Consider the following 41,489-nt stretch of genomic DNA (forward strand, 5'->3'; position numbering starts at 1 on the left):
ATATAAAGGGACTTTTGAAAAAGAAGGAGCATTATTTTGTTTATAAGAAATATCCTGAGGGGGTGAGGAGGTATATATACACGACGAATGTGGTTGAGAATATAAATAGCAGGATAGAGCTGATAAGGGTAAATACAGGGGGATATTTTCAATCAATCAAGACAGCAGAGGTTGCGATATACATAACAGTAAGTCGGATTCAGAAAACGAGATGGCAAAAACCACTTCCTTTAATTAAGTCTGCTTTATACGAATTGAGGCAAATGTTTGTAAAGAGATTTTATAAGGAGACACAATTCTCTTGACAAGTGTCATTTCCTCTTCTAAGGCCTTTTTATCCATACTTGCCTCCGATTGTAAGGCTTGTTTATTTTATGTATAAAATATTTTAAAAACATTGGTTTTAAAATCAATAGGAATAACCCGGAAAATTCAAAATACAGGCTTAACCCGTATAGCCTTTCGATTAAGTAAAAGTTGGGGCGGTTTAAAAAGGTTTGACAAAAGGTTTAATGAGTTTAAAGTTAGGGAAGAAGGGGGTTGTTAGTAGAGTAAAAATTCAACAAAATAGAGGGTAAAAAGATGGAAGCTTCAAGAAAAGAACAGGTATGGAACATCGCCAAGTTTATGAGAGACCATGATAAGGTTGCCGTTTGGTTAGGGGTAGATTTGATTGAGGTAGACCTTGGGTATGCGTTAATAGGAATGAAGGTTAGAGAAGACATGCTTAATGCAGCTGGAGTGTGTCAGGGTGGGGCTATTTTTTCTTTGGCAGATTTTGCTTTTGCCGTTGCTTCAAATTCTCACGGAAAGTTAGCTTTAGCTATTTCTTCTTCCATCTATTTTTCCTCTGCTGCTAAGTTAGGAGAGTATCTTTATGCTGAGGCTAAGGAAAGAAGTCTTACTAAAAGGACAGGACTTTATGAGGTAAAGGTTTTTGAGAAAGAAACAGGGAGGTTGGTTGCGCTTTTTGCCGGGCAGGTTTATCGGAAAGAGATGGACTTAAGGGGTTTAATATCTGAAAAAATGTAGTATATTTTAAACTAAGGCTATTGGGGCCTGTGCAACGGATCCTGGTGAACCCCGCCAGGCCCGAAAGGGAGCAACGGTAGCCAGGCTCTCCGGGTGCCGCAGGTACCCAATAGCCCCTTTTTTGAGTTAAAATCAGGAGGCGTGAGGGGGCTGGTGCCTCTCCCGGGCTTCAAACCCGGTGCACCCCCAAAAGGGGTGGGTGGGTTCAATTCCCATACGCCTCCGCCAAAAAACCTTTATAAAATAAAATGTCCTTTTTCTTTAAGACAAAACTGCATCTTCTAATTTTATTTTTAATTTTTCTTCTGGTGTTTCCTTCACAGACAGTTCGAGCCATTATTTCTTTGGAAGAGGAAGAAAAAATCAGTAAAGACGTTTTGGCTGAGCTTGTCAAAGAAGTCGAGTTTATAGATGATTTAGAGTTAAACCTATATATCAACACCATAGGAGAGGTTCTTAAAAAACAGGGCTTAACCTTTTCTCCGTTTGAATTCAAGTTTTTTTTGATTAATGAGCCCAGTTTTAATGCTTTTTCTGTGCCTGGAGGATATATTTTTATTAACTCTGGTATTTTTAACAGTATCGAGTTTGAAGACGAACTTGCCGGGATTATGGCACACGAAATGGCCCATAACCTATGTCGCCACATTGCAAGAAGGATAGAAGATATAAAAAAGATGCAGGTATTGGTTACGGCAGCCACGTTAGCAGGCCTGCTTCTTGGTGGTGAAAAAGCTGCAGCTCTAAACATAGCCTCAGCGGCTATCGCTCAAACCAAACTTCTTGCCTATAGTCGGGCTGACGAAGAGGAGGCTGATAGAACAGGTTTTCACATCATAACCAAAGCTAACTATAACCCTTGGGGTATGGCAACGGTTATGGAAAGACTTTCTAAACAAGGTAATTTAGCCATAGAGCTTGAGTATAAATATCTTTTAACCCATCCGTTACCTCAAGAAAGGGTGGCCTATCTTATCAGCCTTGCTGAGAGGTATACCTCTGATCGATCTCCGAGGTCTTTGGTTGCCCAAGATCCAGATTATTTTAAAAGACTGGTTATCAGAGCTCAGGTCCTTTCTAAAAAGAAAGATCTGGCATCTTGGATAACCAACCTGAGGGCAGTCCTCAAAGAAAAGAACGACCCTTGGATAAGATACACCTTAGCTTTAGCGCTAAAGGAACAAAGGTATTTTAAAGAGGCCCTGGTTGAGCTGGTTAAGGCCCTGCAGGAGCTTCCTTTTAAAACCTATTTTCTCTTAGACTTAGCCGAAATATATTTAGCCTCAGGAGAACCTGAGCAAGCCTTAAAGATTTTAAACCAAATCTCTCCTTCTACCTCTTCTAAACCATATGAAGGGATATATCTTGCAAAATTAGAGTATCTTAGGGCTTTAGCCTTAACAGAAACAGGGGAGCCTCAACAGGCTTATGGCATTATGCAAAAACTTTTAAACCTGCAGGCTCTTAGTTATGACCCATACTTTTTTTATAACTTGGGTAAGGTTGCCTCTCAACTTAACAAGATGGGTGAGGCCCATTTTTATTTTGGTAAACATTACCAGCTTAAAGGAGATCTAAAGCCAGCCATTTATCACTACGAAAAAGCCCTTTCTTTTTTACCTAAAACAGATAAAATGTATTTAGAGGCTGAAAAAAACATAGCTCAAATAAAAAACAAAAAGTAAGAGGGTGGTTGATGGCAGAAAATTTGTCTTCTATCAGAAAGCACAGTATCAAGATTAAAAAGCCGTTTAAGATCTTATACAGGGAAAAAATAGTCTGCCCTAACTATCAAAACAGTGAAGATTTCTATGAGGTGATTGAAAATGCAACCATCTTTGTCTATTACCTGCAAAACGAAGACGGGAGTTTAGAGGCGATAGAAGAAGAAATTGAGGTGTTAGGCCCGGTTAAGTTTTTCTGTGCTAACTGTAATACCGAACTTACTCAATTGAGAAATAAATAAAATTTATGCGTCCCTACTATATCATTTTAAGCTCTCAAGCCTTTAGAAAACATTTTTCTGAACTAAAAGAAGGAGACCTTGTGGGGATAAGACTACCGTTAAAAAAGGAAGAACATGGTCTTATCGTAGACCTTATATACCGAAAAGTAGAGGCTTTTCCTTCTTTTTTAAGCCAGCTTTTATGCAGTTCTAAAACCCTTCAGGCTGAGGTTTTAAGAGAGTTCATGCCACCCTTTACTTTTGTAATCAGGGATAAAACTTCTCTTCTTGCCAGCTTAGCTAAACTTTCTCGCGAGGAAGGATTTACCAAGTTTGTCACCAAAGAGGATCAGGCAAACTGCGGTTTAGGGGTAAAACTGTGGAATTCTTTGGAAGAAATTTTTAACGTAGCAGGCACTCAGGTTTTACCTTTCCCTTTTGTGTTACAACCCTTTTTTCCTAACATCCGGGACATCCGGGTTATTGTTTTAGGGAATCTTTACGTAGAAGCCTATGAAAGAAAGAATGAACTTAATTTTAGAAAAAACATTTTTTGGGGAGGTATTGCAGTCCCTTATCAACTTTCTGATGATGAGCTCTCCTTTTGTCAAAAAGTAATGGAAAGAGGAAAATTCCCGTACGCTCACCTTGATCTTATTTATATATACGGAGAGGGACCTTATCTTTCAGAGATCAACCTTAAAGGTGGAATTAAAGGAGCTAAGGTTTCTACGGAGGAATATAACAAAATCATCGACACCATCCATCAAGAATTTTATAAAAACTGGGAAAAAACCTATAATCCGGTTCTTTACCTTATGCCTTAGGGCCTCATAAAAATCTCTATTTAGAGAGCTCAGTTCTAAGGGTTTTCATAAAGCTTTTATAGTCTTTAGCTCCAAAAAAGGCTGACCCCATGACTAAGATATCTGCCCCGGCGTTAGCTATCTCTTTTGCGTTTTCAAGCTTTACTCCTCCGTCAACCTCTAACAGGGTATTTATTCCCTTTTCTTTTATCAGAGTTTTGGCTTTTTTAATTTTTTCCAGGCAAAAGGGAATAAACTTTTGCCCTCCAAAACCTGGGTTTACCGACATTATAAGAAGTAGGTCTAAATCTTCTAAAATGTCTTCTATCAGAGAAAGAGGGGTTGCAGGGTTTAGGGCTACTCCAGCTTTAGCCCCTGCCTCTTTAATCTGCCATACCGTGCGATGAAGGTGTATGGAGGCCTCAACATGAACTACCAGATAGTCTGCCCCAGCTTTTATAAAATCACTAACATAGCGTTCAGGAGACACGATCATCAAGTGTACGTCAAGAGGAAGGTTGGTGGAGGTTTTTACAGCCTCTACTACCAGGGGGCCTATGGTAATGTTTGGCACAAATTGACCATCCATAACATCTACATGGATAAGGTCTGCCCCTGCCTCTTCTGCCAGTTTTACCTCTTCTCCCAGTCTTTTAAAATCTGCCGACAAGATAGAAGGCGCTATTAAAACCATATTTCCTCCGGTGCTACAGAGTTTTTAGATTTTCTAATAAAAACTCCTTTACTACTCTTTCCCAGCTGAGTTTATTTTTGTATTCTTCGGCTTTTTTGGCAAGGTTTTCTCTTTCTTGCCGGTTTTTAGGTATTTTACCAAAAATTTCCTCTGCTTTGCTTGCCAAAACAAATTCTTCTAACCCAATTCTTTGTTCAGCAGTCAAGTTTTTTAGTCTGGATAAACTGAATTTTTCACCTGCTGAAATAAAATCAATTCCATAAAAGGGTTTGAAATCTTTTTCAAAGTTTTTTTCAAGAAAGAAATATACCCCACAGGAGGTAGAAGGCACAGCAAGGCCACCAAAAGGAAGTACCTCGATGTGGGCTATACCAAAAGGTTCATAGATAGACATTCCCAGCTCAAGGTCAGAGGCAAGCCTTAAGTCTATGGTTTCTAAATCCTCTTTTTCCATAAAGGGACATTTATAGTTAGAAAAGCCTACTTGGTTGATAAAAAGAGCTTTTAAGTTTTTAGAGGTTTTGTTAAAAGTTTCTACCCAGCGGTAAACCTCTATTTCATATCCGATAAGGTCAGGCCATCCTTCTCTATGTTCAAACGGCCAGGGATATGACTTTACCATTTTTTCTACTTCATGAAGAGGCCTCCCCTGAGCTACTAAAGAAGAAAGTAAGATGTAAACTCCCTTAAACTTGTTTTTAACAAAAAGTTCGTCTAAGTAGTTCAAAAGGACAAGGTCTCTCCAGATACCTTTACTCTTAACTAAACGACAAACATGGGTAATCAAAAGGTCTGGGACAAAACCATAATAACAACTCAGCCATTTACCTATCTTCTCTTTAGATATCTCTTTTCTGTCGAAATCTATATGGTCTGACGAAACCCCGTTGTAAACCAATTTTACCTTTTTCTTTTCTGTGCTTGGACATAGAAAAAGATATTCTTCTACCACCCAATCACCAACCGCAAACACAGAGTCAACCCTTTGTGCAAGCTTAACCAGAGGGGTTCTATACCAGTCATCTTGAGGCCCAAAGACATTTTCTAAAGAAAGATTTTCCTCTTTAGCTTTTTTAAGGATGTTATAAAAACTTATGTCTCCACCACCTAAGTTTTCTACTAACCTTCTTACCGGTGCTACCTCATGAGCATAAAAAATCCTTTTGTGTTTTTGAGGATGATAATTGGGATGAAGTCCTAAACTTAGCAGGGCTGGCATACCCATGTATTCATGCCCAAAAAACACAAATTCCTTAGCGGATGGAAAAAGAAGGTTTATTAAATCTAAAAAAGGTAGCCCAATCCTAAAATACTGTTCATAATCCCAGTCTGCTTCATAACGGTCTGAAGCCAAACCAAATTTTTCCCAGAAAAGATACTTATAAAAGTTGAGAACCTCTTTTTTTATATGGTTTATATCTACAAGAAGTATGTCTACGGTGGCTTTATTTTTAGGGTTTAGCTCATTAACCACCCTCCTCTTCCCATAAACCACATCTATGTTATATTTTTCCAAAATAGGATTAAAGTGTATTCCAAAATGTCCTGTATCGTAGTTATCTTTGCTACTATAAAAAACTATTCCATCTTTTCCCAAACGGCTGCTTGGAGAACCCAGATATTCGAAAAGTGGACCGTAAAGAAGGGTTTTATCAAAGTATGAGAGGTAGGAAGGAGAGGTGCACAGGTTGTTTATCACCTCTCCTATCCCTCCTATTTTATATAAGGCTTCATGGGTTATGTGAACAGCTACCCGCATCAACTTTTAGCATACCACAAAAACCCTAAAATTAAACTTCTTGTCTTAGTTCTTGAGCTACCTCTGCCATGTTTTTAAGGGCAGGTATTACCTCTTCCCATTTTCTGGTCTTTAAACCACAGTCTGGGTTTATCCATAAGAGTTCTTTGGGAAGGATTTTTAAGGCTCTTTTGACGATTGTTTTCATTTCTTCTTTATCTGGTATGGCTGGAGAATGGATGTCATAAACTCCAAGGCCTACTTGTCTATCCCACCCTGAGAAGGTTTCAAAGGCTTCGATGATTTCTCCTTTGCTTCTTGAGGCTTCTATAGAAATGACGTCAAAATCCATTGCAGCGATGTAGGAGATGATTTCGTTAAACTCTGAATAGCACATATGGGTATGGATTTGAGTTTCTGGAAGGGCCTTAGCACACAGTCTAAAAGCCTTTACCGCCCAGTTAAAGTAGGTATCCCACTCCTTTCTTTTAATAGGAGCACCTTCTCTAAAGGCTGGTTCGTCTATCTGGATAATTTTAATCCCAGCCTTTTCTAAGTCTTTAACCTCATCAAGCAAAGCAAGGGCTATTTGATAGGCTATCTGTTCTTTCGGTAGGTCTTCGCGGTAGTAACTCCAGTTTAGGATGGTAACCGGACCAGTAAGCATTCCTTTTACTGGTTTTTGGGTAAGGCTTTGAGCATAGGTAATTTCTTCTAAAGTCATAGGCGCTTTTCTCCATACATCTCCATAGATGATAGGAGGACGATAAACCCTTGACCCATATGAAAGTACCCATCCTTGCTTGGTAGTAACGATACCTTCTAATTTTTGGGCAAAAAATTCTACCATGTCAGTTCTTTCAAACTCTCCATGGACCAAAACATCAAGCCCAAGCGCTTCCTGTAGTTTAATAACCTCGACTATTTTTTGCCGGATAAAATCTTTATACTCATCGAGGCTTATTTCTCCTTTGTTAAACTTAGCACGCATCCCCCTTACCTCTTCTGTTTGTGGGAAAGACCCTATGGTAGTTGTAGGGAAAATAGGAAGGTTAAGGCTTTGTTGTTGGAGTTTTATCCTTTCCTGATAGGGAAGGTCTCGGGTAAAGTCTTGTTCTGTAAGATTAGAAATCCTGGCTTTTACCTCCTCGTTTTGACCAAAAGAGACCTGTAGTTTGTCTTTAAAGTCAGCTATCAAATCTAAGGCCCCTAAGTCTCCTTCTAAACCTTTTTTTAAAAGGTTTAACTCTGTTAATTTTTCTTCAGCAAAGGCAAGTTTATTCTTAAGTTCTATAGGTAGGTGGTCTTCTCCTTCTAAAGAAACCGGAAGATGAAACAGCGGACAAGAGTTGGTTATCACTAAATTTTGATTGATCTTCAAGAGAAATCCTATTTCTCTAAGTTTAGCTTCTAAATTAGCCCTCCACACCTGTCTTCCATTAATAATACCAGCTATAAGTACCTTGTCCTCTGGGAACCCAAGTTGTTTTAGGTTGTTAAAGTTTTCTGAATTAGACACCAGGTCCAATCCTAAACCTTTAACCGGTAAATCTATAAAAGCCTGGTAATCAGAAACACTGTCATAGTAGGTTAAAACCCAAAGGTCTGTAAAACCTGAAAGATTTTCGTAAACCTTTTTAACCAACTTCCATTCCCAAGGTTCTAAATCCATCACTAACGCAGGTTCCTCAATCAAAACTGCTTGGGGTTTAACCTCCTTAAGAGTCTTAAGGATTTCTTGATAAACCGGGACAAGACTTTCTAAAATTTCTTCAAAAACTTTAGGATTGGTGATTTTTTCTACGGTTATCCCTTCTGAAGAAGTTTTAATCAGTTTGGCTAATTTTAGAAAGGTAAAGGGACCTACTAACTTAGGAAGGGTGTTAATCCCAAAATTGTGATAAAAAAGAAAGTCTTTAAGCGGGAAGTTTTCAAAAAGGGAAAAAGCTTTGGTTTCTATCTCTGGGACAAAATAATGGTAGTTAGTGTTAAACCATTTGGTAAGCTCAAAGGCTTGTTTGCCTTTAGCCATTTTAAAATAAGTTTTTAGCCCCTGATAGGGTTGAAACCTACTTGGGATAGCACCCACCATAATGGCAGTATCGAGGATAAAGTCGTATAGAGAAACTTCGTTTGAAGGGAAAAGGTCTACGTTTTTTTGATAGATTTTAGCTCTCTCTAATTTTAGGTCTTTAATCCCTTGATAAAAGGCTTCCTCTTCAAGGGCTCCTTTCCAAAAGTTTTCAAGCAATTGTTTAAATTCCCTTTTTTTTCCTAACTTGGGAAAACCATAGGCCAAAGTTTGCATAATCATCCCTCCTGCAATTTTGATGTTTAGAGATTTAAGAACCTCTGTTAGACAAAGATAAAAAGAGATAAAATGATTTTAAGGTGGTGTTTTAGCCATAGGTATACCCCCCTCGAGGTTTTTAGAGGCTGGATAGGTCTTCCGGCTTCCGGATCAACCTACTTGCCGCACCTTCCCAGTGTCTTTCGGCACCAGTGGTCTGTCGGCTAAAGGCTGTTTATATCAAGCCTTTAGCCCAAGGAAGGAAGCCTCTTTTCGGGAAATCCCTACTTGGGACCTCCTTCCCCAGAGGTCAGGTAGACCTCCAAGCGGCTTTCGTCCCCGGTCACGGCTGCGGGGCAGCGGGGGATTTTCACCCCTCTTCCCTTACATCCAGCCTGCTTTCCCTAACTTTTTACCACAGCCTGGTTTTATGTCAATAACTTATGGTTACCCTAATTTGCCGATAGAAATTTATATTCTTTCATGTTTTCCCTATTTTCCAATCTGTCTAAACGATTTATAAATAATTTTATGTCTTTACCTGGTTCAAACAGAGGTTATAGCGCCTGGCAATACTTTAACCTATCCTTCTTATGCTTATCGGTTGAGGCCATATATGGGGGTTAAAGAGAATAGAGAACAATATTTTTTAGGTCAAGAGGAATCGTTTATAGAATGAAGTTGTTGGTAGAAAATGGAGAAGGTTTTGTTTAGTTTAAAATGAAAGATTTTTGAAAGATAAAAAAAGCGCCCCCGGAGGGACTCGAACCCCCAACCTACGGCTTAGAAGGCCGCTGCTCTATCCTGTTGAGCTACAGGGGCACTTAATCAAAGTGAACTTGTCTACAGGTTAAATTTTAATCAAATTTTTTGTTTTGACAAGTCTTTTTTTTAGGTTTATAATTATTTCTAATATGATTAAATTAGTAGACTTTTTTGAAGGTTTAGAAAAAGAAAAGATAGTTTCTATTTTTGAGACTGATTTGCCCTGGGATGCCTTAAAAAATCTGAAGTCCTTTTTAAACGATATAGTCCCTCCTCTTCCTAAAAAGATTCTTTTAAGATGTCCTTTGCCAGAAACTGTATTGCTTACCGGAGAAGGAGAGGTCATTCCTTTGAAAGAACTGGAATTTAGAGAAGAAGGATATTATTTTAAAGGGGAAAGGGTAGAAGGGGCTATCCTTATGGCAGGAGCGTTTTTTGGTAGCGAGAAGATCTTTTTTGAAAAAGGGGTAAAAGTTGAGCCTTTTGCGATGATAGAAGGTCCTGCCTATTTTTCGCAAAACACAGAAATTCGGCAAGGGGCTTATGTAAGGGGTAGTCTGTATACCGGGGTTGGTTGTGTGGTAGGTCATACCACCGAGGTAAAAAATTCTATCTTTTTAGCTCAAGCTAAGGCTGCTCATTTTGCTTATGTAGGAGATAGCATACTTGGGGCGCAGGTTAACCTTGGGGCAGGAACCAAGCTGGCTAATCTAAAGTTTAACAAAAAAGAAATAGTGTTAAACATAGAGGGAGAGACCATAAAGACAGGACTCAGGAAGTTTGGGGCGGTTTTAGGAGATGGTTGCCAGACAGGTTGTAATTCGGTCTTACAACCAGGGACTGTTTTAGGCAAATCTTCTTTTGTCTTCCCTGGACGGGTGGCTGGTCCTGGCTTTTTTGGCCCTTTTACTAAAATAAAATAATCGGAGGTTTTAAATGAAAAAAGGTTGGTTAGTGGGGTTTTTAGTTTGGATGTTTATCTTTGGAATACAAGCGGTTTATGGAGCAGAACTTAAGGTTTTGGCAGAGGTTGGCCCATATAAGCTTTATGAAGAAGAGGTCGAGAAGATTCTTAACCAGGACCCTCAGGTTCAGGAGATTCTTAAGTCTTCTCCAGAGGCTAAAGAGAAGATTAAAAAGACGTTGATAGATAAATGGATAACCTTAAGTTTATTAGGGTTGGCTGCTAAAGAAGAAGGTATAGATAAGCTTCCTGAGGTTCAAAGGGATTTAATCAACATAGAAAAACAAATACTTGCTCAAAAATACCTTAAAACCAAGCTCGAAGGTATCAAAATAACCGAAGAAGAGTTAAAAGAATATTATCAGAAACATAAGGATAAATATGTAGAACCTGAGGCGGTTGAGCTTAGGCATATTTTGTTTTCTCTTCCTTCAAATGCCAAGAAAGAAGAGGTGGAGAAAGTGCTTAAAAAGGCTAATCAAATTAGGGCGCAGGTGCTTAAAGGCACCAAGTTTGAAGAGTTAGCTAAAATCTATTCAGAAGATCCTAATTCTAAGGAAAAAGGAGGAAGCTTAGGGATAATTAAAAGAGGAGAGACAGACCCTCAGTTTGAAGCCAAGATCTTTAGCCTTAAGCCTGGAGAAGTAAGTCATCCTATGAGGTCAAACTATGGATATCATCTCATAAAAGTAGAAAAGAAGATCCCTGCAAAGGCCTTAACTTTTGAGCAAGCTAAAAAGCAGGTAGAGTATGATTTAAGGGAGGAAAAGGAAGAGGCTTTGATGAAAGACCTGATAGAAAAGCTTTCTCAAAAATATACTCCTAAGGTGTATTAAGACACAAGCTTTTAAAGGGAAAGAAGATGGTAGATCTTAAAGGTGTAGAAAGTTTAAATTTGGTAGACCTGTGCTTTCTTTGCGCCAAAAATACCACCTCTTTGTTGTTTTTAGACATAGAAACAGAAGGTCTATCTAAGGAAAAAAACGACATCACCCTTATAGGGGTCTATACTCAGGGGAAATATTTGCCCTTTATTAAAGGTTTAAACTTAGAGCGTTCCCTTTCCCTTCTAAAGGTTTCTCCTGTCTGGGTTACCTTTGGTGGGGAGAGGTTTGATCTTCCGTTTATCAGAAAACGTTTTCCTGAAGTTTCGATGCCGGTAGTTCATTTAGACCTTTATGTAGTCTCTAAATTGGTGGGGTTAAACGGAGGGCTTAAGAAGATAGAAAAAGCTATAGGGATAGCAAGAGAGACAGAGGGTATGAATGGGTATGACGCGGTAAAGCTTTGGCAAAGATGGGTGGAAGCAAAAGACAAAAAGGCTCTAAAAAAACTTATCTTCTATAATAAAGAGGATGTGGTAAATTTAAAGAAAGTGTTCGATTATGTAGTTAATAAACTTGCTGAGCAAAGAAAAGAAGGGCAAAAAGGAGGAGAGATAGATGAGGTTAGACCTTCAGCGGTATTTTAAACAGTATAAAGTTATCTTTCTTATTTTATTTTGTTTTGCCTTAGGGTTTGCCAGCAAGACTTTTTTGGAAAAAAGTAGTTTTAAATCAAAGCTTATCGCTCAGGATGGAAAGGTAGTCAACCAAGAAAGTTTGAACTTAGCTCTTAAGCTTTCTGAGGCTTTTTCTTACTTAGCAGAAAAAGCGGCTCCGGCTGTGGTTTACATAGAAACAGAAAGGACGGTTGCAGCAACTCCTTTTCCCTTTGACTTTTTTAGAGATCCCTTCTTTAGAAACTTTCCGTCTTTACCAAGATATAAAGAAAGAGGTGCAGGTTCAGGTTTTATCGTTTCTTCTGACGGGTATATCGTAACCAACAATCATGTAATTCAGCAAGCTCAGAGGATTACAGTAAAACTTCTTGATGGCAGAACTTTTCCTGCAGAAAAGATAGGAGCAGACCCTTTATCTGACGTGGCACTGCTTAAAATTAACGCCAAGAATCTTCCAACGCTTTCTTTTGGTGATTCAGACCTTATTAAAACAGGTGAATGGGTCATAGCTATCGGAAACCCATTTGGTCTTACCCACACCATAACTGTAGGCGTTATAAGTGCTAAAAGCAGAAGTGGCATAGGAATTTCCGATGTAGAGGATTTTATCCAGACAGATGCAGCGATTAATCCTGGTAACTCAGGTGGTCCACTTATCAATCTTAAAGGAGAAGTTATTGGCATGAATACTGCTATTTTCAGCCGTTCTGGCGGATACATGGGGATAGGGTTTGCTATTCCAAGTAACATAGTAAAAACTGTGGTAGAACAACTTAAGTCTAAAGGAAAGGTCGAAAGAGGTTTTTTAGGAGTTACCATTCAAGATTTAACTCCTAATCTTGCCAAGGTGCTTGGGGTTAAAAATGTTACCGAAGGTGCAGTAATAACAGAGGTAGTTCCAAACTCACCAGCCTATAAAGCAGGCTTAAAAGAAAAGGATGTTATTATAGGGTTTAACGGAAAGCCTGTGAAAAATGCTTCGGAGTTAAAAAGTTACATTTTAATTACCAAACCTGGAACAGAGGTTGTGCTTGACGTTGTGAGAGGAAATCGGGTTGAAAAGATTAAAGTAGTGGTAGGATCTCCTCCAGAGAATGCTATTCTTTCAAGGGCAGAGGTTGAAGAAGCTCAAGAAATTTTAGAACAGTTAGGGTTTGACGTAGAAGAACTTACCCCAGCTCTTGCCAAAAGATTAGGGTTAAAACAAACCAAAGGAGTAGTGATTACCGAGGTTATTCCTGAGTCTCCGGCTGATCACGCCAACCTCACCCCAGGGATGGTTATCGACGAGGTAAACGGAGTTAAAGTTTCCAATCTTAAAGACTTTATCGCAGGCCTTAAAAAAGCCGCTCAATCTAAAACGGTTTTGCTGGGGATAAAGGTAAACGGAGGAAGAAGGTTCGTTTCTCTAAGTCTTGAGGGGATGTAACAGCTATGAAAAAGGTTTTATTGAAGAACTTGTTTGTTAGTTTTGTTTTAATGCTTTTTTTCGGGGCCTCTCTTCAGGCTGCAACCAAAATAAATCAGATAGTAGCGGTTGTAGGAGAGGAGTTTTTGACTTTGTATGAGCTTGAGGAACTTTGTGCACCGATTTATCAGAGGTTTATAAAATCAGAAATGCCTTTAGAGGAAAAAGAAAAAATAAAAGAGGAGATCAGAAAGAGGGTTTTAAACGAATGGATAGAGGATACGTTGGTAGGTTTAGAGGCTAAAAAATACGGTTTTAAGGTAGAAGACGAAGAGTTGGAGGCCTATTTAAAAGAAGAGATTAAAGCCGCAGGAGGAGAAGATAACTTTAAACAAACGTTGAAAGAAAAAGGCTTAACCTTAGAAGAATATAAGAAGAAGGTCAAAGAAAATCTTCTTAAGATTAAGCTTGTCCAGTTTATGTTAAAGGAAAAGGTGGTGGTTACGGATGATGAGTTAAAGCCACTTTATGCCGAAGAAATCAAAAAATACGATAAATCTTTCAGGTACTGGCTTTCTGTTCTTATCACCAAGGAAGAACCTCTGGCTAACACCGTGTATGAAGAATCTATTAAAGGAAAACCTTTGGAAGAGTTGATAAAAGGCCTTCCTAAGGAAAAAGTAAGCTTTTTTAATGAAAGTTTTAAAGAGGAAGACCTCGATCCAAAGATTTTAGAAAAGGTTAAAGAGTTAAATCCTGGGGAGTTGTCAAAACCTTTTAAGGTTGGAGAAAATTTTTATCTTATTAAATTGAGCAAAAAAGGGGAAAACGAGCCTCCTTCTTTTGAGGAGTTAAAGCCAAAACTTAAACAAAAACTTTTTGAAGAAAAAGCTCAAAAGTTCATCGAAAATTGGATTAAAGAGCTAAAAGAAAAAAGGTATGTAAAGATTTATCTTTAATTCAGATGTTTTTTTCTGTCGAGGGGTTAGTCCTTTCTAAGGAAAAAATAGGTGAAATAGACGTTTTGGTTGAAATCCTCACCCCTAAAGGAAAACTTTGGGCGATAGCTAAAGGAGCTCAAAAAAGTAGAAAAAGGTTTGTTAACCTTCTTGAAGAGTTTAATCTACTAAACCTTCATTTAAGAAAAACCCTCAAAGGTGCTCTTCCTATTTTAGAAAAGGCAGACCTTATTTTTATTCCAGAAAGTATATGGGGTAACTTAGAAAAGTATATTTTTTTCTCTTATATGGGAGAAGTTCTTTCTAAGGTAAGTTTTAAAGGGTTAGAGGCAGAATATTTTAATTTTATTAAAGACTGGGTTAAATTTTTAGACAGGGAACCTAAGTTAACCTTATTTCACAAGTTTTTTTTTGAGTGGAAAATGCTTGGATTTTTAGGTTGGAGCCCTCAGATAGAGGCTTGCGTAAGATGTGGTTATCAGCCTAAGAGGATTTTTTATTTTTCTGTAAAAGAAGGAGGGATAATTTGTTATCGCTGCAGGCAAGAAGGAGATTTCAGACTTTCAGCAGAACAAGTTGAGGTTTTAAAAATTTTTAGTAAAATGTCTAAGAATAAGGAAGATTTGAAAAAAGTTATGGAAAAAAAGGCCTTAACCTTTGAAGATTTAAAAATTTTAAACAGCCTTACTGAAAGGTTTTTTAATTATTTTTTAGTTTTTGAATTCAATTCTTTACAGACCTTAAAAGAAACATTTAGAGTTTAAAGGGGTTAGGTTAAGATGGAAAAATTGATGAATGAAAAACTTTTTGAAGAAAAACAGTATGTTCTTGAAGGTCTTGCAGCTAAAGAGTCATGGCGACTTTTTAAAATACTTGCAGAGTTTGTAGAGGGGTTTGAGGTGTTACCTCGGGTTTATCCTGGGGTAACTATCTTTGGTTCTGCCAGAACTGCTCCTGACCATCCAGATTATCAAAAAGCGGTAGAGTTAGGGAAATTACTTGTAAAATCCGGGTTTTCTGTGATAACCGGCGGTGGTCCAGGTATCATGGAAGCTGCTAATAAAGGGGCAGCCGAGGCTAACGGATACTCTGTTGGGCTAAACATTAAACTTCCTTTTGAGCAGGCTCCGAACCCTTATGCTAATATAAAACTGGAGTTTAGATATTTTTTTGTCAGAAAAGTAATGATGGCAAAATATTCAGTAGCCTTTGTGTTTTTCCCTGGTGGTTTCGGTACCTTAGATGAGATGTTTGAGGTATTGACTTTAGTTCAGACTAAAAAGATAAAACCTGTACCTATAGCTTTGGTAGGGAAAGACTTCTGGACTCCTCTCCAAAATTGGTTTAAAGATTATCTGCTTATGAATAATAAAATCTCTCCTAAGGACATCGAGCTTTTTAGGATAGTAGAAACTCCAGAAGAGACTTTAGAATACATAAAGGAATACTTATGGATTTAACCTCTAAACCTCAGCATGTTTTAGACATTGCCTCTCTTTCTTCAGAAGAAATAAAAAGTTTTTTAGAACTCGGTGAGACCCTTAAAGAGATTTTAAAAAGGCCTATTCCTAAGGTTCCGACTCTTAGAGGACGGTTGATTGTTTTGTTGTTTTATGAACCTTCTACCAGAACAAGGTTTTCTTTTGACAGGGCAGCAAAAGCCCTTTCCGCAGACACCCTAACTTTTTCTGCCAAAGGTTCAAGTATAGAAAAAGGAGAAAGTCTGCTTGATACGGTTAAAAACTTAAAGGCTATAGGGGCAGAACTTGTAGTTATACGACATCCGATGGAGGGAGCTCCTCATTTTATCGCTAAAAATGCCAACATTCCGGTAGTTAACGCAGGAGATGGAACTCACGAACACCCTACCCAGGCGTTGTTAGACCTTCTTACGGTAAAAGAAAGGTTGGGGGATTTTACAGGCCTAAAGGTAGCGATTTTAGGGGATATAAAACATAGCCGAGTAGCCAAATCAGACATACTGGCCTTTCAAAAGATGGGAGCCAAAGTATATGTATCAGGTCCCGCGTATCTTTTACCTACTCCTTTAGAGGAGGAATATTTCAGAATCTATCCCGGAGGTTTTAAAATTTGTTATGATCCTAAGGAAGCTATAAGAGATGCAGACATAGTGATTGCTTTAAGGGTCCAAAGAGAACGGCACGGGAAACCTCTTATCCCCAGTTTTACAGAATATCAAACCTTTTTTGGGTTGACCTTTAAAGAGTTAGAGTTAATAAAAGAAGGTGCTCTTCTTATGCATCCTGGCCCGATTAATTGGGGGGTTGAGCTTTCTCCAGAAGTAGAGCAATATCCTTTTCAAGTTATTCTTGATCAGGTAGAAAATGGTGTAGCCATAAGAATGGCAATACTCCTTAAACTTTTAACAGGTGGCAAAACCTATGAAGTTACTCATTAAAAAAGGAAGGATAATCGACCCTTCTCAAGGAATAGACCAGATAGGAGATCTCTTGGTTGAGGAAGGTATTATTAAAGGAATAGCAGACGATATTCCTTCAGACCAATATACAAAGGTTTTTTGGGCTAAAGAAAAGTGGGTTTTACCAGGTTTGGTAGATATTCATGTCCATTTGAGAGACCCAGGACAGGAGTGGAAGGAAGACATAGAAACCGGGACCAGGGCTGCTCTTTATGGAGGGGTTTTAAGGGTTGCTTGCATGCCAAACACCGTGCCCCCCAACGATACCCCAGAAATCACCAGCTATATCCTTAAAAAGGTTGAAGAAAAGGGTTACGTAAAGGTATATCCTATCGGTTGTATCACCCAAGGTCAAAAAGGGGAGGAACTTACAGAGTTTGGAAGACTTAAAGAGGCTGGGGTGGTAGCGGTATCTGACGACGGAAAATGGGTAGCTCACTCAGAGGTAATGAAAAGGGCTTTACTTTACGCTAAACAGTTTAATCTTGCGGTCATCTCCCATTGTGAAGACCCAACCCTTTCCCAAGGAGGACAGATAAACGAAGGCTTTTTCTCAGCCAAGTTAGGACTAAAAGGCATACCCTGGTCTGCAGAGGTGGCTGCTGTAGTAAGAGATTTACTTTTGGCTAAAGAAACCGGACAGCCGGTACACTTAGCCCATCTGTCCTGTAAAGAGGTTTTCCCTTTTTTAAGATGGGCTAAAGAAGAAGACATTCCTTTTACTGCCGAGACCTGTCCTCATTATTTTTGCCTAACAGAAAAAGAGGTAGACGAATATAATACTTTAGCCAAGGTTAACCCACCTTTAAGAAGAGAAGAAGATGTTTTGGCGATAAAAGAGGCTCTAAAAGAGGGTTTGATACAGGTTATTGCCAGTGATCATGCTCCTCATAGCGTTTTAGAAAAAGAGGTAGAGTTTAGCTTAGCCTCACCAGGAATGATAGGATTGCAGACTTTACTTCCTTTGAGTTTGACCCTGGTAAAAGAAGGGTGGCTGAATCCTTTAAAACTAACAGAGTGTTTGATAACCAACCCAGCCAAGGTAATAAACGTTGAACCCCCAAGTCTTAAACCCGGTAAAAAAGCAGAGCTCATCGTTTTTGACCCTAATAAAACCTATGTGTTAGGACCTGATGTTATTCAGTCTAAAAGTAAAAATACCCCTTTTCTAAATAAAGAACTTCAAGGAATTACAGTTTTAGCTGTGATCGGAGAAAAAGTTTGGGAATTTAATCAACCTGTGTAGTTTTCTACACAGGTGTTAAAAATTTTTATCACCATCCCTTTGTTTTTATCCTTAAACCCTAAGAAATTTCTTAGAAATTTTGGGTATATTTTTTGCTAAAAATTACTCAGATAACCTAAGGTTGAGGAGGATTGATGCAATATCAAAAGACTTTATCAGGAAAGGTTAGTTTAGAAGGACAGGGCATTTTTACAGGGAAGACCATAAGGGTGGAGATAGAACCTGCAGGGATAGATACAGGGATTGTTTTTGTCAGAGAAGATTTGCCTGAGAAACCAGAGATTCCATTAAAGATAGAGAATATCTTCGGTCTTGATGGTGCTACAGCTATTACCGATGGAACACATTTTATTTATTTAGTGGAACATCTTTTATCTGCTTTACACGGATTACAGATCGATAACGCCATCATCAGGGTATATGGAGAGGAGGTTCCTCTTTTAGACGGTTCAGCCTATCCTTGGGTAAGACAAATCCAAGAAAAGGGCTACCAATATTTATTTTATCCTAAAAAGAAGTTTAGAATAAAAAAGACTTTTAGTTATAAAAACGGGCATGGAACTATCGTGTTTAAACCTTCGGACACCTTGAAGATTAAAGCCTCTATTTCTTTTGACCATCCTGTGATAGGAGACCAAGAAATTTCACTGGAAATCAATCCTACCAATTATATCAGAGAGGTTTGTTTTGCCCGGACTTTTGGGTTTAAAGACATTTTGTTAGAACGAATCAAGAAAGGCATCTTAAAAGGGGGAGATCTTTCAACGGCTATCGTTCTTGATAGAGAAAAGGTAATAAATCCAGAAGGGCTGAGAAGTGAGGATGAATTTGTGAGACATAAGGTACTTGACCTTGTAGGGGATTTGTTTGGTTTAGGAGGAGGTTTAATAGCTGAGGTAGAGGCAATCTCTTCTCACCACAGGTTGCACATAGAGGCTTTAAAAAGCCTTTATGCCTCTGGTCTGGTAGAAGAGACAGAAGAGAGGGCTTTAACTTTTTTGTTGGTTTCTAAAAGAAAGAAATTTTAGTCTTATCGATTAAGCTACTTAGAGATTTTTACCTCTCCTATCTGGTGTACGAGTCCGTCAGGGTTTTCAAACTGTTTTTCAAGTTTTAAAAGGTCTACCTTGTAGTCTTTTTCATCTAAGAGTTGGTCTAACTTTTTTAGGATATAAACCAGAGGGTTTTTGATTTTATTTTCTATATCAGGAAAGGCTTGAAGATAGATTTTGTTTTTTTCCACGGTGATTTTATAGGGTTCATAAAATATGAAAACTTTGGTGCCTATGGGTACGTTTTCGTATAAAAATTTGATGTGTTGGGGATACATCCTAATGCATCCATGGGTGCTTCTTCGACCGATGCTGTAGATTTTGTTGGTTCCGTGGATGGCATAAAGTCCTTTTGATAGATAAAGGGCGTATTCTCCCATGGGGTTTTCAGGTCCAGGGGGGACTACATCAGGAAGGGCTGGGTCCTCAGCTTTGATAGAGGGAGGAGGATACCAGTAGGGTTTTTCTTTTTTTCCTTTGATAAAGTAGGTGTCTAAAGGAGGGAGTTTCCCTTCATCTCCAATACCAATGGGAGCTATAAACATAAAAGGGGGATTAAAAAAATAAAGTCTCATTTCTGGAAGGTTTACTATAATATAAGGGTCTATGGATTTGAGAACAAACTCTTTAGGGACTAAGACCTGATAAGGAATGATTATGGTCTGGTTGGTTTTAGGAAGCCAGGGGTCAACTTCGGGGTTGGCAAGCAATAAATGTTGATACCCTACTTCAAAGGTCACTGCCAAATCAACTAAGGTGTCACCTTCCTTTATGGTATAGGTCTGATTTTTAAGATAAATGTGTTTGTCAGGAACTATAGGAATAAACTGTAAGGGAGAGGTGGCAAAAGCTTGGAAAGATGATAATAAGAGGTAAAATAGAAAAATTAACGTTGAGGGGAAGAGTTTATGCGTTTTCATAATGTTTTGCAAAAAATAGGTAATACCCCAATAATTAAACTATCCAAGCTAAAAGTCAAGCCTTCGATAGAAATTTGGGGAAAAATCGAAAGTCAGAACCCAGGTGGGTCGATTAAGGATCGACCAGCGCTTTTTATGATAGAAGATGCCGAGAAAAAAGGACTTCTTACTAAGGATAAAATAGTCATAGAGGCGTCAAGCGGAAACACAGGAATAGGCCTTTCTTTAGTCTGTGCGGTTAAGGGGTATAGATGTATGATTGCTATGTCTGAGTCAGCCTCTATAGAAAGAAGAAAAATCATGCAGGCCTTTGGGGCTCAGATCCTTCTTACTCCTGCAGAAAAAGGTACTGACGGTGCTATAGAGGCGGTATATGAACTTTTGAGGAAAGAGCCTGACAAATATTTTTGTCCAGACCAGTTTAACAACGAGGCTAACTGGAAAAGTCACTATTATACTACAGGCCCAGAGATCTGGAGAGACACTGAGGGTAGGGTCACTCATGTGGTATGTGGGCTTGGAACTACAGGAACAGCCATGGGAATAGCCCGATTCGCCAAAGATAACAATCTACCTTTTAAAGTAGTAGGGATTGAACCTTATCCAAAGCATAAGATCCAAGGACTAAAGAACATGAAAGAGTCTTATCCTCCGAGTATTTATAATAAAAAACTCCTTGAGAGGGTAATCAACGTAGAAGACGAAGAAGCCTTTTACTGGGCAAGATGGCTTGCTCGGGAAGAAGGAATCTTTGTCGGGATAAGTTCAGGGGCAGCTTTGGCAGGAGCTTTAAAACTGGCAGAAACTTTAGACCAAGGTTTGATAGTGGTTATTTTTCCAGATGGGGGAGAGCGTTATCTTTCTACCCCCCTTTGGTCTTTTGAGGTAAAAGACAAAAAAAGAGAAGAGACATGCCTTATTGTTTTTAATACCCTGTCTGAAAAAAGAGAACCCTTTTTTCCTCTAAATTCTTCTGAGATTAAGATATACACCTGCGGGCCTACTTTAAATCTGCGTCCTCACATCGGTCTTTATAGAAGGCTTATTACCGCAGACGTACTTAAAGAGTTTTTGAGGATTAAAGGTTATCAGGTGAGACATCTGATTAATCTTACTGATTTTGATGATAAAATCATAAAAAAAGCCTTAGAAGAAAAAATCCCCTTACAGGAGATAACCATAAAAGTAGAGGACGAGTTTTATCAAGATGTTGAGTTTTTAAACCTTAGCAAGGCAGACCTTTATCCCAAAGTAAGCCAACATCTTTCAGAAATGGCGGACCTGGCTTTAAAGGTGGTTGAGAAAGATAAAGCTTACGTAAAATATGGGAGTGTTTATTTTGATATTTCCAGGCTTGAGGATTACGGAAAACTTTCTAAGGTTGATCTTTCTCGTTTAAAACCTGGGGCTACCATAGACGTTGAAGAATATGATAAAGAAGAACCTTTTGACTTTGCCTTGCTTAAAAGAGTGCATATTCTTGAGTTAAAGGAGGGGTATTTTGTAGATACCTCTATCGGAAAGGTCAGACCTACCTGGCATATCCACTGTGCTGCTTTGATACTTAAGTATTTAGGAGAGGAGATAGATTTCTTTACAAGTGGAATAGACCTTCTTTTCCCTCATCATGAAAACACCAGGGCGGTTTTAAAAGCATTGACTGGAAAGGAGGGTGCTCGTTACTGGCTTCATACCGGTATGGTGTTTTATCAGGGGAAAAAACTTTCTTCAGAAAATAGGATAACCGTTGAAGACATTAAGGCAAAAGGGTTTAGCGGAAGAGAACTAAGGTTTTACTTTTTAAGAACTCACTACAGAAATCCCTTTAATTTTAGTTGGAAAGGACTTGAGGAAAGTGCAAAAATTTTACAAAAGATCGACCAGCATCTTGGTTTAATAGAGGCTTCAGCAAGAAATAACAAAGAAGATCCTTCTACTTGGTCTTTTTTAGAAAATTTTGGTAAAAGCTGGGAAAAGGCCTTAAAAGAGGATTTAAACACCCCTGTGGTTATTTCAGAGCTTATCTCTTTCTTAAAAAAACTTTATCCTTATTTAAAGCAAGGGATTAGTGTCGAGTTTAAAGAAAAGGTTTTTGAAAATCTTCAAGCCCTTAACAGGGTGTTAAAGGTGTTAAGGTTTTCTAAAAAAGTCATGGACGAAGAAATACTCAGGCTGGTACGGTTAAGAGATGAAGCCAGAAAAAAAGAAAATTTTGAAGAAGCAGACCAGATAAGAAAAAAATTGCTTGCTAAAGGATTTTGGGTGTTTGATTTCCCCTGGGGTACGGAGGTGGTGAGTTTAGAGGTATGACCAGAAAGATATCAGAGGTATTACAAGAGATTTATCAGAGGCTTTTTGAGTTTTTTGGGCCTCAAAACTGGTGGCCTGCTGAGACCCCTTTTGAGGTTTGTGTAGGGGCTATTCTTACTCAGAACGCTGCCTGGAAAAACGTAGAAAAAGCCATTAGCAACTTAAAACAAAAGGGACTGCTTAGTCCTCCGGCCCTTTATCAGCTTCCTGTAGAGAAATTGGCTGAACTTATCAAACCAAGCGGTTTTTACAACCTAAAAGCTAAAAGGCTTAAGTCCTTTGTAGAATTTTTGATGTTAAACTATCAAGGCAACCTTGATCTTATGTTTAAAAAGCCTATTTCGCACTTAAGGGCAGAGCTTTTAAATATAAAAGGTTTGGGCAAAGAGACGATAGACAGCATCCTTTTATATGGAGGCAACCTTCCTGTTTTCGTGGTTGACGCCTATACTTATAGAATCTTAAACCGACATTTTCTTGTGCCTGAAGAAACTACTTATGACGAAATCCAAGCCCTTTTTATGGAAAATCTCCCTCCAGACCCGCAGCTTTTTAATGAATACCATGCTCTTTTAGTAGCCTGTGGAAAAAGCTTTTGCAAAAAAAACTCCCCTTTATGTGATCCCTGCCCTCTGAAAGGGCTTTAAGTTGGGCACTCTATGATAGGATTTATCTTTGCTCTCCTTGCCGGATTCTTGGTAGCTTTAAGCGATGCTTTAAATAAGAAATATTTTTCTGATAAAGGGACTCCTTACATGGTGTTTGCAAGGACTGTAGGGAGTGTGCCTTTCCTTTTGCCTCTTTTTTTGTATCTTACCTTTTTTAAAGGTGTAGGGGTAGGATATTTTTCCCCTCAGTTTATGGTAGTAGTAGGTATTTTGCTTGGTTTAGAAATTTTAGCTACCTTTCTTTATATGAAAGGAATAAAGGTTTCTCCCCTTTCTGTTTCTGTGCCTTTTCTTTCTTTTACCCCTGTTTTTATCATCCTTACCGGATATTTTTTGCTTGGAGAAAAGGTTTCTTTTGAGGGTGGTATGGGGATTTTACTGGTGGTAGCTGGTAGTTATGTAATCAATCTTCCTTCTGTTAGGTTAGGGTGGTTAGAACCAATTAGAGCCATCAAAAAGGAAAAGGGGAGTTTTCTTTTAATACAAGTAGCCCTTATATATTCTATTACGTCTGTGCTTGGGAAAAAGGGCCTTCTTCTGACAGACCCCTTATGGTTTTCTTCTTTTTATTTTACCTTGCTTGGGATTTCGTCAGGACTTGTGGTTAAGGTTTTTTATCAAATAGAGGTAGGCTCTTTTTTAAAAACTCAAACCAAAGGCATATTATTGGTAGGCCTTACTCAGGCTCTCATGTGTTATTGTCATATGATATCCTTAAGTCAGCTTGAGACTGCCTATATGATAGCTCTTAAAAGAACAAGCATCCTTTTTTCGGTGGTTTTAGGTTATTTCCTTTTTAAGGAGTCTTATTTTGGATTAAGGCTGATAGCTGCAGGTTTGATGTTAACAGGGGTTTCTCTGATAATGTTTTTTAAGTAGGAGGAAAAATGTTTGCTCGAGGGTATGTTCAGGTCTATACAGGAGATGGAAAAGGGAAGACCACCGCGGCTGTGGGGTTAAGTATAAGAGCTTTAGGGGCTGGATTGAAGGTGGCTTTTCTTCAGTTTTTTAAAGATGGAACCTCTTCTGAAGTAAAAATCCTCAAGACTTTCGATAATTTGTATTATCAGCACTTTGGGGCGAAGGGATTTGTGTCAGAAGTAACTTCTGATCTAAAAGAAATTATCCAAAAAGGTTGGGAAGAAGCTAAAAGACTGGTATTTTCTAAAGAGTATAATATAATTGTTTTAGATGAGTTTACGTTTGCTCTTAATTGGGGTTTGGTTGAAGAAAAAGAGGTTTTGCAAGTCTTAAAGGATAAGCCAGAAGAGATTGAAATAGTCATTACTGGAAGAGATGCCCCAAGAAGTCTTATTGAATTTGCCCACCTGGTGACTGAAATGAAAAAGATTAAACATTACTATGATCAAGGGATTAGGGATAGAATAGGGATAGAAAGATGATAAAGGATGCGGTAGTAAGAAAGGTAATAGAAGGCATCAGACTAAATAAAGAAGAGGCTTTAGAACTTTTTAAATTCCCTCTTCAAGAAATTGGATGGTTAGCCCGAGAGGTTAGGTTTAGACTTAAACCTGAACGGGTGGTAACTTATGTGGTTGATCGAAATATTAACTACACTAATATATGTGTTTCAGGATGTAAGTTTTGTGCCTATTATAAGCCTCCAGGTTCAAAAGATGGGTATGTGCTTTCTTTTGAAGAGTTGGGAAAAAAGATAGAAGAGACTTTAAGCTTAGGTGGGTATCAAATTCTTTTGCAAGGAGGACTTCATCCTGACCTACCTTTTTCTTTTTATGAAGACATGCTGCGTTTTGTTAAAAGCAACTTTCCTCAAGTGCATGTTCATGGTTTTTCTCCTCCTGAGATAGTGTTTTTCAGTAAACGATTTGGGTTGTCTATAGAGGAGGTTTTGGAAAGGTTAATCAAAGCAGGTCTTGACTCTATTCCTGGAGGTGGGGCAGAGATTCTTTCAGATAGGGTAAGATGCCTTATTTCACCAAACAAGGCTACCACAGAGGAATGGTTAAAGGTGATGGAGGTGGCTCATAACCTTGGACTTAAAACCACCGCTACCATGATGTTTGGACATATCGAGACCCAAGAGGAAATTATAGACCATCTTCTGAAGATACGATCCCTTCAAGACAAAACAGGAGGTTTTACTGCGTTTATTCCCTGGACTTTTCAGCCTAAAAACACAGGGTTGAATCACCTGATAAAAGCAGGGTCTGCCTATTATTTAAAAGTGTTAGCTGTATCTCGTATAGTGCTTGATAACGTTAAAAACATTCAGGTTTCTTGGGTTACTCAAGGTCCTCATATCGCTCAAATTGCTCTTGAATTTGGGGGTAATGATTTTGGTTCTACCATGATAGAGGAAAACGTAGTAGCTGCTGCCGGGGTTTCTCATAGGATGAGTGAAGAGGAGATCAGACATCATATCTTATCTGCAGGTTATATTCCTAAAAGAAGAAGGATGGATTATACCCTTTTAGAATAAGCATGAAAGAAATTCAAGTTCTTCCTTATCATCATTTTTTACTTCGCGCTAAATGGGTAGTCCCTGTAGTCTTGCCTCCGATTTTAGACGGAGCCGTAGAGATTAGAGAGGGGAAGATTGTTAGGGTTGGGGAGTTTTCAACCCTGTCTAAAGAAACTGTAGGAGCTAAGTTGATAGATTTTGAAGAAGCGGTGATCCTTCCCTGTTTAACCAACCTTCATACCCATCTTGAACTCACCAGTTTTAGGTTTAGGATCAAACCTTCGGAAGATTTTATAACCTGGGTAAGACAGGTAATTAAACTAAAAGAAGAAACTTCTCCGATAGAGTTAAGGGAGAGCGTAAAATTTGGAATTTTAGAGTTATGGAAAGAGGGAATAGGTCTTATTGGAGAGGTTACTAATTCAGGGCTTACCTTAGACCTTCTCAAAGGAAGTTCTTTGTATGGGTATGTGTTTCGAGAAATGATAAGTTTTAAAGGAGGGGTTAAGCTGCAACCTCTTGATAAGCAAGATTTGGACTCAAGGTTTAAGTTAACCTATTCAGCCCACGCACCTTATACCGTTTCTCCCTTACTTCTTCAGGCAATAAAAGCCTACACCAGAAAAAGAAATCAGGTTTTTTGTATCCATTGTGCAGAGTCTAAAGAAGAGGTAGAGTTTTTTAAGACTGGCGACGGCCCAATAAAACACTTGTTAGAAGAAAGAAATCAATGGAACGAAAGCTTTTCTCCTCCTGGGATAAGCCCGATAAAATACTTAGCTAATTTAAATCTTCTTGATTACAAAACTTTGTTAGTCCATGTTGTCCAATTAGACGAAGAAGATTTAGAGGTTCTTAAAACCTATAAACCTAAGGTTTGTGTTTGCCCAAGAAGTAATGTTTTTACAGGGGTAGGCCTTCCCAACTTGCCTTTATTATTAAAGACAGGTCTTGAAGTAGGGATAGGAACAGATAGTTTAGCCAGTAACACCTCTTTATCTATCTGGGAAGAGTTGAAGACCCTTTATTCAGCCTTTCCTGAAGTGTCTCCAGAAATCCTTATTCAGATGGCTACCTTAACCGGAGCCAAAATTTTGGGATATGAAAACCTTGGCGCAATTGCCCCTGGATATTTACCTAACCTTCTTGTGGTCGAGGTTTTAGATTACCTGATAGATGACCCTCAGGAGACGATGCTATCTCTTATCAACTCTAACAAGGAGGTTAAGTATAGGATTTATGGATAAACTAAAAATAGGTATTCCTCTTTACATAAACACGCTCCCCTTACTTTTTTACCTTCCTAAGGAAAATAAGAGAATAGAACTTATGTTAGAGGTTCCTAAGAAGCTTAATCAACTTATTAGACAGAATGTTTTGTGTGCAAGTCTAAGTTCAAGTGTAGTCTTTGCTAAAAATCCTCAAGAATTCTGCATTTTACCAGACCTATCGATAAGTGCCGTAGGAGAGGTAAAAAGTGTAGTGCTTTATCATAAAGAGGACCTTCAAGCCCTTGACGGACAACTCGTAGGGATAACCCCAGAGACCGAAAGTTCTTTTTGGCTGTTAAGAGTTTTGCTTGAAGAGTTTATAGGTGTAAAACCTAAGTATGTAGAACTTATTAAAAATTGGGGAGCTCTTTCAGACCCAGAGAGAGAGGAATTAAAGGGCTATTTAGCTATAGGGGATGAAGCTTTAATCCTTCAGCACCAGAAAGATGAGAGGTATAAGATCACTGACCTTGCAGAACTATGGTTAAAACATACGCATTTTCCTTTTGTTTTTGCTTTGTTTATTCTAAAAAAGGAGTTTGTATCCTTTAAACAAGAACTGGCTTATTTTTGCTTAAATCTGTATTCTGCCAGGGCTAAAGCTTTTTCAAACTTAAAAGAGGTGGTAACCCATTCCCATCTTCATCTTCCTAAGGATTTCGTATACAACTATCTAACTCATTTAGAGTACGATTTTTCAGGGTTAAAACAAAGGGCTTATCTATATTTTTGCGAGATTTTATACAAGAAAAAACTTATATCTTTTATGCCTGAACTTAACTTTTTTAACTTAGGATAAGGTTTTAAACGTTATGAAGGTTGAAAAAAACTTTGTCAAAAACAAGTTTGACCGGATAGTTCGAAGGTATGATCTGGTAAACCTTATAGGAAGTTTAGGTCAAGACAGATTATGGAGACGTAAGGTTGCTTTACTGTTAGCCGAAGCCTTTCCTCTGCTTGACCTTTGTTGTGGACCTTTTACACTAACCTTAGAGGTCTATCGAAAGAGTAATTTAGCTAAGACCTTTGCCTTAGACTTTAGCTTTGAGATGCTTGCCTTCGGTAAACCTCGAATAAAAGATACCTTTATCTATCCTGTTTGTGGAGACGCAGAAGAATTGCCTTTCAAGAACAACCATTTTGGAGGGGTTAGCATAGCCTTCGGGTTAAGAAACCTTCCCAACAAAAATAAAGCTATAAAAGAATTTTTTAGGGTTTTAAAGCCAGGAGGAAAGCTAATCATCCTTGAATTTTCTTGGCCTAAAAATTTTTTGGTGCAAAGATTTTATGATTTTTACCTAAGTTATTATATGCCCTTTTTAGGAGGGGCCTTAACCGGAGACGAAGAGGCTTACAGGTATTTAGCCGATTCTATAAAGGCCTTCCCGCCTCCTGAAGAAATAAAGAAAATGCTTTTAAACTCAGGTTTTTCAAAAGTTACCTATAGTTCTTTAACCTTTGGCATAGTCACCTTATATCAGGCGGTTAAGTAAGGCTAATTTTTAGCTTTATGTAATCCCACGGCTTCTTTTAGGATTTCACTTTCTTTTAGCACTTGAGAGGCTACCAGGCTTGTGTTTTCTTGAGCTGTATAAAGGGCCTTTACTCTTTCTGCTATTTCATTGAGATCCTTAGAGATGTTTTCGATATTCACTGAGATGTCTTCACTTGAGGAAGCAATAAAGTTTATCTTTTCCTTTAATTCTTGGGTCTTTTCATAGATGTCTTTTAACATGTTTTCAGTTTGTTGAGCCATTTCTGCTCCTTTATTAACCTTTTCTATAGACCCTTTTAGAGAATCTTCTACTGAAAAGACTTTCACTTGTATTTCTTTTATAACCTCTTCGATTTTATCTGTAGCTTTGGTGGTATTATCAGCTAATTTTCTTACTTCTTCAGCCACAACAGCAAACCCTTTACCATGCTCTCCAGCTCTTGCTGCCTCGATAGTTGCATTAAGGGCTAACAGGTTGGTCTGTTCAGCGATGTCTTTTATCAACATCACGATAGAACCTATATGGTCTGAACTTTTTCTTAATTCGTTAACCACCATTCCTAACCTCTCAAAGATGTCTTTTAGACCTTTTATTTCTTGTGAGAGATAAGAAGAAAACTCCATCCCCTCTTTAGAACTGTCAGAGGTTTCACTGCTAAAATCTCGTATTTGGGATAGATTTTGAACGATGTTAGACAGGGCTTCAGAAATATGGTTGGCAAACATAGTCATCTGAGATGATTTTTCGGTTAAAAACCTTAGGTTTTCTGTTAGCTCTGTTGAGACCTTAGATATGGTTGTAGAATAACTAAAGAGATTTTCTGAAATATCCTTAGCCTGAGAGAAAAATTTTCTTCTTTTAAGTATTATCTCATGGAGAAGTTGAGAGGCTATCCCAAGCTCATCGTTACCGTAAACCTGTATGTCAACCGTAAAATCTCCTTTATGAAGGGTAGCTAAAACCCTTTTGAGTTCTTGGGCACTTTTCCCTATGTTGTCGATAACCCTCCAGCTCCAGACCAGCTCAACCAGAATTGCTATAAAAGAAAAAAGGGATAAAATAATCGTTCCGTAGGTCAAAAAATCTTTGAGAGGTTTTTCTTTGATACCAGGTTGTACTTTCCAAGATAGGTATAAAAAGACTATGTTAAGCAAAACCAAGATTAAAATGTTGAAAATCATCAAGTTCCAGAGTTTAGTCTTGATTTTAGTTTTTTCTTCCATCTAATCCCCCTTCGGAAATCTTAAAAAGGTTTTTATATTATATTATTTTATTTTATATCATTTCTTCAAAGTTTAAAAATGGAGGTATGTCTGTCATCGCGTTTACCACCAAGTCCACCAGTCCGCAATGGGTTATTTTATACTTTTCGAATAGGTGATAAGTATGTTCCATCTCCCTTATGGTCCCTTTGCAGTTAGAGCAGGTGGCTACTACCAGTTTTATTTTATCTTCTTTAAGGACATCTTGAAAGGTTTCCATTATCTGGCAAAGTTTGACTTTGATGCCTACTTTTTTGCGAAAGGTTGGGAAGTTTAAGCTTCCCATTATAGCAAAACCACTTCCTCCTCCGCAGCAATAGTTTTTAACGCCATTTGGGTTCATCTCTTTAATCCTTCCTTGAGGTACTATTCTGTTTAAAACCTCTCTCTGAGGCCTTACAATTCCCATAAGCCTTACTATGTTGCAGGAATCATGTAGAGTAAAGTAAAAGTCGTTGCGAGAAGGGTCAAGTTTAAGTTTTCCACTTTTGACTATTTCCCAAACTAAAGGAAGGCAGCTTTCTCTTTTTATTTCAGCTAAAGGCGAGCTTGCAGGAAGTAATCGATCCAGTACTACGCAGAAAACCTTATGTGCATGACCGCATTCACCAACCAGGATCTTTTTTACTCCTAAAGAATGTGCTATCTTTAGATGATTTACCGCAATTCTTGCCAGTTCCACATCGTCATACCATGCACCGTAGTTAACTCCATCATAACCCAAGGGTTCACTGCTTAAGGTATAGTTGATACCTACGGCATCAAATAAGAGAAAAAAGGCTTCCATGTGGTCTGGCCAGGAAATATATTCTCCAGCATTGTGAATAAAAAGATACTCTGCTCCTTTTTTATCTACAGGAATTTTTATTTTTTTGCCGGTTTTTTCTGCTATTTCTTCTTCCAAAAAGGCTATCGTATCTCTTATCCCTTGAGGGTTCATACCAGTTGAAGAACCAGCCTTTAGATGAAGTCTTGTTCCCTTTTGATGTACCTCAGGAGGAGCCCATCCCAATTCTTGACTAAAAAGTTTTCTAAGCTCTCTTGCTATAAGCCCATTGTCTACCCCTATAGGGCAATAAAGAACACACCTTCTACAAAGAGTACACCTATAAGCTAATTCAAAAAGCCTTCTTATGAGATCATAAGTAATGTCTATTTCTTCTCCTAACAAGGCATTCAGCTTGCCGGTTAAAGTGAAATGTTTTTCGTAGATCTTTCTCAATATTTCTGACCTGAAGTTAGGACGGTAGATCTCTTTACGGCCACTTGCTAAGTATAGATGACAAGCCTCAGCACAGGTGTTACATCTTACACAGTTTTCTAAAGAAAGCTTAAAAGGTCTTATAAACGTCCAGTTAAACTTTGGGTTAAGCAACTTTTCAAGGCCGTTTAAAAACCTCTTTACTATTTCTACCTTATCCTCCTCAGAGATAGTATCTGGCTGAGGGAACATACTGTAGCCGTCTAAACTTAGATTATAGGTTTGATACCAGTTTTCTGGGGTTTGATCTTTAACTTCTTCTATGCCAGGAATTTTTAACATTTCTTTTTCTTCTAATTTGAACAGAGGTTCCTTCCCAGGTTTAGAAAGTTCTTTAAAACATACCTTATCTTCTCCGTTTTTTTCTTCTAATTCCTGTCTTATAAAGTTGCAAAGACTCATGTTTACCTCCTTTTTTGGTTTTATCGATTTAGTTTTGTGCGTTTTCAAGCCAGGTTTTTTCAGGTTTTACATGAGGGCCAGACCATCCTACCTGGTAGCCCAGTTGTTTTTCTATAAGTTTTTCTATTTTACTTCCTTTAGACTGAGGCATGTCATCCCACAAAATTTTGTGGTAAGTAAGATACTTGGCTGGACCGTGAAAAAATTTGGAAAAAGGAAGATATAATATAAATATATTAAATATGAAAAAATGCCAGAAAACTACACCTTTAACTTTAGTCTCTTGTGGGGCGAAAGAGAGTATAGCATTAAAGTAAAAAAAAGCGTGTTTTAACCCCTCGTCTGAAACAACCATCAAAAAACCCGTAACAAATAGGGCCAACAAAAGTAAAAGGTTAACCCGATCTATCGGACTGGTGTAAAGTTTAAGGGTTGGATGGATAGTCCGTTTAACCAACAGTCCTAAAACCCCTAAACTACCTAACCCGTAGCCTAAAATTCCTGCGGTTTTTATCAACCCTAAAGGTATAAAAATTTTTGTGTTTATAAGCATTAAAACTACAAACAAAAACATCAACCATAAACCCCAGTGCAGACAAAAAGACCAAATCCATAACCCATAACGATTATACTTTTTAACCCTCTCAAGCCACAAAATCTCCTTTAAAGGTTCAAGCCATTCCCCCACATGGTCTTTTTTGAGTTCCTTTTCATACCAAGCAACATCCTCTAAGTAAGAACCTCCGTATTGTTTCTTTTCTCCTGGCTCATGAGGCACCGGATAAACTTCCCATCTGATGTTTACAGGAAGTTTATAAAAACGATAAAATCTATAAGCTATCCCCACTACACAAACCAAAAAAGCTACATAGGTAAAAACCACCATCCCCATAAGTCCCTCCTTAGTAAATAATTTTCTTTTCTATAAATACTGCCAAAGTAAATTATAAATACGCAATAAAACAAACATAAAAACTTACCAAGCTATAGTTTAGGTAGGGTTAAAGAATTGCCTCCTACATTTAGGACAAAGCCTAAGGTAGGGAGGTATGGTTTTAGGAGGTTTTCCTAATAGTCTTCCTAACAAAAGTTCCGGTTTAGGCATTGGTTCGCCGCAGTTTTCACATTTTACCAGTTTTATCTCAGTGATTTCCATGTACTCGTTTTTAGAGATAGCTGTACCTATAAGTCGAGGGATAAACTGCATGGCACCAAAAGGACAGGCATCAGCACAGTCTTTACAGGCGGTGCACTTACATTTGTTGATGATAAAAAGGCTTCCTTCTATCCTTATAGCATCAGAGGGACATACGTAGATACAAAGCCTGCAGGCTGCACATCTTTCTCCTCTATGGGTGGGATAACCACGATAAGTAGCCCTTACTGCTTTAAGGCTTTTCCCTTTAAATTCAAAGGTTAAAGGTTTTTTAAACAAATTGGTTAAAAGCCAACCTATTAACTTTACCATAGGTAGTCCCCATCCTTACCAGGTTTTTAAAACCCAGGTTATTACTAAAATCAGCGTAGCCGATGGTATTAAAAACTTTAGGTAAAGAGCCGAAAATTGCGAAAGTCTTAGCCTGGCAGTAAAGTTTTCAACTAAAGCAAACATGAAGAAAAGGAAAAAAGCTCCTAATAAAATCAGGCTTAATCCCATTTGAGGAGAGGTTTTTAACACAGGCAAATAAAAAAAAGCAAAGAGGGAACCAAAGATTGCCAGTTCAAGCAAGTAGTTAAGCTTAAAAAGAGCTAAAGCAACACCAGAAGCCTCGGTTAAAGGTCCTTCTAAGATTTCAGCCTCTGCATCAGGTATGGAAAAGGGATTTAGTTTTAGTTTAGCTAAAACAGAAAACACAAAAAAGGGTATGGTTAAAATTTTTATCAAGACATCTAAAGAATCCCAGGCCTCAGCTATGCTTTTTAAGCAAAAAGAATAGGGAGGTCCTTCAAGCAGACATAGCGTGGTGATAACCATGATAAAAACTCCGTTATAATAAAAAAACATTTGTGCTGCTCTTGCTGCACCTACCATTCCATAAGGAGATTTGCTAAAATAGCCAAAGATGATCTGGGAAAGAAGAGGTAGTTCTGTAAGGTAAAAAATAAGAATGAGGTCAAAAGAAAAGGAAGCCTTTTCCTGGTAAAACGGATAGGGCATAAGAAGTACCCCTACCAAAAGCCCTACGGTAGGCACGAAAGGTATTAAAAGATAGGTAAACGAAGATATGGTATAAGGTTTGGTTATATTTTTTAGTAACAATTTGCTCAGGTCATAAAAAGGTTGGGTTACAGGGGGACCTTTTCTTAACTGCATCCTTGCTTTAAGCTTTCTTTTAAACCCTTCTAAAAGCCCCCCTAACACAAACCCAAATAAAAATCCAGGATATAAAAACAGGTCTTTTAGAAACTCCATAGTTCTTCCTCTTCGCACAAGATTTGTGCTGCTCTTAAAAGGCCTTCTAAAATCATGTTAGGATGGGCAGAACAGCCTCCTATATAAACATGAACTGGAATAAAGTTATCTACAGGCCCTAAGACATTGTAACTTTTGGCAAAAACTCCTCCACTAAGAGAACACACCCCTACACTAACCACAGCTTTAGGTTTAGGCATCATGTCATAAGCCCTTAATAAAGGGTCTCTGGATTTAGTGGTTACAGGTCCGGTAACTAACAAAATGTCTGCATGCTTAGGACTTCCAACCAGTTTTATACCAAAACGTTCGGCATCGTATTTAGAAGAAAAAAGGGCCAAAATTTCGATATCACATCCATTGCAAGATCCAGTGTTTACATGAAAGACCCAAAGTGATTTTTTTTGAGAATATCTTAGAAATTGCTTTATAGCATCTAAAAACATAACCTACCACCTTTTAAAAAGCGATTATTAAACAACCTAAAACTATCGTAAAACTTAAAAGCATGACTAAAATCAAATCTAATTTAGGTAAAGGAGTTTTAACGGTTTCTGGTCCTTTTTCTCCTAAAAACAGGCTATGGTAAGCCCTTATAAAATACACCAAGGTAAGACAACCTCCTAATATCATAAGCCCAAAGAGACCCTTAGAAATTTTAAATACCTCCTGATAAAGAAAGAGTTTCCCCCAAAATCCGGGTAAAATAGGTATACCTATCAAGGTTAGAGCGAATACCAAGAAAGAAAAAGCCAAACCAGGATAGTCTTTGGCAAGACCTTTTACCTTTCCTAAGGATATTACAGAAGTATTCTTTTCTATCCTATAGGCTATGAAAAACAGACCCAATTTTGCTATTAGGTGATTAATCCACAGGATGATAGTTCCATAAAGGCTTACCGGAGAAAAAAGGCTTAGTCCTATCAAGAGATACCCTGTGTCGTCGATCGTTGCGTAGGCCAAAAGTTTTTTCAAATTCTTTTCGCAAAGGGCAAGCACAGCTCCTAAAAGTAAGGTTAGAAAACCTATGTATAGAGAAACCTCTCTCAGGTTTTCAAAAAATTGAGGAAACCAGGAAGCCTTTTCCACTGTCCTCCATAACAACACAAAATCTACGATTTCAAAAATACATATAAGAAACCCAGCGGTGATAGCATCTATAATTTTTACCACGATCGGTAGCCAGAGAAAAAGTGGGAAAACCGCAAGTTTTAGAAAGAAAGCTATAACCAATAAAACAATACCTTCAGGGGTATGAGCAAAAACAGTTTTTCCTAAGATAAGTAGAACTAAATAAGAGATTTCTATAACCCCTAAGATTTTAAAAGCTTCTTTATAACCAAGAACCCAAAACAGCGTTAGCAAAGCTATTACGCTAATCCCATCAAAAAATAGCCCATAAGAAGTCTCTCCCCAGAGTAAAAAGAGGTTAGAAAAGGTTAAAACCACAAGACAGAGTAAGATCATCAATTTTTTGTTAAAATCTCTGAGGTAAAACACCCCACATAAAAACGTTATAGCTATATAGATTATGGTTAAGAAGGGGGCTAAAGCCTTCAACATGGTTTACTCCATATCTGTTCTAACTTTTTTATGGAGCTATAAACTTTCAGGATTAAGCCTTCAATAAAATTGCAAATTTTTAGGAGGTATTGGTCTGGGTCGGCCTTTTTATAAAAGGTTGCTAAACGGTTTTCTATGTCAGCCACAAAATCATCTGCAGTAGGATTAAAAACGGTTTCGTCCTCTCCTCCTTTAAAAACCTCGGTTTCTTTAATAATTTCCTTAGGTTTAAGCCAGGTAAAATAAATTAAAAGCCCTAAGCCTAAGAACAAAATAAACAAAGCTCCTATTAAAACGGTAGGGAGTTGATAAAAGCTGATGTTAACCCCTTGGAGGTTTAAAAGAGATAAGGCTGGATTTATAAGAAAGGTTATAGCTATTTGAGGGAAAAGACCAAACACTACACATGGAATGGCCAGGATGATTCCTCCTGTAACCATAAGGTAAAAAGGTTTTTCAGAAAGCTGTTTATTTTTTTCGTCAATTTTACCCAAAAATGCGGTATCAAGCACTTTGATAAACGAAAGGGTGGTTAGAGTACTTATGAAAAGTCCTAAAGCTGCAGCTAATGGATGGTTAGCCTCTATCGCAGCCTGGTAAAACATCCATTTACTTACAAAGCCGTTAAACCCAGGTATTCCTGAGATAGAGGCTGCACCTATCAGGTAAAGAACCGTGGTTTTCGGTAGTTTTGATGCAATCCCTCCCATCAGAGAAAGGTCTCTGGTATGGGTTGCCTGCTGGAGGATCCCAGCAACCAAAAAAAGGAGGCCTTTAAAAAAGGCATGGTTTAAGGTGTGAAAGAGAGAAGAAGCTAACCCAAGAGAGGTCCCAAGCCCTATTCCTGAGACCATATATCCTATCTGGCTAACTGTGTGATAGGCTAAAAGTTTTTTTACGTCAGCCTGTTTTAAGGCAAATAGAACTCCCATAAGAGAAGAAAACATCCCCAAATAAATCAGAAGGTTTTTCCAGAATTCAGGAAAGCCACCAAGTAAAAGATAAAATTTGAACAAAAGATACACCCCGCATTTTACCAAACAGGCTGCATGAAGTAGGGCACTTACCGGGGTAGGAGCGTTCATCGCATATGGTATCCAGGTGTAAAGAGGCCATTGAACTGATTTAGCCAAAACAGCTACCAAAACTCCAGCCAAAATTAAATGTTGATAAGCCTTAGGGTCAGGAGAAAAGTTAAACACAAGAGCACCTAACAGAAACCCATAACCAGCGATGTGAGTCATCAAGAAAGCCTTTTTAGCAGAAAAACTTGAAAGGTCAGACTGGTACCAAAAGGCTATCAGTTGATAAGAACATAACCCTGTAAGTTCAAAAAACACATAAGACCAAAATAGGTTTTCACTAAGGGTTAACCCCAGATAGGAGCCTATAAATAATTGAATAAAAGCATAAAACCTGCCAAAACCTTCTTTTTCATGGGTCATGTATTTTATAGCATAAAGATTAATTCCTACACTAACATATGCTCCAAAAAGAGCAAAAAACAGGTTTAACCCATTTGCTTTAAAAATCAGTTCAAGGTTAATAAAGTCTCTTATCCACCTAAAAAGGGGGAGATGCCAACCAAATTCCCCTGTTTTAAGAAATTCAAAAAAAGTAAGGTTTAAAAAGTATAAGGCTACAGCAGAGGTAAGAAAGGCTAAACTGCCATGAAACTTTGGACTATTTATCCTGTAACACAAACCAGAAATTAAAGCCCCTAAAAACAGCACCCCAACACTAAAACCAAGAAACATTTTCACTTCTCCTCTACAGTAATGGCTTTGGTTCTACAAACTTTAGCACAAGAAGGACTAAACCTTTTATCTTTACATAGGTCACACTTCTGGGCTATGATAGGGTTATATTTGTTAAAAGATGAGACCATTTCTATGACCCCAAAAGGACAAACATAATAACAGAGCTTACATCCCACACATAAAGAAGGATTAATAATATAAGCCTCCCCATCTTTGGTGATTGCGCCGACAGAACATACCTTAGCACAAAGACCACACTGATTACAGACAGAAATTTTTACTTTTTCTCCTTTTTTAACCACAAAAATCCTGGGCGCAGTAGAATTATGTACTTTCATACAGATTTTTTCACAAGCGGTACATCCTTTGCAGAGACCGGGGTCTATTTTTAATCTCACTTGCGTCTCCTCTATCTTTGCATACAAGAAAAACAGGGATCTATGCTTCCAGAAATAAGGGTTACATCAGCTACATCTTGGTTTATCAGGATTCGATTAAGAGCATAGATGTTTACAAAACTCGGTGCCCTTATTTTTACTCTATAGGGAATGTCTGTTCCATCGGTTATACAATAATAGATGAGGCCTCCTCTTGGGGCCTCCCATCTACTTATCCCGATTCCTTTGGGAATAGGTACAAACTTTTTGGTTAGAATCGTTCCCTTAGGAAGGTCCTTTAAGATCTGTTTTATTATTTTAAAACTTTCTACCATCTCAAGGAGTCTTACCTTAACCCGACTTAAAACATCCCCATCTTTTTCTACGACTTTTTCGAATTCAAGAAACTCGTAAGCTGCACCTGGCATGGCAACATCTTTTCTTAGGTCGAGGTCTACACCTGAAGCCCTTGCTACAGGACCTACTACCGAAAGATCTATTGCATCTTGATAGGTTAAAACGCCAATCCCTTTGGTTCTGCTGATTAAGATTGAATTGCTAAGAACAGTTTCTATTAGTTGAAAAATCTCAGGTTCAAGACTGTCTATAGATTTTTTAACCTCATGGATTTCATCTTCAAACAAATCTTTTCTAACCCCTCCTATGGTATTGAAGGCATAATTGCCTCTATGTCCGGAGATGCCTTCCATCAGGTCTTTGATGTTTTCTCTTGCGTTCATAAACCTTACAAACAAGGTTTTAAATCCTAAAATTTCACAAGTAATGGCGGTGTTTAGAAGATGGGAGTGGATTCTCTCAAGTTCACCTATCAGAGTTCTTAAATATCTTGCCCTTAACGGAACTTCAATCTCTGCTATTTGCTCAAGAGCCTGAACAAAACAAGTAGGATGGGAATGAGAGCAAATTCCACAAACCCTTTCAACCACAATAATTCCTTGATAAAAATCTTTATTAGCTAAAAGAAACTCTATAGCTCGATGTACATATCCTATCTTAAGCTGCACGTTTTTTACTATATTACCCTCAGTTTCTAACCTTAACTGAATAGGTTCTTCTAAAGCTATATGGATAGGTCCTATAGGCAGGACAAACCTTTTATTTTTATCCATGTTTTTTCTTTAAGAGTTTTTGTTTTTCTACCTCTAAAAGAGGAAAAGGATGGCCCCCCGAAGATAAAAGAAGATTTTTTTCTTCTTCGGGGTAACCACTAAATTCTATTCCATAAAGTTCCATTACCTCTCGTTCTGACCATTCAACCGCAGGATATACTTCTTTTATACTTTCTAAAGCTCCTGAGAATTCTGCTTCATAGATTAATTCTTCAAGTTTGCCTTTTAAATCAAAAATATGTTTTACCACTATTTTGTCACCGGTATCAGGGTTTAGATAGGCAACCGTAGTAATATAACGAGCTCCTAAGTTTTTAAGTTCTTTTGCTTTGTCTAAAAGGTTATTCCCCATACCTTTACTCATCTTTTTGTTCTGTTTGAGTTTCGCCAAAGCTTTCAGCAAGTTTAAGGAGTTTTTCGTATTCCTGGTTTACCCTCTCCTGGATGTAGGCTATTTGTTCAGGGGTAAGGTGTCTAAACCTTCTTTGGATCTTGAGATATTCTTCTACAGGTTTAGGTTTATCGACTTTACGGTTGATGATGTATTTTCCGTCTATGACCTCATAAAGAGGAAAGACCCTTGTTTCTACCGCAAGTTTAGCTGTAAGAAGGCTGTCTTCGCTTTTTGTTCCCCATCCGGTGGGACAGGTTGCATAGACATGGATGAAGGCAGGACCGTTTACCAAGGCTGCTTTTTTAACCTTATTCATGAGATCGATAGGGAAGGCAGGGTTTGCGGTTGCGGCATAGGGTATGTTATGAGCTATCACGATGCCCATCAGGTTTTTTTTCCAGGTGGTTTGACCTTTGATGATTTTACCTGCAGGGCTTGTGGTGGTGTGTGCTCCAAAGGGGGTAGCTCCAGACCTTTGCACCCCTGTATTCATGTAGGCCTCGTTATCAAGGCAGATGTAGACAAAGTCATGGCCTCTTTCAAGGGCACCTGAGAGCCACTGAAGACCTATGTCAAAGGTAGCTCCATCTCCTGCAAACACAACGACGTTTATTTTTTCTTTGGATTTAAGTTTGCCTTTACGTTTAAGAGCTTTGATGGCAGCCTCGATACCTGATGCAACGGTAGCGGAGTTTTCGAAGGCAACATGGATCCAGGGTACATTCCAGGAGGTATAGGGGAAGGGGCTTGAGACGATTTCCATGCAGCCAGTTGAGGTGACAGCGATGGTATTGGGGCCAAGTGCTTTTAGGGCGAGCCTTAGAGGAAGCACGGTGCCACAACCTTGACAGGCTCTATGGCCTTGAGCAAAGCCTTCATATTCAGGTAAGTTTTTTAAGGTAAAGCCTTTAAAGTTTTTGAGTTCTGGTCTCATAGGCTTACTCCTTTACACCGTAGATTTCATAAGGTGTGGTTGGTTTTTTGGTTAAGGTTTCAAAGGTTTTTTCGAAGATTTCAACGAAGTCTTCTTTGGTGACGTCTCTACCGCTAAGACCTGCAATCAGGTTAAGGACACGAGGTCTTTTGTTAGACTGATACAGGGCAGAGCGTACCTCTATACCTACTGGTCCACCGGTTGCGCCATGACTGACAGCCCTGTCAACCACGCAGAGGGTTTTGACTTTACCGATGGCTTTGAGGAAGTCTTTGGTAGGAAATGGTCTCCAGAGTCTGATTCTTACCACACCTACTTTTTTCCCTTTAGCCCTGAGGATATCAACGGCATTCATGGCGTTTTCAGCAAGGCTACCCATGATGACGATAGCTACTTCAGCATCTTCCATCTGATAGGTTTCAACAGGGAGATACTTTCTTCCGGTAAGTTTTTCGAAATCTTTCCAGGCTTGAAGGATTATTTTATAGCTGGCTTTAAGGGCTTCATCCTGAGCTTTTTTAGCCTCGGTGTAGATTTCAGGGACACCGATAGCACCGATGGTTATAGGGTTTTTGGGGTCAAGTTTGTATTTGATTTTAAGGGGTGGGAGGTATTTATCGAGTAAGTTTTGGTCTAAGAAGGTGACAGGTTCGACCACATGGGAGAGGATGAAGCCATCGATGTTTACGGCGACAGGAAGTAGGGTTTTTTCGGCGACTTTATAGGCATGATAGATGAGGTCAACGGCTTGTTGGCCGTTTTCAGCGAAGAAATGGATCCAGCCAGCATCTCTCATGGACATTACATCGGAGTGGTCGTTCCAGATACTGATAGGAGCAGAGACTGAGCGGTTGACAAGAGCCATGACGATGGGTAGTCTCATGCCAGATGCGATGAAGAGGGTTTCGTACATAAGGAGTAGGCCTTGAGCAGAGGTAGAGGTGAAGGTACGAGCACCTGTTGCGGCAGCCCCGATACAGGCACTCATGGCAGCATGTTCTGACTCAACAGGTATGTATTCGGCATCGAGTTCACCGTTGTTAACGAGTTCAGCGAGGTGTTCGACGATGTGGGTTTGAGGGGTAATAGGGTAGGCAGAGATTACGTCTACTTTGCACTGGGCCACAGCCTCAGCCACGGCAATGGAGACTTCTTTAGCGAATTTTTTAGTCATGTTATTCCTCCTCTAAGACCATAGTAATGGCTTTTTTAGGGCAGTTAGCGGCACAGATGCCGCAGCCTTTGCAGTAGAAAAGATTACAGATGAAGAAGCCATCCTGGTCTTGTTGATAGCAGATGTCAGGGCAGAGGATGTAGCACATACCGCATTTGATGCATTTATCTTTATCAAGGACAGGCCTAAAGGCTCTCCAGTCACCGGTTTTAAATTTTTTAGAGTTGCCTGGTTCGAGGATATACATACCAGGTGCAAGTTCTTTCCAGCTTATAAGACCTTGGTCTTTTGGCATGGCTTAACTCCTTTAATAGATTTTGGTTTCATCGATAGCCCTTTTAAGGGCTTTGATGTTTTTTTCAGCGAGGCGACCGAAGCGTGCGGTGATAGCTTGTTCGATGGCCTCAAGGGAGACAAGACCTGTAGCTTTTAGGAAGGCACCGAGCATGGTGGTGTTGGTGATAGGGAGTCCCAGTTCTTCGATGGCTATTTTGGTAGCGTCAACCACAGCGATTTTACCTTGGAAGTTATGAAGGAGTTTACGGAGTTCAGGTTCAGGGAGGTTGGAGTTAAGGATGGCGATACCAGAGGGTTTAAGGCCTTGGGTTATGTTAACGATTTTGGGTAGGGTAGGGTCAAGGACGAGGATGACGTCAGGTTCATAGATTTTTTCTCTTGAGCGGATAGGATTTTTGTCGATTCTTGCGAAGGCCTGAACAGGAGCGCCTCTTCTTTCAGGGCCAAAACTTGGGAAGGCCTGGGCATAATCTCCCTGGGAGATGGCAGCAACCGCGATAAGCTCAGCAGAGGTAACCGCCCCCTGCCCACCTCTTCCATGCAATCTAATCTCAACCATGTCCCACCTCGTTTT

At 38.7% G+C, this 41,489-nt stretch carries 41 protein-coding genes, 2 tRNA genes, 1 other RNA gene, 1 pseudogene and 1 riboswitch; of the genes and pseudogenes, 25 read left to right on the plus strand and 20 right to left on the minus strand.

Going from position 1 to position 41,489, the window contains the following annotated elements; translation table 11 throughout:
- The 7 genes and pseudogenes from G580_RS10205 to G580_RS10210 form a co-directional block, all read left to right on the plus strand.
- Positions 1 to 305, plus strand: a pseudogene (locus G580_RS10205) (IS256 family transposase); the annotation flags it as partial.
- A gap of 277 nt (positions 306 to 582) precedes the next feature.
- Positions 583 to 1,032: a hotdog fold thioesterase gene (locus G580_RS0105995; protein WP_051173166.1), complete on the plus strand. Its 450-nt coding sequence runs from the start codon at positions 583 to 585 to the stop codon at positions 1,030 to 1,032.
- An 18-nt stretch (positions 1,033 to 1,050) separates the two neighbouring features.
- Positions 1,051 to 1,148, plus strand: an RNA gene (gene ffs / locus G580_RS11310) — signal recognition particle sRNA small type.
- Positions 1,149 to 1,167: 19 nt separating this feature from the next.
- A tRNA-Sec gene (locus tag G580_RS0106000) sits at positions 1,168 to 1,260 on the plus strand.
- Positions 1,261 to 1,376: 116 nt separating this feature from the next.
- Positions 1,377 to 2,717 (plus strand): M48 family metalloprotease, encoded by a 1,341-nt coding sequence (locus tag G580_RS0106005; protein ID WP_169357092.1) that lies wholly within the window; start codon positions 1,377 to 1,379, stop codon positions 2,715 to 2,717.
- An 11-nt stretch (positions 2,718 to 2,728) separates the two neighbouring features.
- Positions 2,729 to 2,998 (plus strand): hypothetical protein, encoded by a 270-nt coding sequence (locus tag G580_RS0106010; protein ID WP_051173168.1) that lies wholly within the window; start codon positions 2,729 to 2,731, stop codon positions 2,996 to 2,998.
- A gap of 5 nt (positions 2,999 to 3,003) precedes the next feature.
- Positions 3,004 to 3,804, plus strand: coding sequence for an ATP-grasp domain-containing protein (locus tag G580_RS10210; RefSeq protein WP_051173170.1), 801 nt, complete (start codon positions 3,004 to 3,006; stop codon positions 3,802 to 3,804).
- A gap of 16 nt (positions 3,805 to 3,820) precedes the next feature.
- Here G580_RS10210 and rpe read toward each other — a convergent pair whose 3' ends face one another.
- From rpe to G580_RS0106035, 4 genes are all read right to left on the minus strand, one after another.
- The gene (rpe, locus tag G580_RS0106020; protein WP_028841439.1) at positions 3,821 to 4,477 is read right to left on the minus strand and encodes a ribulose-phosphate 3-epimerase; all 657 of its coding nucleotides are present in this window, start codon (positions 4,475 to 4,477) and stop codon (positions 3,821 to 3,823) included.
- 13 nt (positions 4,478 to 4,490) lie between these two features.
- The gene (locus G580_RS0106025; protein WP_028841440.1) at positions 4,491 to 6,236 is read right to left on the minus strand and encodes a hypothetical protein; all 1,746 of its coding nucleotides are present in this window, start codon (positions 6,234 to 6,236) and stop codon (positions 4,491 to 4,493) included.
- A 31-nt stretch (positions 6,237 to 6,267) separates the two neighbouring features.
- The gene (metE, locus tag G580_RS0106030; RefSeq protein ID WP_028841441.1) at positions 6,268 to 8,523 is read right to left on the minus strand and encodes a 5-methyltetrahydropteroyltriglutamate--homocysteine S-methyltransferase; all 2,256 of its coding nucleotides are present in this window, start codon (positions 8,521 to 8,523) and stop codon (positions 6,268 to 6,270) included.
- A gap of 114 nt (positions 8,524 to 8,637) precedes the next feature.
- Positions 8,638 to 8,914: riboswitch (cobalamin riboswitch) on the minus strand.
- A gap of 339 nt (positions 8,915 to 9,253) precedes the next feature.
- Positions 9,254 to 9,327, minus strand: a tRNA-Arg gene (locus tag G580_RS0106035).
- Positions 9,328 to 9,419: 92 nt separating this feature from the next.
- On the opposite strand from G580_RS0106035, the gene G580_RS0106040 reads away from it, so the two are divergent.
- The 10 genes from G580_RS0106040 to lpxC all read left to right on the plus strand — a co-directional run bounded on the left by G580_RS0106040 (position 9,420) and on the right by lpxC (position 18,816).
- Positions 9,420 to 10,193: an LbetaH domain-containing protein gene (locus tag G580_RS0106040; protein WP_028841442.1), complete on the plus strand. Its 774-nt coding sequence runs from the start codon at positions 9,420 to 9,422 to the stop codon at positions 10,191 to 10,193.
- Between the two features lie 13 nt (positions 10,194 to 10,206).
- On the plus strand, positions 10,207 to 11,070 hold the full coding sequence (locus tag G580_RS0106045; protein WP_028841443.1) for a peptidylprolyl isomerase: 864 nt from the start codon (positions 10,207 to 10,209) through the stop codon (positions 11,068 to 11,070).
- A 26-nt stretch (positions 11,071 to 11,096) separates the two neighbouring features.
- The gene (locus G580_RS10215; protein ID WP_051173173.1) at positions 11,097 to 11,705 is read left to right on the plus strand and encodes a ribonuclease H-like domain-containing protein; all 609 of its coding nucleotides are present in this window, start codon (positions 11,097 to 11,099) and stop codon (positions 11,703 to 11,705) included.
- On the plus strand, positions 11,677 to 13,164 hold the full coding sequence (locus G580_RS0106055; RefSeq protein WP_028841444.1) for a DegQ family serine endoprotease: 1,488 nt from the start codon (positions 11,677 to 11,679) through the stop codon (positions 13,162 to 13,164). The genes G580_RS10215 and G580_RS0106055 overlap by 29 nt, the downstream gene beginning before the upstream one ends.
- Before the next feature lie 5 nt (positions 13,165 to 13,169).
- Positions 13,170 to 14,102, plus strand: a complete 933-nt coding sequence (locus tag G580_RS0106060; RefSeq protein ID WP_028841445.1) for a SurA N-terminal domain-containing protein — start codon at positions 13,170 to 13,172, stop codon at positions 14,100 to 14,102.
- A gap of 5 nt (positions 14,103 to 14,107) precedes the next feature.
- The gene (gene recO, locus G580_RS0106065) at positions 14,108 to 14,866 is read left to right on the plus strand and encodes a DNA repair protein RecO (protein ID WP_028841446.1); all 759 of its coding nucleotides are present in this window, start codon (positions 14,108 to 14,110) and stop codon (positions 14,864 to 14,866) included.
- A 15-nt stretch (positions 14,867 to 14,881) separates the two neighbouring features.
- Positions 14,882 to 15,562, plus strand: coding sequence for an LOG family protein (locus tag G580_RS0106070; RefSeq protein WP_028841447.1), 681 nt, complete (start codon positions 14,882 to 14,884; stop codon positions 15,560 to 15,562).
- Positions 15,553 to 16,521, plus strand: coding sequence for an aspartate carbamoyltransferase catalytic subunit (locus tag G580_RS0106075; protein ID WP_028841448.1), 969 nt, complete (start codon positions 15,553 to 15,555; stop codon positions 16,519 to 16,521). The genes G580_RS0106070 and G580_RS0106075 overlap by 10 nt, the downstream gene beginning before the upstream one ends.
- Complete coding sequence (locus tag G580_RS0106080) at positions 16,505 to 17,788, plus strand: dihydroorotase (protein WP_028841449.1); 1,284 nt, start codon at positions 16,505 to 16,507, stop codon at positions 17,786 to 17,788. Before G580_RS0106075 ends, G580_RS0106080 begins: the two co-directional genes overlap by 17 nt.
- Positions 17,789 to 17,922: 134 nt before the next feature.
- Positions 17,923 to 18,816, plus strand: a complete 894-nt coding sequence (gene lpxC / locus G580_RS10220) for a UDP-3-O-acyl-N-acetylglucosamine deacetylase (protein WP_051173175.1) — start codon at positions 17,923 to 17,925, stop codon at positions 18,814 to 18,816.
- 14 nt (positions 18,817 to 18,830) lie between these two features.
- On the opposite strand, the gene G580_RS10225 is transcribed toward lpxC, so the two are convergent.
- Positions 18,831 to 19,580, minus strand: a complete 750-nt coding sequence (locus G580_RS10225; protein WP_245542853.1) for a L,D-transpeptidase family protein — start codon at positions 19,578 to 19,580, stop codon at positions 18,831 to 18,833.
- Positions 19,581 to 19,748: 168 nt separating this feature from the next.
- Between G580_RS10225 and cysS the strand changes: the two genes are divergently transcribed.
- From cysS to G580_RS0106130, 8 genes are read left to right on the plus strand one after another with little or no spacing between them, the layout of a single operon-like run.
- A complete protein-coding gene (cysS, locus tag G580_RS0106095) occupies positions 19,749 to 22,070 on the plus strand; it encodes a cysteine--tRNA ligase (protein ID WP_028841450.1) in 2,322 nt (773 codons plus the stop codon).
- Positions 22,067 to 22,717, plus strand: coding sequence for an endonuclease III domain-containing protein (locus tag G580_RS0106100; protein ID WP_022856002.1), 651 nt, complete (start codon positions 22,067 to 22,069; stop codon positions 22,715 to 22,717). Before cysS ends, G580_RS0106100 begins: the two co-directional genes overlap by 4 nt.
- A 12-nt stretch (positions 22,718 to 22,729) precedes the next feature.
- Positions 22,730 to 23,617 (plus strand): DMT family transporter, encoded by an 888-nt coding sequence (locus G580_RS0106105; protein ID WP_028841451.1) that lies wholly within the window; start codon positions 22,730 to 22,732, stop codon positions 23,615 to 23,617.
- An 8-nt stretch (positions 23,618 to 23,625) separates the two neighbouring features.
- The gene (locus G580_RS0106110; RefSeq protein WP_028841452.1) at positions 23,626 to 24,141 is read left to right on the plus strand and encodes a cob(I)yrinic acid a,c-diamide adenosyltransferase; all 516 of its coding nucleotides are present in this window, start codon (positions 23,626 to 23,628) and stop codon (positions 24,139 to 24,141) included.
- Complete coding sequence (gene mqnC / locus G580_RS0106115) at positions 24,138 to 25,199, plus strand: cyclic dehypoxanthinyl futalosine synthase (protein ID WP_038041696.1); 1,062 nt, start codon at positions 24,138 to 24,140, stop codon at positions 25,197 to 25,199. Before G580_RS0106110 ends, mqnC begins: the two co-directional genes overlap by 4 nt.
- Before the next feature lie 2 nt (positions 25,200 to 25,201).
- The gene (locus G580_RS0106120; RefSeq protein WP_028841454.1) at positions 25,202 to 26,428 is read left to right on the plus strand and encodes an amidohydrolase family protein; all 1,227 of its coding nucleotides are present in this window, start codon (positions 25,202 to 25,204) and stop codon (positions 26,426 to 26,428) included.
- The gene (locus G580_RS0106125) at positions 26,421 to 27,251 is read left to right on the plus strand and encodes a menaquinone biosynthetic enzyme MqnA/MqnD family protein (RefSeq protein WP_028841455.1); all 831 of its coding nucleotides are present in this window, start codon (positions 26,421 to 26,423) and stop codon (positions 27,249 to 27,251) included. The genes G580_RS0106120 and G580_RS0106125 overlap by 8 nt, the downstream gene beginning before the upstream one ends.
- Positions 27,252 to 27,264: 13 nt before the next feature.
- Positions 27,265 to 27,945, plus strand: a complete 681-nt coding sequence (locus G580_RS0106130; protein WP_028841456.1) for a ubiquinone/menaquinone biosynthesis methyltransferase — start codon at positions 27,265 to 27,267, stop codon at positions 27,943 to 27,945.
- 2 nt (positions 27,946 to 27,947) lie between these two features.
- On the opposite strand, the gene G580_RS0106135 is transcribed toward G580_RS0106130, so the two are convergent.
- The 15 genes from G580_RS0106135 to G580_RS0106205 form a co-directional block, all read right to left on the minus strand.
- Entirely contained in the window at positions 27,948 to 29,171 is a 1,224-nt protein-coding gene (locus tag G580_RS0106135; RefSeq protein ID WP_028841457.1) for a methyl-accepting chemotaxis protein, read from the minus strand.
- Positions 29,172 to 29,223: 52 nt separating this feature from the next.
- Positions 29,224 to 30,873, minus strand: coding sequence for a (Fe-S)-binding protein (locus G580_RS0106140; RefSeq protein WP_051173178.1), 1,650 nt, complete (start codon positions 30,871 to 30,873; stop codon positions 29,224 to 29,226).
- A gap of 28 nt (positions 30,874 to 30,901) precedes the next feature.
- Positions 30,902 to 31,765, minus strand: coding sequence for a respiratory nitrate reductase subunit gamma (locus G580_RS0106145; RefSeq protein WP_028841459.1), 864 nt, complete (start codon positions 31,763 to 31,765; stop codon positions 30,902 to 30,904).
- Positions 31,766 to 31,864: 99 nt separating this feature from the next.
- Complete coding sequence (locus G580_RS0106150) at positions 31,865 to 32,341, minus strand: 4Fe-4S binding protein (RefSeq protein ID WP_028841460.1); 477 nt, start codon at positions 32,339 to 32,341, stop codon at positions 31,865 to 31,867.
- Positions 32,342 to 32,356: 15 nt separating this feature from the next.
- Positions 32,357 to 33,286 carry a respiratory chain complex I subunit 1 family protein gene (locus G580_RS0106155; protein ID WP_028841461.1) on the minus strand — a complete coding sequence of 310 codons (930 nt, stop codon included), beginning with the start codon at positions 33,284 to 33,286 and terminating at the stop codon, positions 32,357 to 32,359.
- On the minus strand, positions 33,274 to 33,732 hold the full coding sequence (locus G580_RS0106160) for an NADH-quinone oxidoreductase subunit B family protein (RefSeq protein WP_038041698.1): 459 nt from the start codon (positions 33,730 to 33,732) through the stop codon (positions 33,274 to 33,276). The genes G580_RS0106155 and G580_RS0106160 overlap by 13 nt, the downstream gene beginning before the upstream one ends.
- Before the next feature lie 13 nt (positions 33,733 to 33,745).
- Positions 33,746 to 34,849, minus strand: a complete 1,104-nt coding sequence (locus G580_RS0106165) for a proton-conducting transporter transmembrane domain-containing protein (protein ID WP_028841463.1) — start codon at positions 34,847 to 34,849, stop codon at positions 33,746 to 33,748.
- A complete protein-coding gene (locus G580_RS10230) occupies positions 34,843 to 36,606 on the minus strand; it encodes an NADH-quinone oxidoreductase subunit 5 family protein (RefSeq protein ID WP_051173181.1) in 1,764 nt (587 codons plus the stop codon). Before G580_RS10230 ends, G580_RS0106165 begins: the two co-directional genes overlap by 7 nt.
- 2 nt (positions 36,607 to 36,608) lie before the next feature.
- Positions 36,609 to 37,007, minus strand: a complete 399-nt coding sequence (locus G580_RS10235; protein WP_051173183.1) for a 4Fe-4S dicluster domain-containing protein — start codon at positions 37,005 to 37,007, stop codon at positions 36,609 to 36,611.
- Positions 37,008 to 37,018: 11 nt separating this feature from the next.
- Entirely contained in the window at positions 37,019 to 38,116 is a 1,098-nt protein-coding gene (locus G580_RS0106180) for a hydrogenase large subunit (RefSeq protein WP_028841464.1), read from the minus strand.
- Complete coding sequence (locus tag G580_RS0106185) at positions 38,109 to 38,468, minus strand: NADH-quinone oxidoreductase subunit C (RefSeq protein WP_028841465.1); 360 nt, start codon at positions 38,466 to 38,468, stop codon at positions 38,109 to 38,111. Before G580_RS0106185 ends, G580_RS0106180 begins: the two co-directional genes overlap by 8 nt.
- 4 nt (positions 38,469 to 38,472) lie before the next feature.
- Positions 38,473 to 39,444 (minus strand): pyruvate synthase subunit PorB, encoded by a 972-nt coding sequence (gene porB, locus G580_RS0106190; RefSeq protein ID WP_028840684.1) that lies wholly within the window; start codon positions 39,442 to 39,444, stop codon positions 38,473 to 38,475.
- A gap of 4 nt (positions 39,445 to 39,448) precedes the next feature.
- Complete coding sequence (locus G580_RS0106195; RefSeq protein WP_028840685.1) at positions 39,449 to 40,618, minus strand: transketolase C-terminal domain-containing protein; 1,170 nt, start codon at positions 40,616 to 40,618, stop codon at positions 39,449 to 39,451.
- A 1-nt stretch (position 40,619) separates the two neighbouring features.
- Positions 40,620 to 40,913: a 4Fe-4S binding protein gene (locus G580_RS0106200; protein WP_028840686.1), complete on the minus strand. Its 294-nt coding sequence runs from the start codon at positions 40,911 to 40,913 to the stop codon at positions 40,620 to 40,622.
- A 12-nt stretch (positions 40,914 to 40,925) separates the two neighbouring features.
- Positions 40,926 to 41,474 carry a pyruvate ferredoxin oxidoreductase subunit gamma gene (locus tag G580_RS0106205; protein WP_028840687.1) on the minus strand — a complete coding sequence of 183 codons (549 nt, stop codon included), beginning with the start codon at positions 41,472 to 41,474 and terminating at the stop codon, positions 40,926 to 40,928.
- Positions 41,475 to 41,489 lie beyond the last annotated feature (15 nt).

Source organism: Thermodesulfobacterium hveragerdense DSM 12571, assembly GCF_000423845.1.
In the GTDB taxonomy this organism is placed as follows: Bacteria; Desulfobacterota; Thermodesulfobacteria; order Thermodesulfobacteriales; family Thermodesulfobacteriaceae; genus Thermodesulfobacterium; species Thermodesulfobacterium hveragerdense.

Coding starts and splice junctions, on each gene's coding strand:
- G580_RS0105995 (WP_051173166.1), top strand. CDS start 583: ATGGAAGCTTCAAGAAAAGAACAGGTATGGAACATCGCCAAGTTTATG.
- G580_RS0106010 (WP_051173168.1), top strand. CDS start 2,729: ATGGCAGAAAATTTGTCTTCTATCAGAAAGCACAGTATCAAGATTAAA.
- G580_RS10210 (WP_051173170.1), top strand. CDS start 3,004: ATGCGTCCCTACTATATCATTTTAAGCTCTCAAGCCTTTAGAAAACAT.
- rpe (WP_028841439.1), bottom strand. CDS start 4,477: ATGGTTTTAATAGCGCCTTCTATCTTGTCGGCAGATTTTAAAAGACTG.
- G580_RS0106025 (WP_028841440.1), bottom strand. CDS start 6,236: ATGCGGGTAGCTGTTCACATAACCCATGAAGCCTTATATAAAATAGGA.
- metE (WP_028841441.1), bottom strand. CDS start 8,523: ATGCAAACTTTGGCCTATGGTTTTCCCAAGTTAGGAAAAAAAAGGGAA.
- G580_RS0106040 (WP_028841442.1), top strand. CDS start 9,420: ATGATTAAATTAGTAGACTTTTTTGAAGGTTTAGAAAAAGAAAAGATA.
- G580_RS0106045 (WP_028841443.1), top strand. CDS start 10,207: ATGAAAAAAGGTTGGTTAGTGGGGTTTTTAGTTTGGATGTTTATCTTT.
- G580_RS10215 (WP_051173173.1), top strand. CDS start 11,097: ATGGTAGATCTTAAAGGTGTAGAAAGTTTAAATTTGGTAGACCTGTGC.
- G580_RS0106055 (WP_028841444.1), top strand. CDS start 11,677: ATGAGGTTAGACCTTCAGCGGTATTTTAAACAGTATAAAGTTATCTTT.
- G580_RS0106060 (WP_028841445.1), top strand. CDS start 13,170: ATGAAAAAGGTTTTATTGAAGAACTTGTTTGTTAGTTTTGTTTTAATG.
- recO (WP_028841446.1), top strand. CDS start 14,108: ATGTTTTTTTCTGTCGAGGGGTTAGTCCTTTCTAAGGAAAAAATAGGT.
- G580_RS0106070 (WP_028841447.1), top strand. CDS start 14,882: ATGGAAAAATTGATGAATGAAAAACTTTTTGAAGAAAAACAGTATGTT.
- G580_RS0106075 (WP_028841448.1), top strand. CDS start 15,553: ATGGATTTAACCTCTAAACCTCAGCATGTTTTAGACATTGCCTCTCTT.
- G580_RS0106080 (WP_028841449.1), top strand. CDS start 16,505: ATGAAGTTACTCATTAAAAAAGGAAGGATAATCGACCCTTCTCAAGGA.
- lpxC (WP_051173175.1), top strand. CDS start 17,923: ATGCAATATCAAAAGACTTTATCAGGAAAGGTTAGTTTAGAAGGACAG.
- cysS (WP_028841450.1), top strand. CDS start 19,749: ATGCGTTTTCATAATGTTTTGCAAAAAATAGGTAATACCCCAATAATT.
- G580_RS0106100 (WP_022856002.1), top strand. CDS start 22,067: ATGACCAGAAAGATATCAGAGGTATTACAAGAGATTTATCAGAGGCTT.
- G580_RS0106105 (WP_028841451.1), top strand. CDS start 22,730: ATGATAGGATTTATCTTTGCTCTCCTTGCCGGATTCTTGGTAGCTTTA.
- G580_RS0106110 (WP_028841452.1), top strand. CDS start 23,626: ATGTTTGCTCGAGGGTATGTTCAGGTCTATACAGGAGATGGAAAAGGG.
- mqnC (WP_038041696.1), top strand. CDS start 24,138: ATGATAAAGGATGCGGTAGTAAGAAAGGTAATAGAAGGCATCAGACTA.
- G580_RS0106120 (WP_028841454.1), top strand. CDS start 25,202: ATGAAAGAAATTCAAGTTCTTCCTTATCATCATTTTTTACTTCGCGCT.
- G580_RS0106125 (WP_028841455.1), top strand. CDS start 26,421: ATGGATAAACTAAAAATAGGTATTCCTCTTTACATAAACACGCTCCCC.
- G580_RS0106130 (WP_028841456.1), top strand. CDS start 27,265: ATGAAGGTTGAAAAAAACTTTGTCAAAAACAAGTTTGACCGGATAGTT.
- G580_RS0106135 (WP_028841457.1), bottom strand. CDS start 29,171: ATGGAAGAAAAAACTAAAATCAAGACTAAACTCTGGAACTTGATGATT.
- G580_RS0106140 (WP_051173178.1), bottom strand. CDS start 30,873: ATGAGTCTTTGCAACTTTATAAGACAGGAATTAGAAGAAAAAAACGGA.
- G580_RS0106145 (WP_028841459.1), bottom strand. CDS start 31,765: ATGGGGATGGTGGTTTTTACCTATGTAGCTTTTTTGGTTTGTGTAGTG.
- G580_RS0106150 (WP_028841460.1), bottom strand. CDS start 32,341: ATGGTAAAGTTAATAGGTTGGCTTTTAACCAATTTGTTTAAAAAACCT.
- G580_RS0106155 (WP_028841461.1), bottom strand. CDS start 33,286: ATGGAGTTTCTAAAAGACCTGTTTTTATATCCTGGATTTTTATTTGGG.
- G580_RS0106160 (WP_038041698.1), bottom strand. CDS start 33,732: ATGTTTTTAGATGCTATAAAGCAATTTCTAAGATATTCTCAAAAAAAA.
- G580_RS0106165 (WP_028841463.1), bottom strand. CDS start 34,849: ATGTTGAAGGCTTTAGCCCCCTTCTTAACCATAATCTATATAGCTATA.
- G580_RS10230 (WP_051173181.1), bottom strand. CDS start 36,606: ATGTTTCTTGGTTTTAGTGTTGGGGTGCTGTTTTTAGGGGCTTTAATT.
- G580_RS0106180 (WP_028841464.1), bottom strand. CDS start 38,116: ATGGATAAAAATAAAAGGTTTGTCCTGCCTATAGGACCTATCCATATA.
- G580_RS0106185 (WP_028841465.1), bottom strand. CDS start 38,468: ATGGGGAATAACCTTTTAGACAAAGCAAAAGAACTTAAAAACTTAGGA.
- porB (WP_028840684.1), bottom strand. CDS start 39,444: ATGAGACCAGAACTCAAAAACTTTAAAGGCTTTACCTTAAAAAACTTA.
- G580_RS0106195 (WP_028840685.1), bottom strand. CDS start 40,618: ATGACTAAAAAATTCGCTAAAGAAGTCTCCATTGCCGTGGCTGAGGCT.
- G580_RS0106200 (WP_028840686.1), bottom strand. CDS start 40,913: ATGCCAAAAGACCAAGGTCTTATAAGCTGGAAAGAACTTGCACCTGGT.
- G580_RS0106205 (WP_028840687.1), bottom strand. CDS start 41,474: ATGGTTGAGATTAGATTGCATGGAAGAGGTGGGCAGGGGGCGGTTACC.